This window comes from Pseudomonas sp. ICMP22404 (assembly GCF_006227205.1).
Classification (GTDB): domain Bacteria; phylum Pseudomonadota; class Gammaproteobacteria; order Pseudomonadales; family Pseudomonadaceae; genus Aquipseudomonas.
This window is the reverse complement of the sequence record NZ_VCNG01000019.1, coordinates 1-56,741: the sequence shown is the minus strand read 5'-3', so window position 1 is coordinate 56,741 and position 56,741 is coordinate 1. Positions and strand designations below refer to the sequence as shown.

Annotated in this window: 59 protein-coding genes (1 of these 59 running past the window's edge); 12 read left to right on the top strand and 47 right to left on the bottom strand. The window is 61.6% G+C overall.

Annotated features, from left to right (window positions below; genetic code table 11):
• The 5 genes from FGE05_RS25885 to FGE05_RS25865 all read right to left on the bottom strand — a co-directional run.
• Positions 1-338: the beginning of an IclR family transcriptional regulator gene (locus FGE05_RS25885; RefSeq protein ID WP_041023886.1), read on the bottom strand. The gene continues 466 nt to the left of window position 1, outside the view; only the first 338 of its 804 coding nucleotides appear in the window; its start codon is at positions 336-338; its stop codon lies off the left edge, out of view.
• Positions 339-398: 60 nt separating this feature from the next.
• Entirely contained in the window at positions 399-1,709 is a 1,311-nt protein-coding gene (locus tag FGE05_RS25880; protein WP_139649410.1) for an MFS transporter, read from the bottom strand.
• 187 nt (positions 1,710-1,896) lie between these two features.
• Entirely contained in the window at positions 1,897-3,045 is a 1,149-nt protein-coding gene (dgoD, locus tag FGE05_RS25875; RefSeq protein ID WP_024776883.1) for a galactonate dehydratase, read from the bottom strand.
• Positions 3,046-3,094: 49 nt separating this feature from the next.
• Positions 3,095-3,715: a 2-dehydro-3-deoxy-6-phosphogalactonate aldolase gene (locus tag FGE05_RS25870; RefSeq protein WP_139649408.1), complete on the bottom strand. Its 621-nt coding sequence runs from the start codon at positions 3,713-3,715 to the stop codon at positions 3,095-3,097.
• A 19-nt stretch (positions 3,716-3,734) separates the two neighbouring features.
• Positions 3,735-4,718 carry a 2-dehydro-3-deoxygalactonokinase gene (locus FGE05_RS25865; protein WP_139649406.1) on the bottom strand — a complete coding sequence of 328 codons (984 nt, stop codon included), beginning with the start codon at positions 4,716-4,718 and terminating at the stop codon, positions 3,735-3,737.
• Positions 4,719-4,906: 188 nt separating this feature from the next.
• Here FGE05_RS25865 and FGE05_RS25860 point away from each other — a divergent pair, with 188 nt between their 5' ends.
• A complete protein-coding gene (locus FGE05_RS25860; RefSeq protein ID WP_139649405.1) occupies positions 4,907-5,539 on the top strand; it encodes a glutathione S-transferase family protein in 633 nt (210 codons plus the stop codon).
• A 4-nt stretch (positions 5,540-5,543) separates the two neighbouring features.
• Here the strand turns inward: FGE05_RS25860 and FGE05_RS25855 are convergent, their stop codons facing one another.
• A complete protein-coding gene (locus FGE05_RS25855) occupies positions 5,544-6,026 on the bottom strand; it encodes a GNAT family N-acetyltransferase (RefSeq protein ID WP_003179435.1) in 483 nt (160 codons plus the stop codon).
• A 176-nt stretch (positions 6,027-6,202) separates the two neighbouring features.
• On the opposite strand from FGE05_RS25855, the gene FGE05_RS25850 reads away from it, so the two are divergent.
• Together FGE05_RS25850 and FGE05_RS25845 are read left to right on the top strand one after the other, a co-directional pair.
• Positions 6,203-6,547, top strand: coding sequence for a hypothetical protein (locus FGE05_RS25850; RefSeq protein WP_139649403.1), 345 nt, complete (start codon positions 6,203-6,205; stop codon positions 6,545-6,547).
• 32 nt (positions 6,548-6,579) lie between these two features.
• The gene (locus FGE05_RS25845) at positions 6,580-6,960 is read left to right on the top strand and encodes a Rho termination factor N-terminal domain-containing protein (protein WP_139649401.1); all 381 of its coding nucleotides are present in this window, start codon (positions 6,580-6,582) and stop codon (positions 6,958-6,960) included.
• 258 nt (positions 6,961-7,218) lie between these two features.
• Here FGE05_RS25845 and araH read toward each other — a convergent pair whose 3' ends face one another.
• The 23 genes from araH to FGE05_RS25730 form a co-directional block, all read right to left on the bottom strand.
• A complete protein-coding gene (gene araH / locus FGE05_RS25840; RefSeq protein WP_041020454.1) occupies positions 7,219-8,187 on the bottom strand; it encodes an L-arabinose ABC transporter permease AraH in 969 nt (322 codons plus the stop codon).
• 10 nt (positions 8,188-8,197) lie between these two features.
• Positions 8,198-9,742: an L-arabinose ABC transporter ATP-binding protein AraG gene (araG, locus tag FGE05_RS25835; protein ID WP_139649399.1), complete on the bottom strand. Its 1,545-nt coding sequence runs from the start codon at positions 9,740-9,742 to the stop codon at positions 8,198-8,200.
• A 68-nt stretch (positions 9,743-9,810) separates the two neighbouring features.
• Positions 9,811-10,815, bottom strand: a complete 1,005-nt coding sequence (locus FGE05_RS25830) for a substrate-binding domain-containing protein (protein WP_047699126.1) — start codon at positions 10,813-10,815, stop codon at positions 9,811-9,813.
• Between the two features lie 171 nt (positions 10,816-10,986).
• Positions 10,987-11,805 (bottom strand): SDR family oxidoreductase, encoded by an 819-nt coding sequence (locus tag FGE05_RS25825; RefSeq protein ID WP_139649397.1) that lies wholly within the window; start codon positions 11,803-11,805, stop codon positions 10,987-10,989.
• 236 nt (positions 11,806-12,041) lie between these two features.
• A complete protein-coding gene (locus FGE05_RS25820) occupies positions 12,042-12,917 on the bottom strand; it encodes an SMP-30/gluconolactonase/LRE family protein (protein ID WP_139649395.1) in 876 nt (291 codons plus the stop codon).
• Positions 12,914-13,660: a FadR/GntR family transcriptional regulator gene (locus tag FGE05_RS25815; RefSeq protein ID WP_139649393.1), complete on the bottom strand. Its 747-nt coding sequence runs from the start codon at positions 13,658-13,660 to the stop codon at positions 12,914-12,916. Before FGE05_RS25815 ends, FGE05_RS25820 begins: the two co-directional genes overlap by 4 nt.
• Before the next feature lie 186 nt (positions 13,661-13,846).
• The gene (locus FGE05_RS25810; RefSeq protein WP_139649391.1) at positions 13,847-14,407 is read right to left on the bottom strand and encodes a DUF1285 domain-containing protein; all 561 of its coding nucleotides are present in this window, start codon (positions 14,405-14,407) and stop codon (positions 13,847-13,849) included.
• Between the two features lie 15 nt (positions 14,408-14,422).
• Positions 14,423-15,028, bottom strand: coding sequence for a DUF4823 domain-containing protein (locus FGE05_RS25805; protein WP_139649389.1), 606 nt, complete (start codon positions 15,026-15,028; stop codon positions 14,423-14,425).
• Between the two features lie 172 nt (positions 15,029-15,200).
• The gene (locus FGE05_RS25800) at positions 15,201-16,169 is read right to left on the bottom strand and encodes a GTP 3',8-cyclase MoaA (RefSeq protein WP_139649387.1); all 969 of its coding nucleotides are present in this window, start codon (positions 16,167-16,169) and stop codon (positions 15,201-15,203) included.
• 138 nt (positions 16,170-16,307) lie between these two features.
• A complete protein-coding gene (locus FGE05_RS25795; protein ID WP_003204240.1) occupies positions 16,308-16,946 on the bottom strand; it encodes a TetR/AcrR family transcriptional regulator in 639 nt (212 codons plus the stop codon).
• A gap of 383 nt (positions 16,947-17,329) precedes the next feature.
• Positions 17,330-18,124 (bottom strand): TatD family hydrolase, encoded by a 795-nt coding sequence (locus FGE05_RS25790; protein WP_139649385.1) that lies wholly within the window; start codon positions 18,122-18,124, stop codon positions 17,330-17,332.
• Between the two features lie 11 nt (positions 18,125-18,135).
• A complete protein-coding gene (locus FGE05_RS25785; RefSeq protein ID WP_024776899.1) occupies positions 18,136-18,492 on the bottom strand; it encodes a PilZ domain-containing protein in 357 nt (118 codons plus the stop codon).
• A 206-nt stretch (positions 18,493-18,698) separates the two neighbouring features.
• A complete protein-coding gene (locus FGE05_RS25780; protein WP_139649383.1) occupies positions 18,699-19,685 on the bottom strand; it encodes a DNA polymerase III subunit delta' in 987 nt (328 codons plus the stop codon).
• Positions 19,678-20,310 (bottom strand): dTMP kinase, encoded by a 633-nt coding sequence (gene tmk / locus FGE05_RS25775; RefSeq protein WP_139649381.1) that lies wholly within the window; start codon positions 20,308-20,310, stop codon positions 19,678-19,680. The genes FGE05_RS25780 and tmk overlap by 8 nt, the downstream gene beginning before the upstream one ends.
• 19 nt (positions 20,311-20,329) lie before the next feature.
• Entirely contained in the window at positions 20,330-21,490 is a 1,161-nt protein-coding gene (gene mltG, locus FGE05_RS25770; RefSeq protein WP_139649379.1) for an endolytic transglycosylase MltG, read from the bottom strand.
• 3 nt (positions 21,491-21,493) lie between these two features.
• A complete protein-coding gene (gene pabC, locus FGE05_RS25765; protein WP_139649377.1) occupies positions 21,494-22,309 on the bottom strand; it encodes an aminodeoxychorismate lyase in 816 nt (271 codons plus the stop codon).
• Complete coding sequence (fabF, locus tag FGE05_RS25760) at positions 22,309-23,553, bottom strand: beta-ketoacyl-ACP synthase II (protein ID WP_139649375.1); 1,245 nt, start codon at positions 23,551-23,553, stop codon at positions 22,309-22,311. The genes pabC and fabF overlap by 1 nt, the downstream gene beginning before the upstream one ends.
• A gap of 107 nt (positions 23,554-23,660) precedes the next feature.
• Positions 23,661-23,897: an acyl carrier protein gene (acpP, locus tag FGE05_RS25755; RefSeq protein WP_139649372.1), complete on the bottom strand. Its 237-nt coding sequence runs from the start codon at positions 23,895-23,897 to the stop codon at positions 23,661-23,663.
• A gap of 190 nt (positions 23,898-24,087) precedes the next feature.
• Positions 24,088-24,831, bottom strand: coding sequence for a 3-oxoacyl-ACP reductase FabG (gene fabG, locus FGE05_RS25750; RefSeq protein ID WP_139649371.1), 744 nt, complete (start codon positions 24,829-24,831; stop codon positions 24,088-24,090).
• A gap of 15 nt (positions 24,832-24,846) precedes the next feature.
• Positions 24,847-25,785, bottom strand: coding sequence for an ACP S-malonyltransferase (fabD, locus tag FGE05_RS25745; protein ID WP_139649369.1), 939 nt, complete (start codon positions 25,783-25,785; stop codon positions 24,847-24,849).
• Positions 25,786-25,908: 123 nt separating this feature from the next.
• A complete protein-coding gene (plsX, locus tag FGE05_RS25740; RefSeq protein WP_139649367.1) occupies positions 25,909-26,919 on the bottom strand; it encodes a phosphate acyltransferase PlsX in 1,011 nt (336 codons plus the stop codon).
• 3 nt (positions 26,920-26,922) lie between these two features.
• Complete coding sequence (rpmF, locus tag FGE05_RS25735) at positions 26,923-27,105, bottom strand: 50S ribosomal protein L32 (protein WP_003179396.1); 183 nt, start codon at positions 27,103-27,105, stop codon at positions 26,923-26,925.
• Positions 27,106-27,118: 13 nt separating this feature from the next.
• A complete protein-coding gene (locus tag FGE05_RS25730) occupies positions 27,119-27,646 on the bottom strand; it encodes a YceD family protein (protein WP_003204262.1) in 528 nt (175 codons plus the stop codon).
• 267 nt (positions 27,647-27,913) lie between these two features.
• Between FGE05_RS25730 and FGE05_RS25725 the strand changes: the two genes are divergently transcribed.
• Entirely contained in the window at positions 27,914-28,492 is a 579-nt protein-coding gene (locus FGE05_RS25725; protein WP_139649365.1) for a nucleoside triphosphate pyrophosphatase, read from the top strand.
• 5 nt (positions 28,493-28,497) lie between these two features.
• Here the strand turns inward: FGE05_RS25725 and FGE05_RS25720 are convergent, their stop codons facing one another.
• Genes FGE05_RS25720 through rluC form a run of 3 tightly spaced genes read right to left on the bottom strand, consistent with a single transcriptional unit; the run spans position 28,498 to position 31,116 of the window.
• Positions 28,498-29,487: a S49 family peptidase gene (locus FGE05_RS25720; RefSeq protein ID WP_041024284.1), complete on the bottom strand. Its 990-nt coding sequence runs from the start codon at positions 29,485-29,487 to the stop codon at positions 28,498-28,500.
• Between the two features lie 20 nt (positions 29,488-29,507).
• Positions 29,508-30,170, bottom strand: a complete 663-nt coding sequence (locus FGE05_RS25715) for an HAD-IA family hydrolase (protein ID WP_139649363.1) — start codon at positions 30,168-30,170, stop codon at positions 29,508-29,510.
• On the bottom strand, positions 30,160-31,116 hold the full coding sequence (gene rluC / locus FGE05_RS25710; protein WP_041024287.1) for a 23S rRNA pseudouridine(955/2504/2580) synthase RluC: 957 nt from the start codon (positions 31,114-31,116) through the stop codon (positions 30,160-30,162). Before rluC ends, FGE05_RS25715 begins: the two co-directional genes overlap by 11 nt.
• A 697-nt stretch (positions 31,117-31,813) precedes the next feature.
• Here rluC and rne point away from each other — a divergent pair.
• On the top strand, positions 31,814-35,011 hold the full coding sequence (rne, locus tag FGE05_RS25705) for a ribonuclease E (RefSeq protein WP_139649361.1): 3,198 nt from the start codon (positions 31,814-31,816) through the stop codon (positions 35,009-35,011).
• Between the two features lie 462 nt (positions 35,012-35,473).
• Here rne and FGE05_RS25700 read toward each other — a convergent pair whose 3' ends face one another.
• From FGE05_RS25700 to FGE05_RS25645, 12 genes are all read right to left on the bottom strand, one after another.
• Entirely contained in the window at positions 35,474-36,064 is a 591-nt protein-coding gene (locus tag FGE05_RS25700; RefSeq protein WP_139649358.1) for an NTP transferase domain-containing protein, read from the bottom strand.
• Positions 36,065-36,090: 26 nt separating this feature from the next.
• Positions 36,091-37,062, bottom strand: coding sequence for an XdhC family protein (locus FGE05_RS25695; protein WP_139649356.1), 972 nt, complete (start codon positions 37,060-37,062; stop codon positions 36,091-36,093).
• The gene (locus FGE05_RS25690) at positions 37,062-39,377 is read right to left on the bottom strand and encodes a xanthine dehydrogenase family protein molybdopterin-binding subunit (protein WP_139649355.1); all 2,316 of its coding nucleotides are present in this window, start codon (positions 39,375-39,377) and stop codon (positions 37,062-37,064) included. Before FGE05_RS25690 ends, FGE05_RS25695 begins: the two co-directional genes overlap by 1 nt.
• Complete coding sequence (locus tag FGE05_RS25685; protein WP_139649352.1) at positions 39,374-39,844, bottom strand: (2Fe-2S)-binding protein; 471 nt, start codon at positions 39,842-39,844, stop codon at positions 39,374-39,376. The genes FGE05_RS25690 and FGE05_RS25685 overlap by 4 nt, the downstream gene beginning before the upstream one ends.
• A 254-nt stretch (positions 39,845-40,098) precedes the next feature.
• Entirely contained in the window at positions 40,099-41,118 is a 1,020-nt protein-coding gene (gene murB, locus FGE05_RS25680; protein ID WP_139649350.1) for a UDP-N-acetylmuramate dehydrogenase, read from the bottom strand.
• Positions 41,115-41,579, bottom strand: coding sequence for a low molecular weight protein-tyrosine-phosphatase (locus FGE05_RS25675; protein ID WP_041024627.1), 465 nt, complete (start codon positions 41,577-41,579; stop codon positions 41,115-41,117). The genes murB and FGE05_RS25675 overlap by 4 nt, the downstream gene beginning before the upstream one ends.
• Positions 41,579-42,343, bottom strand: coding sequence for a 3-deoxy-manno-octulosonate cytidylyltransferase (gene kdsB / locus FGE05_RS25670; RefSeq protein WP_139649348.1), 765 nt, complete (start codon positions 42,341-42,343; stop codon positions 41,579-41,581). The genes FGE05_RS25675 and kdsB overlap by 1 nt, the downstream gene beginning before the upstream one ends.
• Positions 42,340-42,525 carry a Trm112 family protein gene (locus FGE05_RS25665; RefSeq protein ID WP_003179363.1) on the bottom strand — a complete coding sequence of 62 codons (186 nt, stop codon included), beginning with the start codon at positions 42,523-42,525 and terminating at the stop codon, positions 42,340-42,342. Before FGE05_RS25665 ends, kdsB begins: the two co-directional genes overlap by 4 nt.
• A gap of 23 nt (positions 42,526-42,548) precedes the next feature.
• On the bottom strand, positions 42,549-43,559 hold the full coding sequence (gene lpxK / locus FGE05_RS25660; protein ID WP_139649346.1) for a tetraacyldisaccharide 4'-kinase: 1,011 nt from the start codon (positions 43,557-43,559) through the stop codon (positions 42,549-42,551).
• The gene (locus FGE05_RS25655) at positions 43,559-43,987 is read right to left on the bottom strand and encodes a biopolymer transporter ExbD (protein WP_024776922.1); all 429 of its coding nucleotides are present in this window, start codon (positions 43,985-43,987) and stop codon (positions 43,559-43,561) included. The genes lpxK and FGE05_RS25655 overlap by 1 nt, the downstream gene beginning before the upstream one ends.
• The gene (locus FGE05_RS25650; protein WP_175363457.1) at positions 43,984-44,619 is read right to left on the bottom strand and encodes a MotA/TolQ/ExbB proton channel family protein; all 636 of its coding nucleotides are present in this window, start codon (positions 44,617-44,619) and stop codon (positions 43,984-43,986) included. Before FGE05_RS25650 ends, FGE05_RS25655 begins: the two co-directional genes overlap by 4 nt.
• 107 nt (positions 44,620-44,726) lie before the next feature.
• Positions 44,727-46,961, bottom strand: coding sequence for a DNA internalization-related competence protein ComEC/Rec2 (locus tag FGE05_RS25645; protein WP_139649344.1), 2,235 nt, complete (start codon positions 46,959-46,961; stop codon positions 44,727-44,729).
• Positions 46,962-47,105: 144 nt separating this feature from the next.
• On the opposite strand from FGE05_RS25645, the gene FGE05_RS25640 reads away from it, so the two are divergent.
• Positions 47,106-47,621, top strand: a complete 516-nt coding sequence (locus FGE05_RS25640; protein WP_139649342.1) for a DUF2062 domain-containing protein — start codon at positions 47,106-47,108, stop codon at positions 47,619-47,621.
• Between the two features lie 139 nt (positions 47,622-47,760).
• On the opposite strand, the gene FGE05_RS25635 is transcribed toward FGE05_RS25640, so the two are convergent.
• The 3 genes from FGE05_RS25635 to FGE05_RS25625 all read right to left on the bottom strand — a co-directional run bounded on the left by FGE05_RS25635 (position 47,761) and on the right by FGE05_RS25625 (position 50,226).
• Entirely contained in the window at positions 47,761-48,540 is a 780-nt protein-coding gene (locus tag FGE05_RS25635) for an ABC transporter permease (RefSeq protein WP_041024632.1), read from the bottom strand.
• Positions 48,537-49,469 (bottom strand): ABC transporter ATP-binding protein, encoded by a 933-nt coding sequence (locus tag FGE05_RS25630; protein WP_139649340.1) that lies wholly within the window; start codon positions 49,467-49,469, stop codon positions 48,537-48,539. Before FGE05_RS25630 ends, FGE05_RS25635 begins: the two co-directional genes overlap by 4 nt.
• A gap of 133 nt (positions 49,470-49,602) precedes the next feature.
• Positions 49,603-50,226 carry a glutathione S-transferase gene (locus FGE05_RS25625; RefSeq protein WP_139649338.1) on the bottom strand — a complete coding sequence of 208 codons (624 nt, stop codon included), beginning with the start codon at positions 50,224-50,226 and terminating at the stop codon, positions 49,603-49,605.
• 365 nt (positions 50,227-50,591) lie between these two features.
• Here FGE05_RS25625 and FGE05_RS25620 point away from each other — a divergent pair, with 365 nt between their 5' ends.
• The 6 genes from FGE05_RS25620 to FGE05_RS25595 all read left to right on the top strand — a co-directional run bounded on the left by FGE05_RS25620 (position 50,592) and on the right by FGE05_RS25595 (position 56,210).
• The gene (locus tag FGE05_RS25620) at positions 50,592-53,039 is read left to right on the top strand and encodes an acyl-CoA dehydrogenase (RefSeq protein ID WP_139649336.1); all 2,448 of its coding nucleotides are present in this window, start codon (positions 50,592-50,594) and stop codon (positions 53,037-53,039) included.
• A 94-nt stretch (positions 53,040-53,133) separates the two neighbouring features.
• A complete protein-coding gene (locus FGE05_RS25615; protein WP_024776930.1) occupies positions 53,134-53,541 on the top strand; it encodes a PA2817 family protein in 408 nt (135 codons plus the stop codon).
• Between the two features lie 75 nt (positions 53,542-53,616).
• Positions 53,617-53,817, top strand: coding sequence for a hypothetical protein (locus FGE05_RS25610; RefSeq protein WP_139649334.1), 201 nt, complete (start codon positions 53,617-53,619; stop codon positions 53,815-53,817).
• A gap of 107 nt (positions 53,818-53,924) precedes the next feature.
• The gene (locus tag FGE05_RS25605) at positions 53,925-55,148 is read left to right on the top strand and encodes a type II and III secretion system protein family protein (RefSeq protein WP_139649332.1); all 1,224 of its coding nucleotides are present in this window, start codon (positions 53,925-53,927) and stop codon (positions 55,146-55,148) included.
• Positions 55,149-55,204: 56 nt separating this feature from the next.
• Positions 55,205-55,918, top strand: coding sequence for a lipopolysaccharide assembly protein LapB (locus FGE05_RS25600; RefSeq protein ID WP_139649330.1), 714 nt, complete (start codon positions 55,205-55,207; stop codon positions 55,916-55,918).
• Between the two features lie 22 nt (positions 55,919-55,940).
• A complete protein-coding gene (locus FGE05_RS25595; RefSeq protein WP_041024639.1) occupies positions 55,941-56,210 on the top strand; it encodes a DUF3613 domain-containing protein in 270 nt (89 codons plus the stop codon).
• Positions 56,211-56,741: the final 531 nt, after the last annotated feature.

Here is a 56,741-nt window from a genome sequence, read left to right as displayed (position 1 = left end):
GCCAGGTGAACGGTGTCGCCGGTCAATGCCGACAACTCGTCCAGATACGGTCCCGCCAGGCTCACCAGCGGTAGCTCTTCCCGGGCCTGGAAACCCAGTTCGATCAACTTCGGCCCCAGCAGATACCCCACCTGCGGCACCACGCGCAGGTAACGCTCGTCCACCAGGCAACTGGCCAGGCGATGGGTGGTGCTGCGGGTCGTGCCAATCAGCCGGGCGATTTCCTTCAGGTCACGGGCACCGCTGGCGACCGCCTGAACCACACCCAGGCCGCGCAGCAATGTCTGGGTGCCTGTAGGCGCTGCGTCCTTGGTGATTTTTGGATCGTCTTGCTGCATATCCGACCTTCAACAGTGAGCGGGGAACGGGGCGGCATTATGGTCGCCCGCCCCGTCGGACTACAACTCGATGCGCTCGACCTTCCCGACCAGCAGGATGTAGGACAACGCGCCCACCAGCGCCAGAACGGCGATATAGGTAATGGCCGGGGCAAACGAATCGCCGCTGGCAAGGAAACCAATGACAATCGGCGTGGCGATGGCCGCCAGGTTGCCGATGAAGTTGAACACCCCACCCGTCAGCCCGAGAAGCCGCGCCGGCGCCAGGGTCGACACCAGCGACCAGGTGATCGACGCCAGGCCATTGCCGAAGAAGGCCAGCGCCAGGAACGCGATCACCAGCGGTGTCGATTCAACGAAGTTGGCACCGATGATCGAGGTCGAGATCAGCAAGCCGCCAATGATCGGCAGCTTTCGGGCGAACCCGACCGTGGCGCCGCGCCGGATCAGCCAGTCGGAAAAGAACCCGGAGCACAACACGCCGACAAACGCCGCGAGAAAGGGCAACGATGCCAGCAGGCCAGACTTGATGAAGTCCATGCCACGATATTTCACCAGGTAGGTCGGGAACCACGTCAGGAAAAACCACAGCGTGGAGTTCAGGCAGAACTGGCCCAGATAGATGCCCCACAGCTTGCGCCGGGTCAGCACGACACCCAGGTCGGTCCAGCTGAATTTCGCCTTGGCCTTGGCCGCCTCGGCCTGGATGTCCACCAGCCCGCCGCCCTCGCGAATCAAATCGATTTCAGCAGCGTTGGCGCCCTTGAAATCCCGCGGCTCGCGATACACCGCGTACCAGATCACCGCCCAGAGAATGCCGACCGCGCCGGTCACCACGAAGACCATGTGCCAACCAAACGTGTGCTGCAGCCAGGCCAGCACCGGCGTCAGGAAAGCCAGGCCAACGAATTGTCCGGAAGTGTAGAAACCAATGGCCGTGGCCCGCTCGCGCTCAGGGAACCAGGTGGTCACTACACGGCTGTTGATCGGATAGGCCGGCGCCTCCAGGGCCCCGACCGCCATGCGCAGCACGAACAAAGCGATGAAGCTGGCGGCGAAACCGAGCATCACCGTGGCCACCGACCACAACAGCAACGCGACGCTGTACAAAATCCGCGGCGGCACGCGGTCCACCAGCCAGCCGCCGGGAATCTGCATGGCGGCGTAGGTCCAGCCGAACGCCGAGAAGATCAGCCCGACATGGATCGGATCGATGCCCAGTTCACTGGTCAGCGCGGGGGCGGCAATCGACAGGTTGCTGCGGTCCAGGTAGTTGATCACCACGGTGATGAACAGCAGGACCATGATGAAAAAACGCTTGCGGCTGGGCGTCACCAACGACGCCTGCGCGCTCAGGGTGTGCGCTTGCATGTGAGGTGCCTCTTCTTATGTTTATTGAGGAAACGGACGCGAGGATGGGGACCTCCTTGCCGATGGAGATCCTTTGTGGGAGCGAGCCTGCTCGCGATGGCGGTATGTCAGTAGCGCATTAATCAGCTGACCCACCGCGATCGCGAGCAGGCTCGCTCCCACAAGGTTCAGTGGTGGGCCTGGGAACTCACCACTCGGCAAAACTGCCATCGGCATGGCGCCAGATCGGATTGCGCCAGCGGTGGCCGACGGCGGCGCGTTCGATGACGTACTCCTCGTTGATCTCAATGCCCAGGCCCGGGCCGTTGGGGATCTTCACGAAGCCTTTGTCGTAGTCGAACACCCGCGCATCCTTGACGTAATCCAGCAGGTCGTTGCTCTCGTTGTAGTGGATGCCCAGGCTCTGCTCCTGGATGAACGCGTTGTAGCAAGCCGCATCCAGTTGCAGGCACGCCGCCAGGGCGATCGGGCCCAGCGGGCAGTGCAGCGCCAGCGCCACGTCGTAGGCCTCGGCCATGTTGGCGATCTTGCGGGTTTCGGTGATACCACCGGCGTGGGACGCATCCGGCTGGATGATGTCGACGTAACCTTCGCTGAGCACCCGTTTGAAATCCCAGCGGGAAAACAGACGCTCGCCGAGAGCAATCGGCGTGCTGGTCAGCGGCGCCAGTTCCTTGAGGGCTTCGTAGTTTTCGCTGAGCACCGGCTCTTCGATGAACATCAGCTTGTACGGGTCGAGTTCCTTCATCAGCACCTTGGCCATCGGCTTGTGAACCCGGCCATGGAAGTCGACGCCGATGCCGACGTTCGGCCCTACTGCGTCCCGCACCGCTGCCACGTTGGCGAGGGCCAGGTCGACTTTCTCGAAGGTGTCGAGAAACTGCAGCTCTTCAGTGCCGTTCATTTTCACCGCCGTGAAGCCCCGTCCCACGGCTTCTTTCGCTGCGCGGGCGGTGTCCGCCGGCCGGTCGCCGCCGATCCAGGAATAGACGCGGATCTTGTCGCGCACCTGGCCGCCCAGCAGGTCGCTGACCGACACCCCCAGGGCCTTGCCCTTGATGTCCCACAGCGCCTGGTCGATACCGGCCAGGGCGCTCATGTGCACGGCGCCACCGCGATAGAAGCCGCCGCGATACAGCACGGTCCAGATGTCTTCGATATTGCGCGGGTCTTTGCCGATCAGGTAGTCGGACAATTCCTCGACGGCGGCCGCCACCGTATGGGCACGGCCCTCGACCACCGGCTCGCCCCAGCCAGTCACACCCTCGTCGGTTTCGACCTTGAGGAAGCACCAGCGCGGCGGAACAATGAAGGTGGTCAGTTTGGTGATTTTCATCTTGTTGTCTCTCTTGTCAGATGCAGCGCACGCAGCGCTGGAAAAGTCTTCAGTTCAAGGCATTCCATGCGGCCACGTAAGCCTTGGCGCGCACCGCGACTTCGTCTGCCGTCATGCCCGGCTTGAACAACCCGGAGCCCAGGCCGAACCCCTTGACGCCCGCCTCGAGGAACACCGCCATGTTGTCCGGCGTGATCCCACCCACCGGCACCAGCACGGTCCCGGTCGGCAACACCGCGAGCCAGGCCTTGACCACCGCCGGGCCCATTTGCTCGGCAGGAAACAGTTTCAACACATGGGCGCCTTCGGCCAGCGCGGCAAATGCCTCGGTAGGCGTGGCGACCCCGGGCGAGAGGTAAAGCCCCGCCGCTTTCGCCGCCCGCAACACCTTCGGATCGCTGTGGGGCATGACGATCACCTGGCCGCCGGCAGCCTTCACCTGCTCCACCTGCTCTGGGGTCAGCACGGTGCCAGCGCCGATCAGGCAGTCGGCGGGCAAGGTATTGCGCAGGATGCGGATACTTTCGTACGGCTCGGGGGAATTGAGCGGTACTTCGATGACGCGAAATCCGGCGCTGTACAGGACTTCGCCGATGGCTGCCGCCTCTTCGGGACGCAGACCGCGCAAGATCGCGATCAGCCCGTTGTGCGCCAGTGCTTGTGTGAGCATGTCAGACCTCCAGTCAGGTTTAACGCGATGCGCTGGACTCGAGCAGCCCGGCCGCCACGGCCAGTTGCCACAAACCTCGTTCGGTAGCCTGTTCGGCCAGGGTCACCCGGGCAAAGCCGCAGGCGTCGAGAGCCCGCTGATAACGGGCGCAGAGTTGGGAATTGCCGATCAAGACCACCGTCGGCAAATGCACGCTGTTGCGCCGATGCCGCTGTGCGGCGGCCAGCGCCGTCAGCTCGTGGCCAATCAACAAGCCAGAGAGATAGTCGGCCTGGGCGCTCGCGCCAAGTTCACCGGTCAGCCCCAGGCTGCGAGCGCTGAACACGGTGGACAGCGGACCGACCTGTCCGTCCGTCGACAGCGCCACCTGCACACCCCGATCGAAGGCCACGCCATCGAACGCAGCACCGCGCTGTTGGGTACGGCCGAGAATGCTGTGGTCGCTGAGCACGGCGAAGATTTCACCGGTCATGAAAGTGTCGAAATGCACGATGCAACCGTCGGCCACTTCCACCCACTTCGAGTGGCTGCCAGGCAGGCCGATCAGCACCGCTTCGTTCGGCAAGCTGTGCAGGGCGCCGAGTACCTGGGTTTCTTCGCCGCGCATGACATTGGGCAACCGCGAGCGCTGGATCACCCCTGGCACGATGTGCACATCGACACCGCGAAGGCTCCGAACGGTTTGTAGGGAATGTCCGAGATTGGCGACGTTAGCCGGTGTGTCGCAGTAAGGCGCTTCGCACCAACCCTGGGCGCTGCCGACCATGCCGCAGGCAATGACGGGCAGGCCCGGCTGCGCGTCCAACCAATCACCGCAGGCCTCGTCGAACGCCAGCTCGAAACCGTCGGTGCATTCCCGACCGGCCACGGTCCGCGGCCCGGAGGGCAACTGCATGATCCCCGACGACAGCGAGCGCTGTTCGAGCACCTCGCCTCCCGCGGCGAGTTTGTAAGCCCGTAGTGAGGTCGTCCCCCAATCGAGCGCGATCAATTGCGCCTGCATCCGCTTCACCTGTTCTGTTTTTTGGCAGTGAGTGGCACGGACTATAAACCTGGGCGCAGAAAAATCTCAATATATAAATGTCACTCCCACATATTGGGATAACAACAAAACCATCCTAAACCATCGCCATCCATCCACGACCCTGCTACGTTTCCTGTCCGGATGCCTTAACTCTCAGGGACAACGACATGGCACAACTGCTGAAAATCCTCGGTCGCACTTCTTCGATCAACGTCAGAAAAGTGTTGTGGACTTGCCAGGAACTGGACATTTCCTACGAACGCGAAGACTGGGGCATCGGCTTCAACTCCACCCACGATCCTGCGTTCCTGGCGCTTAACCCCAATGCCCAGGTACCGGTGATCATCGATGAGAACGGTGTGCTCTGGGAGTCGAACACCATCTGCCGTTATCTGGTGGGCAAGCATGGACGCAGTGACCTGCTTGCCGTCGAACCTGCCGCACGGGCGCGAATCGAGCAGTGGATGGATTGGCAGGCGACGGAACTCAACCCGTCATGGGGTTATCCGTTCTATGCCCTGGTGCGCAAGGATCCCAGCTGCCAGGACCCGCAGCAGATTGCCGCTGGGGTCAAAGGCTGGAATGAGAAGATGGGATTGCTTGAACAGCAGTTGAGCCGTACGGGCGCCTATGTGGCCGGAGCGGAGTTTTCCCTAGCAGATGTGCTCATCGGCCTGTCCGTGCACCGCTGGCGCCAGACGCCCATGGAACGGCCGGACTACCCGGCCGTGGCGGCATACTGCAAGCGTCTGGAACAGCGGCCCGGATTTGCCGAATGGGCCTCCGCCAACCACGCCTGAGCCATCAGTTGCCTTGGGCGAAATCCCGTAGCACCTTGCCGTCCATCCGGTAGCGCACCCATTCTTCCTGGGGTTGCGCGCCGAGGGATTTGTAGAACTCGATCGCCGGTGTGTTCCAGTCCAGGACGCTCCATTCGAAACGACCGCAATCGTTGTCGCAGGCGACCTTGGCCAGATGGCGCAACAACGTCTTACCCGCCCCGCCGCCACGCTGTTCGGGCGTGATGTAGAGGTCTTCGAGGTACAGGCAGTTGCTGCCCAACCAGGTGGAGTAGCTGAAGAAAAACACCGCGAAACCAATCGGTACGCCATCGCGCAGGCAGATCAGCCCGTGGGCGGTCGCGCCTTCGCTGAACAGGCTGCGCTCGATGTCGGCCACACTGGCGATGACTTCGTGACGGGCCTTTTCGTAGTCGGCCAGCTCGGTGATGAAGGCAAGGATTTGAGGCGCATCGCTGGGTTGCGCGGGACGGATCTCGATCGACATGAACGGGCCTTGTAGCCAATTGAAAGCGCCATACTAAGCCGCTACGTGGCGCTCGTCACATTTCAATCCAAATGATGACTGCTCCTGCGAAAGCACCATTCGTCGCAAGCAAGGCACCAACCCCGATCCCGCACGGCCCAAGATCAGGCAAGCATCTGAAAAATGGAGGCGACACCATGATCACTTCAAGGCTGACTGCGTTCACATTTGCCGCACTGCTGTCTTCGGTGGCCTTCGCGGCGACCACCTCCGGTACCGGACCGACCGACCCGGTGGAGGCACCCAACTCGCCGGCCACCCAGGGCATGCCCAAGTTGAACACCGATGGCACCGGCGGCGGCACCTTGAACAATGGCCAGCCACCCGCCACAGGTACCGATCCGCGTGTGCAGGGCAATGACATGGGCCGCCAGGGCGGCATGAACACACCGGACTCTACAGCGCCCGATAACGCCGGAACCGGCGTGGGCTCGAAAACCACCACCGGTGGTTCGGGCTCCGAAGGTGGCGCCAGCCAGTAGCCTCTGCTCACACATTTGAGGAGGAGAATCCCATGCCTCGTGGAAGCAAAGACAAATACACCGCCGAGCAAAAGCGCAAGGCCGAGCACATCGAAAAAAGCTACCAGAAGAAAGGCCTCTCCGAGGACACGGCCGAGGCACGCGCTTGGGCGACGGTGAACAAACAGTCCGGCGGCGGCGAACGTTCCGGCGGCTCAGGGAAGCACAAACCTGCCGCGGAAAAGAAAACCGACCGCAAGGAATCGGCCCGTCGTGCAGCCAAGACCCGGGAAGGCCATCCGCGCAGCAGCAAGACTTCCCATGAAACCCAGACGGTCGACAGCCTGATGAAAGAAGCCCGGGCGAAAAACATTCCCGGGCGTTCGAAGATGCGCAAGCAGGAGTTGATCGAGGCGCTGCGCAAAGCGGCCTGATCGGCCGCCATCGCGAGCAGGCTCGCTCCCACATGCGGTCTGCGGCGTCTGCGGGCTTCGCGACAGACAAAAAACCTGTGGGAGCGAGCCTGCTCGCGATAGCACCAGATCAGCCAACATTGATATTGAATATGCCGACGCCTTCGCGAGCAAGCCCGCTCCCACATGCGGTCTGGGCGGGCGCTGGTTTTGTGGCTGACACAAGACCCGTGGGAACCGGGCTTGCCCGCGATGGGGCCCGCCCGGTCGAAGCAGGTTTCAGCGCTGTTTCATGCGGTCGATGACCACCGCGAGTAACAGGATCGAGCCACGGATGACGTATTGGTAGAAGGTGTCGATGTTCTTCAGGTTCATCGCGTTCTCGATGATCGCCAGAATCAACACCCCGGCAATCACATGACGGATCATGCCGATCCCACCGCTCAACGAGACTCCACCCAGGACGCAGGCCGAGATCACCGTCAGTTCGAAACCCTGGCCGATCATTGGTTGGCCAGAGGTCATGCGCGAGGCCAGGATCACCCCCGCCAGCGCGCCGATCACGCCATGCACGGCGAAGATGATGATCTTGGTGCGATCGACGTTCACCCCCGCCAGCAACGCGGCTTCCTGGTTACCACCGATGGCCATGGTGTTGCGCCCATAGGTGGTGTAGTTCAGCAACCAGCCGAAAAACAGAAAGCAGACGATGGTGATCAGGATCGGCACCGGCACCCCGAACAACTGGCCGTTGCCGTACACGAAGAACGATTCCTGGGACACGCCCACTGCCTTGCCATTGGCAAAGATGTAGGCCAGGCCGCGAACGATCTGCATGGTCGCCAACGTGGTAATCAAGGCATTGACCCGCAGCTTGGCAATGACGATGCCGTTGATCAGGCCAACGATCAGCCCCATCACCAGCGCCGCGCTGACACCCAGGAACACGCTGTTGGTATCGCGCATCACCACCGCCGCGACCACGCCGGCGCAGGCAATCACCGAGCCGACGGACAAGTCGAAGTGCCCGGATGCCAGGCAATACAACATGGTACAGGCGGCAATGCCGGTGGTGGAAATTGCCAGGCCCAGGCCCCGCATGTTCAGCGGCGACAGGAAGTTGTCGATCAACAGCGTGCAGAGCACGAAGATGCCGATGGCCGCCAGCAGCATGACCCAGTCGTCCAGGAACCGACGCATGTCCAGGGGTTTGCGTGCCGTTGGCAGTGCATTGTTTTGAATGGTCATGATTTACCTCTCAGTTCGCCGCGTCGGCAACGCGTTGGCGTGGCAGCGCCAGTTGCAGCAGGTTGGATTCGTTGGCCTCGGCACGCGGCAGCTCGCCGCGCATGGCCCCTTCGCACAGCACCAGGATCCGGTCGGAAATGCCCATCACTTCCATCAGGTCGCTGGAGACCACAATCACCGCGATGCCCTCGGCCGCCAGGTTGTGGATGATCTGGTAGATCTCCGCCTTCGCACCGATGTCGATGCCGCGGGTGGGCTCGTCCAGCAACAGGACTTTCATCGGCATAGACAGCCAGCGACCGAGGATCGCCTTCTGCTGGTTGCCGCCGGACAGGAACATGATTTTCTGCCCCGCCGTCGGCGTCTTCACTTTCAACGCCTTGATCTGCTTGTCGGCGTTGCCCTTTTCCCAATCGCCGCGCAACAGGCAGCCGAGGGTGGAGTGGGCACTGCGAGCGCTGATGTTGATGTTCTCGCCGACGCTGGCCAGGGGCATGATGCCTTCCTTCTTGCGGTCTTCCGGGCAGAGCAGTACGCCGGCGGCGATGGCGTCCCGGGGCGAACGCAGTTTCAGCGCCTCACCGTGCAAGACCAGGCTCCCTTCGGTCTGGCGTTCCAGGCCGCTGAGCAATCGCAGCAATTCGGTGCGTCCGGCCCCCACCAGCCCGAACAAGCCGAGGATTTCACCTTTGTGCACTTGGAAACTCACCGGCTCACGCAGCCCCGGACCGAGCAGGCGATCGACCTGCAGCGCCACTTCACCGCGCTCACGGGCACGGTAATCGTAGATGTCCTGGATATCGCGACCGACCATGCAGGTGACCAACTGATCGTGGGTCAACTCGCTCATGTTGTCGAAGGTGCGCACGTAGCGGCCATCCTTGAACACCGTCACCGCGTCACAGATGCGGAACACCTCTTCCATGCGGTGACTCACATACAGCACCACTTTGCCCTCGTCCCGCAGGCGCGCGATGATCGCCATCAAGCGGTCGATTTCCCGTGCAGAGAGGCTGCTGGTGGGTTCATCGAAGGCAATCACATGAGCGCCCCGGGACAAGGCCTTGGCGATTTCCACCAGTTGGCGCTGGCCGAGGGACAGGCGACCGACTTTTTCCTGGGGATCGATTTCGTCGGCCAGGCCCTTGAGCAGCGCCAACGCCTGCTGGCGCAACACGCCACGATTGACCAGGCCGAAACGGGCCGGCAGGTGGCCCAGGAACAGGTTCTCGGCCACCGTCATTTCCGGCACCAGATGCAGCTCCTGGTGAATCACCGCCACGCCGCTGGCGATGCTGTCGGCCGTGCACTTGAAGGCCATCGTCTGCTCGCCGATCTGCAGCTCGCCGCTGCTCGGGATGTAGGCCCCACCCAGAATCTTCAGCAACGTGGACTTGCCCGCGCCGTTTTCCCCCATCAAGGCATGAACCTGGCCTGGATGGGCGACAAAACTGATATTGGCCAACGCCTGCACGCCGGGAAAGGCTTTGCCGATTCCGTTGAATCGCAAGCTGGCGCCGATGTTGTGTTGCTGTGTCGCTGTTTGCGCTTGCATAACCACCTCGAACTCACAGAGATCAAGCGGCCCCAAGACACCAGGGCCGCTTTTGAATCAACCGGCCGTCAATTCCACAGGCCGATCTTTTCCAGCTCCTGCTTGAAGTTCTCCCGAGTGATCAGCGTCACCTCGTCCATGGCGGTGTACTTCGGTGGTTCCTTGCCGGTGGTGACCCACTCGAACATCATCTCGGCGGTCTTGTAGCCTTCGATGTGCGGGCTAGGCAGCATCGAACCGAAGAAACCGCTGTGGGGTTTTTTCAGCTCGCCGATGGCGTCGGTGCCGTTGATGCCGATCCCGATCACGTTGTCTGCCTTGAAGCCGGCGCTTTCAGTCGCGCGTACGCCACCCAGCACGGTGTTGTCGTTCATGCCGCCGATGATCAGGTTCTTCGCGCCGCTGGGCAGTTTCACCAGGGCGGAGTTGGTGGAGTCCATGCTCCCCGGTACATCGAGGGTCTTGAGCGCCGTGGTGAGGATGTGGTCGTCCGGCATACCGGCTTTCTTGAGGGCGTCCATCGAACCGTCGGTGCGTTTCTTGCCGGTGTCCAACTCGTTGAAGGTGTTGATCACCGCGTAGGTGTCTTTCCAGTCCCAGCCACGTTTTTTGGCTTCAGTAGCCATGGCGGCACCCTGCTTCTGGCCCACTTCGAACGCGGCCATGCCGAGGTACGGCACGTCTTCCATGAACTTGCCGCTGGCATCGACGAAACGGTCATCGACGGCGATGACTTTCATGTCGTTGAGTTTGGCCTTGGCCATGATGGCCGGGCCCAGGGACACGTCCGGCGGGCAGATCACGAAGCCCTTGGCGCCGTTGGCCGCGAGGCTGTCAATGGCCGAGAGGGTCTTCTCGCCATCGGGCACAGCAATCTTGATGACCTTGAAGCCCTTGTCCTTGCCCGCTTTTTCAGCGAACGCCCATTCGGTCTGGAACCAGGGCTCCTCGGCCTGCTTGACCAGAAAACCGATCTTCACTTCTTCAGCCGCCAGCAAGGTACTGCTGAGACCGACCGCGGCAACTGCCAAGGCAACGCGGCACAGGGAACGGATCCCACGACGATGATTCATAGTTGACTCCTTGTTTTTTTTATTGAAAGCCAAACGTCCAGGGTCTGCTCCACCATCGGTGGCAAAGCGCAGGCTGGGCGGTCACAGCAAGTTGCTACAGCATAGATCCAAATAGTCATATCGTATGATGATTGGATTACAGGCAAAGTTTCAGACTGCAATCCGGAATGTTCAGTCGTGGTACATGACCGAACGTCCACCATCAATGGTGATGCATGAAGCGTTGATGAAAGGTGCTTCATCACTGGCCAGGAACACGGCCGTCATTGCCACTTCGATCGGTTGCCCGATGCGGCGTGGCGGGTGCAGATCCAGCGCACGCTGGCGTTCGGCATGAGGATCGGCAAAACCGTTCCAGTAGTCGACGTTCAGTTGGGTTTCGATGTAGCCCGGTGCGATGGCGTTGACGCGTACGCCCTTGGGTGCGTATTCGATGCCCAGGGCGCGAGTCAGGCCGAGCAAGCCATGCTTGGCCACCGGATAAGGAAAACAGCCGGGGATGATGTGGGACGAATGGGTCGAAGCAATATTGATGATGCTGCCCACGCCCTGCTCGATCATCTGCGGCAACACAGCCTTGCAGCCATACCAGGCACCGTCCAGGTCGATGGCGAAGCAGCGGCGCCAATCTTCCTCGGTCATTTCCAACGGGTCGCGGAACACATTGACGCCGGCGCAATTCACCAGCACATCGATGCGGCCGTGCAATTCAACGGCACGGCGGGCCATGGCCTGCAGGTCCTGCGGGTTCGACACATCGGCTTGCAACGCTTGCACGTCCGCCCCGCGTTCACGCCAATCAGCGGCAACCTGTTCGACTTTGCCGGCCTGGATGTCGCTGATCACCAGGCGCGCCTGTTGCGAAGCGAACGCAGCGACGATGGCCTCGCCAATACCCTGGGCGGCACCGGTCAGCAACACCACCTTGTTTTTCAGCCGCTCGCCCTTGGGGGGCTCGGGCACTGGCGGCAAGGAAAGCGCTTCAGCCATGGCTCACGACTCCGCTATCCGCAGCCACGACAAAAACCGGGCATCCAGGGATGACCGGCCGAAGGCGCTGGGAGGACAGTGGGTCACGTACGCCACCGGGGCGTACGGGGATGGATCGTTGCATCGCTTCACCTGTTTTGTTTTTTTAGTGTGAATGCATGTTGCTGATGGAGCCGACTATAAACCCGGCCACCAAACAATCTCAATATATATATTTACATCCCATATTTTGGGATTTAACCCGCAAACCGCGTACAGCTCACACCCGGCACATCGACCCGCATGGACAGCACCGCGCCGTCCAGCGGATGCGCCAACGGACTGGCTGCGCTGGTGATGTACAGAGTCTTGAGATCCTCTCCCCCGAACACACAGCTGGTGGGACGACTGACCGGCAGTTCGATCACCCGGTCGACCTGTCCATCAGGGTTGATTCGCAGCAGGCAGCTGCCATCCCAGCGGGCGTTCCAGACATAACCCCGGGCATCCATCGCCGAGCCGTCCGGGCCGCCGCGCGAATGAGGGCCAAACCAGACTTCGGCGGGCGCCAGGCTGCCATCGGGATGGATGAAATGCCGGTACAACGTGCCGTCGAGGCTTTCACCGAAATACACCGTGGTGCCATCAGTGCTCCACAACAGCGTGTTGGGAATGCCCCGTCCGCGCAGCAACGGCATGACCCGGCCATCGGCGCCCACGCGAAACAAGCCGCCGGAGCGGTGTTCCAGGGGCAGATCCTCACCGTTTTCCCCAATGTTGTTCTGCATGGTCCCGAGCCACAGCTGGCCCAGGGCATCGCAACGGGCTTCGTTGGCGCGGTTACCGGGTTGGGGATCGGCCATGCACAGCAGCGTCAGGCGCGGCTCCAGGCCCGGCGAGTCCAGATCCAACCGGTAGACACCGCTGCTCAATGTCACCAGCGCATCACCACTCTGTGTGGGGATGAAGGCCGACACATGCTCGGGCATCTGCCAGATCTGTACATTGGCACCGATCAACCGCAGCGCCTGTTTGCCGGCGATGTCGACCCAATACAGCGCCTGGGTCGGCTCGTCCCAGAAAGGCCCCTCGCCCAGTTTCGCCCGGTGCTCCGTTACCGCCTTCCACATCATTGAAACCTCCTGTTTCCGGCTTGCCCGGCAATGTCTGTACGACCCGCCATCACATGAGGGTAGAAGCGCTTGATGGCCAGGTCAGCGTTGTCGATCAGGGTCATGCAGGCCCAGACGCCCCGTGTCGCGTCGCGGGACGCGATAGCTTCGGCGATGTCCTTGTGGATGGGCAAGGTGCGGCGCAGTTCATCCGGATCGGCAGCCGATACCTCGAACGACACCGCCAGCAACGCGCCCAGGGCCGGGACCATTTGTTCTATGAATTGATTGTGGCTGGCGGCGAGGATGCACTCGTGGAAAAACTGGTCGGCCCGGTTGTAGTCGACGCCGCTGTCCACGGCCCGCTCCAGCGCATGGTAGGCCAGGCGGATCGCCTGAACCTGCTCGACCGTCGCCCGCTCGCAGGCCCAGCGCACCGCCATTGGCTCGATGGTGCGGCGCAGATCCAACAGGTCATCGACAAAGTTCTCTGGCAAACCGCTGCGTGACAGCCAGCCGACCACCTGGGGATCGAACAGGTTCCAGCGCCGTACCGGCAGCACCCGCGTCCCCACTTTTGGCCCGACCTCGAGCATGCCTTTGGCCACCAGGGTCTTGATCGCCTCGCGAATCACCGTGCGACTGACCCCCAGTTGCTCGCCCAGGTCCGCCTCGACCTTGATGGTCTGCCCAGGCTTGACCTGGCCGGCGGCAATCCAACCGCCGAGCCAATCGACGGTCGATGCGTGAAAACTGCTGGACATGAAAACCCCGCGGGCCACTCTTATTGGTGGCTCACGCTAATCATCATATGATTGGCTGTCAATTGAATTCGTTCTGGGCACACATGTGGGAGCGAAGCTTGCTCGCGAAGGCGTAGTGTCAGCCAACATCCGCGCTGGCAGTTTTATCGCCAGCAAGCTTTGCTCCCACAGGCTCGCCCCACAGGGTTACGGTTCCAGGCCAATGGGGAAGAACACCCCGCCACTCCACACCCCCAACCAGCGCTGCCCGTCGATCTCACGACTCACCGCCAGCTCCACCAACTGGTAGAACACATTTCGGTGGATCAACGCTTCGAGGTTGCTGCGCACATGCACGTAGGGCGCCGGTTCCTGGGTGTGCGGATCGATCACGACCCGCATCGGATGATCAGGGCCGGCCTCGGTGGTTTCATCGACGTGGGTGGTGAAGCGCAATAACTGCCCTTCGCCATGGCCCTCGACCTCCAGGGTCACGGCCACGAACGGCACATCATCGACCTGGATGCCGACTTTTTCCACGGGGGTAATCAGGAAGTAGTCATCGCCGTCGCGGCGGATGATGGTGGAGAACAGCTTGACCATCGGCTTGCGGCCGATGGGCGTGCCCAGGTAGTACCAGGTGCCATCGCGTGCGATGCGCATGTCGATGTTGCCGCAGAAGTCGGGGTTCCATAAGTGGACCGGCGGCAGGCCTTTGGTCTTGGGGATCTGCCCCAGCAGGTCATTGGCTTTTTGCGGTCCGCTCATGGTGACTCCTTGTATTTACTCGTCGCTCATCCCCAGCAGGCTGCGGGCATATTCACGCAAAGGCGTGGCGATGAGGTCTTGTGGCTGCTTGTCGTGCAACGTCAGTAAACCGCCACGACTCTTGATACGTGCAGTATCAATCAAATACTGGGTGCTGGTCTCGATCAACATGATCTGGATCACACTGGTGTCGACTCCCAGACGATCCACGGCTTCTTCGTCCAGCCATTCGTCAGAATTGCCGATGCGGTTGTCGGCCTTGGCGAACCGGGTGTACAGCAAATAGTGAGCACCGGCAGCACGGGCTTCGCCCATGGCCTGATCAAGCCCTTCGGGAACCCGGGCGCGACGGACCATCGGGAAATATTCGATGAACCCGTTAAAGGCTTCTTCGGCCACGACATTGGGACGCGGATAGGCACCGCCTGGCGGTGCGAAAGCGCCTTGGGCGATGTAGATGAACGAATCGGGCTGAATACGCAGGTTATTCACACGGCGACTGTCGCTGTGATCCAGCAGACCGGCGTCGCTCATGTGATAACGAACGCCCTCCCCCATGTCGCTGACATTCATACAGCCAGCCAGCGCCAAAACGGCCAGCAGCAAAACCATGCTACGCATCCTACCCTCCAGAAACCGGTGTCGGAAAACCGGCGAATGGCCGTTGAATGCAGCTTTTGCGCCAGCTCAATGAAAATGGATTGACTGGAACAATGTAATCGCGGGCAAGCCTTGCTCCCACAGGGTAAACACCGTACCTGTGGGAGCAAGGCTTGCCCGCGATTGCGTGGGATCAGCCGCCGATGATCTTCATGATGGTTGCGCCGCCGGAAAACGCTACCTCTTGCTTGTCCCCCAAGGCCTTGACCAACAGCCGCTGAAGGGCCGGCAGCGCCTCGTGACGGGGTTTGTCCAGAAGGTCGCCGACGAAATGACGGTTGCTCGAGGACAGGCAACCATGCAACCAGCCTGTGGAAGACAACCGCAACCGCGAGCAAGTACGGCAGAAAGGCACGCTTTCGTTGGCGATCACACCGAAATATCCCATGCCTGGGATCTCATAGCGCACCGCCGTCGCATCCACTGGGGCGTCGGCTTGCAAGTATTCATACTGGTCGCCGATCAGGCTCAAGAGTTGTTGCAGGCTGACAAACTGCTGCAAGAACCCGTTGGAATCGCTGGCCAGGTGCCCCATGCGCATCAGCTCGATGAAGCGCAGCTCATAGCCACGCGCCAGGCAGTATTCGAGCAACGGCATCACCTGATCCAGGTTCTGCCCCCGCAACGGCACCATATTGACCTTGATCTTCATGCCCGCCGCATGGGCCTGGTCCATGCCGTCGAGTACCGTCGCCAGGTCGCCGCCGCGGGCGATGCTGCGAAATGCGGCAGGGTCCAGGGTGTCGAGGGAAACGTTGATGCGACGGATGCCCGCCCCCACCAGCAAAGGCAACTTCTTCGCCAGCAACTGGCCGTTGGTGGTCAGGCTGATGTCCTCCAGCCCCATCTGCCCCACCGCCGTCATGAAGCGTTCGAGCTTGGGACTGACCAACGGCTCGCCCCCGGTGATGCGCAGTCGCTCGATGCCGGCAGCTTCGATCAGGTAAGCCACGCCTCGCGCCATCGCCTCGGCCGACAATTCGTCCTGCGCCGCCACCAGGCGCTTGCCGTCGGGCACGCAATAGGTGCAGGCGTAGTTGCAGGCGGAAGTCAGGCTGATCCGCAAATTGCGAAAACGCCTGCCCTGACGGTCAACGATCATGGATGACTCCGGCGAAAGAAAAATCGGACCTACGAAACTTGACCTAGAATTCAGGTTTTCGCAAGACCCAAGCCTGAGTATATTACTGGGGCACTGCGCCATGTAAGCGGACATGGCGCAATCAGGTATCTGAATGCCTTAACTGCTCGGTACGTCGGTATCGCGCTTGCGCTTGTTGCCCATGCGCACACCGATGTCCATCAGGAACTGGAAGAAACCTTCCTGATCCTCCAGCACGTTGCTCCAGAACGGTGAGTGGTACAACGCCACCGCACCATGCACCAACGCCCAGGCAGCGCAGTAGTGGAAGTAAGGTGGCACATCTTCGAGCTTGCCTTCGCTGATCCGGCCCTTGATCAGCAACGTCAGGCGCTCGAAGTTCGAAGCGCGGATCTTGTGCAGCTCCTCGACCATCTCCGGCACCTGGTTGCCCTTGACCACCTTCTCTTCCAGGCGGTCGAACAAGCGGTAGCGCTGGGGATCGCGCATGCGGAATTCGAAGTAGGCCCGGGACAGCGCCTCCTTGTCCTTGTCCACGTCCGCCGAATGCAGCAATTCGTTCAAATCGCGCTCGTAATCGAGCATCAGGCGCAGGTAGATTTCCGCCTTGGATTTGAAATGTTTATAGATCGTGCCTTTGCCGATACCCACAGCATCCGCAATCATCTCGACGGTGACGCTGTCTTCGCCCTGGTCGAGAAACAACTTGAGCGCGGTGTCGAGAATTTCCTGCTCGCGGCGGCGAAACTCACGGACCTTACGAGGTTCTTTGTGCATAAGAAAAAGGTCTGAAGGTCAAAATTCGAAGCCGGGTATTATGCCTAACTTACGCAAAAATGCACGGATCATCCGTTCCCGGCCATAGTTCCTCACAAAATCGTACAACATTGGCTCGCTGCCGCTTGCGCTACCGCGTCGTCCCGACAACCGGTGGCGACAGTGAGAACTTATCCGAAGCGAGCGTATTCCAAATTTGTTTAAAAACCGCCCCGGGCAAACTGGACGCGTCGGTATCCTGATCAATACTTCAATTGTCGGCGCGACATCTCCCCCAAGTGACGCGCCGGTAAAGGTACCAAAGGACCGCGTGCCTTTGTTTTACTCCTAATGGTCTTAACCCGGATTCACCCCCCAGAACCCGGGTTTTTTTTGTTCGAAATTCAAGCCTTGACCGACCGGACGTGAGCCAGCGGAAACAACCGTTTGAAATTCTCCGTCGTCTGGTCAGCGAACCGCTCGTAGGATTCGCCACGCAGCATTGCCAGGAACTCCGCCACCTCCCGCACATATTGCGGAAGATTCGGCTTGCCGCGATACGGGATCGGGGCCAGGTACGGCGAGTCGGTTTCCACCAGCAACCGGTCGGCCGGCACCCTGCTGGCCACGTCACGCAAGGCATCGGCGTTGCGGAACGTGACAATCCCGGACAGGGAAATGTAATACCCCATGTCCAGCGCTGCCTTGGCCATGTCCCAGTCTTCGGTAAAACAGTGCAGCACGCCGGCCTGGGGCAGCGCGGCCTCGCGCAGCAAGGCCAGGGTGTCAGCCCGAGCGCCCCGGGTGTGGATGATCACCGGCTTGCCAGTCTGCTTCGCGGCGTCCAGGTGCAGGCGGAATGAAGCCTGTTGCACTTCGGCGGCTTCCGGCTCGTAGTGGTAGTCCAGGCCGGTTTCACCGATGGCGACGACCCTTGGATGGTCGAGCTCACGCAACAGCCAGTCCAGGGCCGGCGCAGCATCGGGCTGGACATCCAGCGGATGGACACCGACCGAACAGTCGACATCTTCATAACGGTCGGCCAGGACCTTGACGTCGGCGGCATTGTCGGCGCTGACACCGATGCACAGGAAGTGTCCGACGCCCCGCTGACGGGCAGCGTCCAGCGCTGCATCCAGGGAACCGCCATGGGCGGCAAGGTCGAGACGGTCGAGGTGACAATGGGAATCTACGAGCATAAAGGGTCGGGCTACATCGTATGGGTGGGACGGTCGGACTTCAGGGTTCCGGCCAGGTGGGTTTCGATCTGATTGCGGGCTGAGCTGTCGCCGTCATTGAACTGCACGCCGACGCCGGCCGCTCGGTTGCCCTGGGCACCTTTGGGGGTCATCCAGATCACCTTGCCGGCGACCGGGATTTTCTCCGGTTCATCCATCAGGCTCAACAGCATGAACACTTCATCCCCCAGTCGATAATGCTTGTTGGTGGGAATGAACAGGCCGCCATTCCTGATGAAAGGCATGTAGGCGGCGTAAAGCACCGACTTGTCCTTGATGGCCAGGGACAGGATGCCGTTGCGCGGTCCGGGACTGACAGGTTCGTTCATGCTGTTCTCCGCTGCGATTGAGCTGAGTCTAGCCTCAGTACGAAAAGCCTTGATACTTGTTCATGCTGCGTTGAAAACAGCCTCGGAATGCTCATGTATTCCAGTACAGTCGGACGCGACCCCGGGCGTTCCTCGGCTGTTTTCGCCTTGCCTGACCTTCGTCTCAAGACTTTTCGTACTGAGTCTAGGAGCCTTGGCGACGTCTGTCAGTTACGACCCGGCAAGCTCGCCCACTGCACCAACAATGCCTCGAGCAACAGCACCCGGTTGAGGTTCGCCTTGCTCAGCACCTTCTGACGTTGGGCAAGCAACCAGTCCTGAATGTTCAAGATTTTGTCCTGGCTGCTTTTTTGCGCCAGGTACTGAATCACCTTGCGCATGTCCGCCAGCCCCAGGCCCGCCTCATCGTCGGTAAGCTGGTAACGCAAGATCAGGCTCGACCAGTCGCAGAACCAGTCGAACAGCAACAGCAGCGGGATGGCGTTCCACCCCTCGGCCAATTGCGTCGGTGATTGCTGCTGCTTGAGCAGCTTCTTCACCCCGTCCACCACCAACGCCCGCTGCTCACGCACACCCTGGGCCTGGAGGCTGACGGCCGCCAGGGGCGAACCGGCGGCGAGGGTCAGCAATTCGACACGCTCGTCATCGGTGCTGTCGGGCAAGGCCTGGGCCAACCATTGCAAACTCATCGCCTCGCTCGGCAACGGGCAGGCCTGTTGCACACAACGGCTCTTGATGGTCGGCAGCAAGCGACTCGGCTGGTGACTGACCAGCAAGAGGACGGTGTCGCCAGAAGGCTCCTCGAGGCTCTTGAGCAAGGCATTGGCGGCGTTGATGTTCATCGACTCGACCGGCTCGATCAGCACCACTTTGCGCCCACCCAGCTGTGAGGTCTGGACCACGAAGCTGACCAGATCACGGACCTGGTCGACCTTGATCGCCTTGTCCGCCTCCTCCGGCTCCAGCACATAGTTATCGGGATGGCTGCCAGCCTTGAGCAGCAGGCAGGACTTGCACTCGCCGCACGCGTTCGAGGCGCCCGGGCGCTGGCACAGCAGGTGGGCCATCAGGCGTTCGGCCAGTGCCCGCTTGCCGATCCCGACCGGGCCATGCAGCAGGTACGCATGGGCATGCTGGGCACGACCGGCCAGTTGTTGCCAGAGACCGTCCTGCCAGGGATAGGCTTCAGCCACGGACACGCTCCAGCAAACCGGGCAACAGGCTGTCCAGCGATTGCTGGACCTGGGTCAGCGGCTGGGAGGCATCGATCAACAGGTAACGCGCCGGATCGGCCTTGGCACGGCTCAGGAAGGCGTTGCGCACGGCATTGAAGAATGCCTCGCCCTCAAGCTCGAAACGATCCAGCCGACCACGGGCGCTGGCACGGGCCAGGCCGATTTCCACCGGCAGGTCGAACACCAGCGTCAGGTCCGGTCGCAGGTCGCCCTGGACAAAGGTTTCCAGTGCCGCGATGCGCTCCAGGGACAAGCCCCGGCCACCACCTTGATAGGCATAGGTCGAATCGGTAAAGCGATCGCAGAGCACCACTGCGCCACGGGCCAGGGCCGGACGAATCACCTCGGACAGGTGTTGTGCCCGGGCGGCGAACACCAGCAACAGCTCGGTGTCGGGGTTCATCACTTCTTCGGCCGGCGCCAGCAGCACCTCACGGATCCGCTCCGCCAGCGGCGTACCGCCCGGCTCGCGGGTCAGCACCACCTCGATCCCCGCAGTCCGAAGGCGTTCGGCCAGGAATTCGCGGTTGGTGCTCTTGCCGGCGCCCTCCGGGCCCTCCAGCGTTATAAACAAGCCAGTCACGGGCAGTCCTTAGTCAGAGTCATTGCGGGCTCGGGAGCTCGTCAGCATTCGGTTCGGGAGCAGGCTTCTCCGGTTGCACCTGGGGCAGGGCTTCGGGAGCCGTATCGGGCGAGGCCGCCGGAATCGGCGCCGAGTCACCCTGCGTGGCCGGAGCCGGGCTGGAGCGATAGTCGGCGCGACGCTTGAGCTGGTATTCGCGCACCGCGTTGTTGTGCTCATCCAGATTGTCGGAAAACACGTGGCTGCCATCCCCGCGCGCGACAAAGTAAAGGCTGTCTCCCGACGCAGGATTCAACGCGGCATGAATCGCCTCGCGTCCCACCATGGCAATCGGCGTCGGCGGCAACCCCGGAACCAGGTAGGTGTTGTACGGATTCTCTTCTTTCAAATGGGCACGGGTGAGTTTGCCAGTGTAGCGCTCGCCCAGGCCATAGATCACCGTGGGATCGGTCTGCAGCAGCATGCCCATGCGCAGACGACGCACGAACACACCGGCAATCTGACTGCGTTCCTGGGGTACGCCGGTTTCCTTTTCCACCAGGGATGCCATGATCAGCGCCTGGTAGGGCTGGGTATAGGGCACATCGGCGGCGCGTTCGGCCCATTCCCTCGCCAGTACGTCTTCAAGCCGGTCGTAGGCCTTGTTCAGAAGATCAACGTCCGACGTTCCGCGCACGAAGCGATAGGTATCCGGGAAAAACCGCCCTTCGGGGAACACCCCGGAGTGGCCCAGCCGATCCATCACCTCGCTGTCACTCAGGCCGGTGAGGGTCTGCTGGAGTTTTTCATCCTTGGCCAGTGCCGCACGGACCTGACGGAAATTCCAGCCTTCCACCAGTGTCACGCTGTACTGCACCACCTCGCCGCGCTTCCAAACGCCGATCAGGTTTTCCATGGTCATGCCCGGCACCATCCGGTATTCGCCGGAGTGCAGGGGCTGGCCGGCGAGATTGAAGCGCCAATACACCCTCAGCCAGAACGCGTCCCTGATCAGGCCGTCAGCCTCAAGGCGATAGAGGGTCTTGGTCGGGGTGGTCCCGTTAGGAATCTCCAGCAGTTCTTCCTGAGTGATGTTCAGCGGCTGTTGCAACGCCGAATGAATCTTCCAGGCAGAAGCGCCCCACAGCAGCCCTGCCAGAACCAGACCGGTTTCCAGCAACAGCAAGAATTTACGTCTCACGAATCAAACATCCAATAACGCGCGGGCAAGGGTCTGCAGTTTACGGGTGAGCGGCCCGGCCGACCAGCGTGTCGAACCGCATGCGCGTACCGGCCACACGCCATACACGCTGTTGCAGACAAAGACCTCATCGGCCTGGTGCAGTTGCTCAAGATGGATATCGGTCACTTGAGTGGCGATGCCCTGCGACTCGGCTTGAAACAATAATTCGGCACGCATCACGCCAGCCACACCGCACCGGCTCAGGTCAGCTGTCATCAACACACCGTCACGCACGATAAACAGGTTGCTGAAGACCCCTTCGATCACCCGCCCGGACATATCCAGCATCAGGCCTTCGGCGTGCTCCGAATCGGTCCATTCGGCGCGAGCCATGACCTGTTCAAGACGGTTGAGATGTTTGAGGCCGGCCAGCAACGGCTGCTCGGACAGGCGAGTCGCACAAGGAAACAGGGCAACGCCCTGCTCGGCGTGGGCAGCAGGATAAGCGGCCGGAGGATTCCCTTGCAGGATGCGCCGAACCTGGGCCGAAGGGGCGGCGGCATAACCGCGCAGGCTGTCGCCACGGGTCACAATCAGCTTCAGCACACCTTCACCCAGGCGTTGCGCGTAGGCGCTCAGTTCCGCGCTCAATGCGCGGTTGTCGAGATTGAGCGCCAACCGCTGGCAGCCCAGCTCGAGCCGCCGCAGATGACGCGCCAGCAGCACCGGCTCGCCATTGCGCACGGCGATGGTTTCGAACAACCCATCGCCATAAGCCAGGCCGCGATCCTTCAGCGACAGAACGTCAGCCGGCTGACCGTCGACCCAGCTGTCCATCAACCGGCAAACCGGCGGAACACCAGCGAGCCGTTGGTGCCACCGAAGCCGAAGGAGTTGGACAGCACCACATCGATGTCCATGCCCCGGGCGGTGTGCGGAACGAAGTCCAGGTCGCAGCCTTCGTCCGGTTCGTCGAGGTTGATGGTCGGCGGCGCCACCTGGCTGTTGATCGCCAGCACGCTGAAGATCGCCTCTACCGCGCCTGCGGCACCCAGCAAGTGACCGGTCATCGACTTGGTCGAGCTGACGGCCAGTTTGTAGGCATGCTCGCCGAACACGGTCTTGATCGCCTGGGCTTCGGCGAGGTCGCCCGCCGGGGTCGATGTGCCATGGGCGTTGATGTATTGCACCTGCTCGCTGTTGACCTTCGCGTCACGCAAGGCATTGGCGATGCATCGGGCAGCACCGGCGCCATCGGCCGGCGGCGAGGTCATGTGATACGCGTCACCGCTGGTTCCAAAGCCAACCAGTTCGGCATAGATGGTCGCGCCACGCGCCTTGGCGTGCTCCAGCTCCTCGAGTACCAGCGCACCAGCACCGTCGGACAGCACGAAGCCATCGCGGCCCTTGTCCCAAGGTCGGCTGGCACGGGCCGGCTCGTCGTTGCGGGTCGACAGTGCACGGGAGGCGCCAAAGCCGCCCATACCGAGACCACAAGCCGCCATCTCGGCGCCGCCAGCGATCATCACGTCAGCTTCGTCGTACATGATGTTGCGCGCGGCCATGCCAATGCAGTGGGTGCCCGTGGTACATGCCGTGGCAATGGCATAGTTGGGTCCCTGTGCACCCAGGTGGATGGACAGGAAACCGGAAATCATATTGATGATCGAGCCCGGTACGAAGAACGGAGAAATCCGTCGCGGTCCCGAATCGTGCAGCGTGCGGCTGGTTTCTTCGATATTGGTCAAGCCGCCAATACCCGAACCCATGGCCACACCGATGCGTTCACGGTTGGCATCGGTGACTTCCAGGCCGGCGTTGCGCACCGCCTGAAAACCGGCAGCCAGGCCGTACTGGATGAACAGATCAAGCTTGCGGGCTTCCTTGACCGACAGGTATTCCTCGACATTGAAGCCCTTTACCGAGCCGCCAAAACGGGTGGAATAGGCAGAAAGGTCGGTGTGTTCGATCAGACCAATGCCACTACGGCCAGCCAGAATGCCCTGCCAGCTGCTCGGCACATCCGTGCCCAGTGGCGACAACATACCCATACCGGTGACTACGACGCGTCTACGCGACACAGCACTCTCCTTTTTCTAATGACGACTTTTCATCAGGCCTAAAGAAAAAACCGCACGCCGTAATGGCAGTGCGGTTTTTCCATGACAGCAAGCGACGACTAAAAAGGTTACGCCTGATGGGCGGTAACGTAGTCGATAGCAGCTTGTACAGTAGTGATTTTTTCAGCTTCTTCGTCAGGGATTTCGGTCTCGAATTCCTCTTCCAGAGCCATCACCAGCTCAACGGTGTCAAGGGAGTCGGCACCCAGGTCTTCAACGAAAGATGCTTCATTCTTGACTTCATCTTCCTTAACGCCCAGTTGCTCGGCAACGATTTTCTTGACGCGCTCTTCGATGGTGCTCATACCTTGTTTTCACTCCTAATGGACAATTCAGGCAACTGGCCGGTGGGTAAGTGTATAGAAAGGCTTTTCGATTTTTCAACCGAAAGCTTTTCCTTCGAACCCTGACGGCCCGCCGTCTATAAATAAGTTGCAGCTTTATAACGGATTTTAGACAGCTCGTATGACATTTTTTTGAAGCAATCCGTCACATTTAACTCATGTACATCCCGCCGTTCACCGGGATTGTAGCCCCGGTCACGTATGCCGCAGCGTCGGATGCAAGAAAAGCGACCACGGACGCGATCTCTTCGGCCTGCCCCAGGCGCCCCAGCGGAATTTGTGTCAACAAGGCTTCACGCTGTGCTTCCGGCAGTTCACGGGTCATGTCGGTGTCGATAAAACCCGGTGCGACCGAGTTTACCGTAATCGACCGCGAACCCACTTCACGCGCCAGCGCACGGCTGAAACCTTCCAGACCGGCCTTGGCCGCAGCATAGTTTACTTGGCCGGCGTTGCCCATGGCACCCACAACCGAACCGATACTGATGATCCGCCCCCAACGGGCCTTGGTCATGCCGCGCAGAACGCCCTTGGACAGCCGATACAGACTGTTCAGGTTGGTGTCGATCACGTCGAACCATTCGTCATCTTTCATCCGCATCATGAGGTTATCACGAGTGATACCGGCATTATTGACCAGGATAGCCGGGACACCGAACTGTTCCTGGATGCTGGCCAGCACCGCCGTGACGGATTCGTCACTGGTAACGTTCAGCTCAAGGCCCGTGCCTTGAATACCGTTTTCCTTCAGGGTCGCGGCGATACGCTCGGCGCCCGAAGCGGAAGTCGCGGTGCCGACAACGATGGCGCCTTGGCGACCCAGTTCCAGGGCAATGGCCTGGCCGATGCCGCGGCTTGCACCGGTCACCAGTGCAACTTTACCTTGCAGACTCATGCAAGCTTCTCCTGTTCAGGCCTGCGCTGCACGGGCGGCAGCGAAAGCGTCTGGGGTGTTGAGATTGGAAGTCGACACGCCTTCGGCGCAGCGTTTGTTCAGACCGGCCAGCACCTTGCCTGGGCCGCACTCGACCAGTTCGGTCGCGCCCTTGGCCGCCAGGGTCTGCACCGATTCGACCCAGCGAACCGGCTTGTAGAGCTGTTCCAGCAGGTCGCGCTTGAGGGTCTCGAGGTCTGGCGCAACATCAGCGCTGACATTCTGCACCACGGGAATCTGCGGTGCCTGCCAATCAATGGCGGCAATGGATTCGGCGAAGCGCTCGGCAGCAGGACGCATCAATTCACAGTGCGACGGCACACTGACCGGCAACGGCATGGCGCGCTTGGCACCACGAGCCTTGCAGCCTTCAATGGCGCGCTCGACCGCAGCCTTGGCACCGGCGATCACGACCTGGCCCGGGGAGTTGAAGTTCACCGCACTGACCACATCGCCCTGCGCCGCCTCGGCGCAGGCTGCCAGCACATCGGCATCTTCCAGGCCGAGAATCGCGGCCATGCCGCCCTGCCCGGCCGGAACGGCCTCCTGCATCAACTGGCCACGGCGCTCCACCAGCTTCACCGCGTCGCCCAGGCCAAGGCTGCCAGCGGCGACAAGGGCGCTGTATTCCCCCAGGCTATGACCGGCAACGAAAGCCGGACGCGCACCACCTTCAGCCAGCCACAGGCGCCACAGAGCGACCGAGGCGGTCAGGATAGCCGGTTGGGTTTTATCGGTTTGATTGAGCTGCTCTTCGGGCCCTTGCTGGGTCAAAGCCCACAAGTCATAGCCGAGTGCATCGGACGCTTCTTTGAATGTTTCGAGGATCAACGGGTATTGCGCGCCCAGCTCGGCCAGCATGCCGAGGGACTGCGAGCCCTGTCCTGGAAAGACGAATGCGAGGGAAGCAGACATGAAAACAAAGCCCCTAATGATCTTGTCGTCAAAAATTGACGCCCCGTGGGGCGCTAGGAAACTGACTGTTGGATGGCGGGTTGAACCGACCGGTCACATTTAAGCATTGTCGAGCGAAAACGCCTAAGTTAACAAATCTTCGAGGCGACCATGCAGGCGCTCGGGCAGGTTCTCCTGGATTTCGATCACCGCCCGGTTGATAGCGCTTTGAAAACCCTGCACGCCTGCCGACCCATGACTTTTGATCACAATCCCCTGCAACCCGAGAAAACTGGCCCCGTTATGCCGCGCTGGCGCCAGGTCCGCCTGCAGGCGACGCATCAAGGGCAACGCCAGGGCTCCCACCACCCGCGAGGCCAGGCTCTGCCGGAACAGGCTCTCGATCCGCTCGCCGATCATGGTTGCCAGGCCCTCGCTGGACTTGAGCAGGATGTTGCCGACGAAGCCGTCACACACCACCACGTCCGCCTCGCCCCGGTACAAACCATCGCCCTCGACGAAACCGATGTAGTTGATTCCCCGAGCGCGCTGCAACAACGTGGCGGCCAGCTTGACCTGCTGGTTGCCCTTGATGTCTTCGGTTCCGATGTTCAGCAGCGCCACGCGAGGGCGCGCGATACCTAGGGTTTCGGCCGCCACCGAACCCATCACCGCAAATTGCAGCAGGTGCTCGGCGCTGCAATCGACATTGGCCCCCAGGTCGAGTAACTGGCAGAAGCCTCTGCGGGTCGGGATCGCCGCGACCATGGCCGGCCGGTCGATGCCCGGCAGGGTCTTGAGCACATAGCGCGACAGCGCCATCAACGCCCCCGTATTTCCGGCACTGACACAGGCCTGGACCTTGTCGTCGCGCAGCAGCTCAAGAGCCACCCGCATCGACGCGTCAGGCTTGCCGCGCAAGGCCTGGGCCGGCTTTTCGTCCATGGTGATGACTTCGGACGCAGGGGTAATCGTCAGGCGCGCACGATCCGCAGCCGCTTGGCCACTGAGCATTTCTTCAAGAAGGGAGGGTTGACCAACGAGGGTCAGGTGCAGCGAGGGTGTTGCATTCAGACAAGCAAGGCTGGCCTGAACAATGCTGCGGGGACCGAAGTCCCCGCCCATTGCGTCAATTGCGATGACTTGAGCGGACAAGGATTACTCGTCAGCGCCCTTGTCGATCACTTTACGACCACGGTATACGCCTTCTGGCGATACGTGGTGACGCAGGTGAACTTCACCAGTGGTTTTTTCTACGGACAGGGTGCTAGCCTCGAGAGCGTCGTGCGAACGGCGCATGTCACGGGCAGAGCGGGATTTTTTGTTCTGCTGAACAGCCATAATTGATTAACTCCTAAACGTTTGGGTCACGCTTTAACTGCGCCAATACACTGAACGGGTTGGACCGCGTTACCTCGTCCTCGCTCGGTTCGGGTTCATCTGCTCCCGCCGGCTGCTGGCATTCTTCCGGATGATGAGCAGGCACAATGGGCAAGGCGAGCAGAAGCTCCTCCTCGATCAGTGACTGCAGATCCAATGGATCTTCGCCCAGTTCCAGCACGTCATAACCTTTCGGCAACGACTGGGTATTCGCACCCTCCTTCACCACGGCGTAACTGCATTCGCTGTGGATCGGCAGGGTGACCAGCTCAAGACAACGCTGGCAAACCATTTTGACTTCAGTGTCGATAAAGCTGTGGATTACCACAGATTTACGTTCATCTCGTTCAAAAACGAATTTGGCCTGGACCGTACCGACATCGTCGGAAAGCGGGTCGCAGAGTCTCTTCAAATCGGCCAGCAGCAGTTCACCTTGAAGGGTGGTGCCACGATCAGCCAATTTGCGCGGGTCAACGTGAGGTGGAATCGGGTCATTCAACATAGGCGCAGCATTATAGGGATGCCCCCGCCCATGTCAAAGGAAATTCAGCCCTGTCCGTCACTTGCCCGCCTCGCTAGCGTCCTGTCTCGGAAATACGTTCTCTTTTGGCGAGTGGCTTGGGTGTTCGGCCAAGGCGCCGCGACGAGTCATAGCAGGGCTATGGCGAGGAGTGGCGATGCCGGCCGGGCACCCAAGACGCCGCCAAAAATGAACAGCTTATTTCGGAGACAGGACGCTAGAATTCGCCCCTGACTTTTGGAGATGCCCATGCTGCCTTTATTACTTGCCTCCAGCTCGGTCTACCGCCGGGAATTGCTCGCCCGCCTGGGGCTACCATTCGTCTGCAGCTCGCCGGATATCGACGAAAGCCACCGCCCCGGCGAGCCCGCCCGGGAACTGGTAAAGCGCCTGGCCCGGGAAAAAGCCCTGGCCCTGGCCGACAGCCACCCGGCACACCTGATCATCGGCTCGGACCAGGTCGCCGTGCTCGGCGAGCGCATCCTGGGCAAACCCCACACCTTCGACAATGCCCGCGAACAACTGCTGGCCGCCAGCGGGACCCAAGTCACGTTCCTCACTGGCCTGGCACTGCTCAACAGCCAGACTGGCGCCTGCCAGGTCGATTGCGTGCCCTTTACCGTCAACATGCGCACGCTCGACCCGGAACGGGTCGAGCGCTACCTGCGGATCGAACAGCCTTATGATTGCGCCGGCAGCTTCAAGGCCGAGGGCTTGGGCGTAAGCCTGTTCCAGAGCACCGAAGGCTCCGACGCCACCAGCCTGATCGGCCTGCCCCTGATCCGCCTTGTGGATATGTTGCTGGCAGAGGGCGTGCAGATACCCTGAGCCGATTAGCGCAATGCCGGGCCCTGGAACCCCATCCACATCGCCAGGCGCTCGGCAATGCTCGCCCCCAGCTTCTTCGAGAAACGATCGAGCGGCGACTCTTCGACAGTGAAGTCCACCAGCTCCTTCTCACCGATCACATCCCGCGCCACCGAACTGGCACTGCCCAACCCATCGATCAAGCCCAGGGACAATGCCTGCTCTCCAGACCAGACCAGACCGGAGAACAGTTCCGGGTGCTCCTTGTCCTTGAGCCGATCACCCCGGCCTTTCTTGACGCTGGCGATGAACTGTTTGTGGGTCGTATCGAGCACCCCCTGCCAGAAAGCGGTTTCTTCCGGCTTCTGCGGCTGGAAAGGATCGAGGAACGACTTATGCTCACCGGCGGTGTAGACCCGACGCTCGATACCGAGCTTGTCCAGGGTCTCGACGAAGCCGTAACCAGCGGCGGTCACACCAATAGACCCCACCAGACTGGCCTTGTCGGCATAGACCTGATCCGCCGCGCTGGCGATGTAATAGGCTCCGGAGGCGCCGAGATCGGCAATCACCGCATAGACCTTGATGTCCGGATGCGCCGCACGCAGGCGAACGATCTCGTCATAGACGTAGCCCGCCTGCACCGGGCTGCCGCCCGGACTGTTGATGCGCAGCACCACCCCTTTGACTTTCGAATCCTCGAACGCGGCCCGCAGGCTGCCGATAATGTTGTCCGCGCTCGCCGCCTCCTTGTCCGCGATCATGCCTTCGATATCGATCACCGCTGTGTAGGCCGAACCGCTGCCGGGATTCTTCTTCATATCGATCGCCTGGATGATGACCCCCAGCCCGACGAAAAGATAAATAAAGACCAGGCACTTGAAGAAGATGCCCCAGCGGCGCGCACGACGCTGCTCCTCCACCCCAGCCAGGAGGGTCTTTTCCAGCAACTTCCAGCTCTTGTCGTCACCGTTGTCAGCGCTTGCCTTGGCCGGTGCCTTCCATTCATCGGTCATACTTGCATCCTTCAACAAATTTAATCGGTGTGCCGGCTCAGCCAGGCGTGCAACTCAGGAAAACGGTCAATGGCCAGTCGCGGCTCGAACGCCCGCAGCGCCTCGATCGTCTGCGCGCCGTAGCTGACGGCCACCGAGCCCATGCCGGCATTGCGCGCCATCTGCAGATCAAACGACGAGTCCCCGATCATCAGCGCTCGCTCAGGACGCACCTCGCAATGCGCCAGGATCTGCTCGAGCATCAGCGGGTGCGGCTTGCTGGCGGTCTCATCGGCGGCACGGGTGATATCGAAATAATCCTCCCAGCCATGAGCCTTCAGCACCCGATCCAGCCCGCGACGAGCCTTCCCGGTGGCGACGGCCAAGTGATAGCCCTCTGCCCGCAACGCCTCAAGGGTATCCGCCACGCCCTCGAACAACGGCGACGGCTCGGCTTCCAGAGCAATGTAGTGTTCAGCGTAGTGCTGGCGAAACACCACCAGCGCCTCATCATCGATGTCCGGATACAGGCTGCGAATGGCTTCCGGCAATCCGAGACCGATGATGCCTTTTACCGCAAAGTCATCGCGCCTGGCAAAACCCGTACGGTCGGATGCGACATGCATCGACTCCACGATCCGACCGATGGAATTGGCCAGGGTGCCGTCCCAATCGAAGATCAGGAGCTTGTAGTCAGGATGCACTCAATCGCTCCACAGTCTTGGCCCACATGGCGTCCACGGGTGCCTGCAACTTCAGCTCGCCCCCATCAGGCAGCGGCACCGTCAACATATAGGCATGCAGAAACAGGCGTTTTCCGCCGAGTTCGCGGATCTCACGGGTGAAATCGTCGTCCCCGTATTTGGGGTCACCGGCGATGCAATGGCCAGCATGCAATGTGTGGACACGAATCTGGTGGGTACGACCGGTCACCGGCTTGGCCTCCACCATGGTGGCGAAGTCACCGAAACGCCGCAGCACCTTGAACACAGTGAGCGCGTCCTTGCCTTCGTCGTTGACCTCGACCATGCGCTCGCCGGAACGCAGGTTGCTCTTGAGCAACGGAGCCCGGACCTGCTTGATGGACGTCGCCCAATGACCGCGCACCAGCGCCATGTAGCGCTTGTCGATGCCGTCACCGCGCAATTGTTCATGCAGATGGCGCAACATGCTGCGCTTCTTGGCGATCATCAGCAGCCCGGAGGTGTCGCGGTCCAGGCGGTGGACCAACTCCAGCTCCTTGGCGTCCGGACGCAACTGACGAAAGGCTTCGATCACACCGAAATCCAGGCCGCTGCCGCCGTGAACCGCGATGCCTGCGGGCTTGTTGATCACAATCAGCGCTTTGTCTTCGTAGATAATCGAGTCTTCCAGGCGCTGCAGCAGCCCTTGGGCAACAGGCACCGGCTCATCGCGCTCGGGCACGCGAACCGGCGGCACGCGCACGATATCGCCTGCCTGGAGCTTGTACTCCGGCTTGATCCGGCCTTTGTTCACCCGCACCTCGCCCTTGCGCAAAATGCGATAAATCAAGGTCTTGGGCACGCCCTTGAGCCGGGCGAGAAGGAAGTTATCGATTCGTTGGCCGGCATATTCCGGCGAGACCTCGAGCAGTTGAACGCTCGGGGTCGAAGGGGCAGTAGTCGTCATGGCGGCGATCATAACAATTTTTTATGGAATTGAAGCACTTAATCATTGCTGCTATAGTCGCGAACGCCGCCAAAAGTGGCTGGACAGCGGACTAACGGTCAAAAACCGGCCCTGACCAACGCAATTCACGAGGACGAGAGGCCGTCCTACGGGGCTTTTGCCACGATTCGGTAGAGTTTGCAGGTGTAACGAGCGCAGGTGACATGAGGCCTGAAATACGCCGCAAAGCAGAGTATTCACTCGCCTTGCGCGCCACATTCACGGCCAGTTCACAAAGTGCAGTCAGTTGCGAACGACCCCGGGCGAAAGCTGCGGAAACAACGCCTAATTAGCCATGATGCGTGACCTCCCCTTTCCGGAGCTCACGGTAAATGCCAACCCGCTGCGGATTCTGCGCGCGGCAGCACCCGAATTATCAGGGATACGTGTAGGGTGGAGATGTACAACCGTCGGACTGTGTAGCACTAGGCTTGTTTCAGACGCTTCATCTCGTCCACAGACGCCGGTTGATTCCTCCTCCTGACTGAGTGCTTGAGTACCAGCAAGCAGGACGCGTCCGTCGCGACTTCGCCATCATTGGGCCGAACTCGCTGGACACTGGAGTGGTCAGCCACTTCCATGACGCACCTGACACCGACCGTGAGAAGTCGTGTGTGCCGAACGCCGTTTCCGGCAGCCCGGAAACCGACGGTACTACATGAAAAGAATGCTGATTAACGCAACTCAACCCGAAGAGTTGCGTGTTGCACTGGTAGACGGCCAGCGCCTCTACGACCTGGATATCGAATCCGGTGCACGCGAGCAGAAGAAGGCCAACATCTATAAAGGCCGGATTACTCGCATCGAACCAAGCCTTGAGGCTGCCTTTGTCGATTTCGGCTCCGAGCGCCACGGCTTCCTGCCCCTCAAAGAAATCTCCCGCGAATACTTCAAGAAAGCCCCTGAAGGCCGCGTCAACATCAAGGACGTCCTGAGCGAAGGCCAGGAAGTCATCGTCCAGGTCGAAAAAGAAGAACGTGGCAACAAGGGCGCCGCCCTGACCACCTTCATCAGCCTGGCCGGCCGTTACCTGGTCCTGATGCCGAACAACCCGCGTGCCGGCGGCATCTCCCGCCGCATCGAAGGCGAAGAGCGCAACGAACTGCGTGAAGCCCTCAACGGCCTGGTTGCCCCAGCCGACATGGGCCTGATCGTGCGCACTGCCGGCCTTGGCCGCAGCAGCGAAGAGATGCAGTGGGACCTCGACTACCTGCTGCAACTGTGGACTGCCATCAAGGAAGCTTCGCTGGATCGCTCCGCGCCGTTCCTGATCTACCAGGAAAGCAACGTCATCATCCGCGCCATCCGCGATTACCTGCGCCAGGACATTGGTGAGGTGCTGATCGACAGCGTCGAAGCCCAGGACGAAGCCCTGACCTTCATTCGCCAGGTGATGCCGCAGTACGCCAGCAAGATCAAGCTCTACGAAGACAGCGTTCCGCTGTTCAACCGTTTCCAGATCGAAAGCCAGATCGAGACCGCCTTCCAGCGCGTCGTCGAACTGCCGTCCGGCGGCTCCATCGTCATCGATCCGACCGAAGCCCTGGTGTCCATCGACATCAACTCGGCGCGCGCCACCAAAGGCAGCGACATCGAAGAAACCGCTCTGCAGACCAACCTTGAAGCGGCCGAGGAAATCGCCCGTCAGTTGCGCCTGCGCGACATCGGCGGCCTGATCGTCATCGACTTCATCGACATGACCCCGGCCAAGAACCAGCGCGCCGTGGAAGAAAAAGTCCGTGAGTGCCTGGAAGCCGACCGCGCCCGCGTACAAGTCGGGCGCATCTCGCGCTTCGGCCTGCTGGAAATGTCCCGTCAGCGCCTGCGTCCGTCCCTGGGCGAAAGCAGCGGCATCGTCTGCCCACGCTGCAACGGCACCGGCATCATCCGTGACGTCGAGTCGCTGTCCCTGGCGATCCTGCGCCTGATCGAAGAAGAAGCCCTGAAAGACCGCACCGCCGAAGTCCGCGCCCAGGTGCCGATCCCGGTGGCGGCGTTCCTGCTCAACGAAAAACGCAACTCGATCACCAAGATCGAGCTGCGCACCCGCGCTCGCATCGTGATCCTGCCGAACGATCACCTCGAGACGCCGCATTTCGAAGTCCAGCGCCTGCGCGACGACAGCCCGGAAGCCCACAACAACCAGTCCAGCTACGAAATCGCCGCTGCCGCTGCCGAAGTGGAAGAAGTCCAGCCGGCTGCTGCCACTCGCACCCTGGTTCGCCAGGAAGCCGCCGTGAAGACGGCTCCTGCCCGCGCCAATGCTCCGGTTCCGACCGAAGTCGTCGCACCGGCACCGGCTCCGGTTGCTGCACCTGAGCCAAGCCTGTTCAAGGGCCTGGTGAAGTCGCTGGTCAGCCTGTTCGCGACCAAGGAAGAGCCTGCCGCACCAGCCGTGGTTGCCAAGCCTGCCGCCACCGAGCGTCCTGCCCGCAACGAAGAACGCCGTAACGGTCGCCAGCAGACCCGCAACCGTAACGGTCGTCGTGACGAAGAGCGCAAGCCACGCGAAGAACGTGCACCGCGTGAAGAGCGCGCACCACGTGAGCCTCGTGAAGAGCGCCAGCCTCGCGAAGCCCGTGAGGAAGTGTCGACCGTAGCCCGTGAAGAGCGTGCACCACGTCCACCACGTGAAGAGCGTCAACCGCGCGCCCCGCGTGAAGATCGCAAGCCTCGTGGCGAGCGTGAAGAGCGTGTACGTGAACTGCGCGAGCCTCTGGATGCCGCCCCGGCCGCTGCCGCCACCGCTGAAGAGCGTCCAGCGCGCCAGCCTCGCGAAGAGCGCGCACCACGCCCTCCGCGTGAAGAGCGTCAACCACGCGCCGAGCAGGCTGCCGCCGCTGCCAGCGAAGAAGAAGTGCTGAACGCCGAAGAGCAACTGCAGGAAGACGGCCAGGACAACGCCGAAGGCGATCGTCCACGCCGCCGCTCCCGTGGCCAGCGTCGTCGCAGCAACCGTCGTGAGCGTCAACGTGATGCCAACGGTAATGTGATCGAAGGCTCGGAAGAGTCCGAATCCACCGAGGCGCCAAGCACTGCAGACCTGGCCGCCGGCCTGGCCGTGACTGCGGCAGTTGCCAGCAGCACCATCAGCGCTCCAGCCGAGGCCCAGGCCAATGAACAGGCCGAACGCGCTACCGCTGCGGTGGAAAATGCGCCGGTTGAAACACCAGTGGTCGAAGCCACTACCCCGGTAGAAGTGACTGCTTCGCCAGAAGTGGAAGTTGCGCCAGCGCGTGAAGCCCAGCCTGAAGCCGAAGCCGCCGTCGAGCCTGCACCGGTCGTCGAACAGCCGGTAGAGGCCGCAGAACCTGCCGTTGAAACGCCTGTTGAAGCGGGCACCGAGGAAAAAGCAGCGGCACCTGTGCGTGAAGAGCAGACCGCGTTCAACTGGAACCCGGAACCTGCCGCACCGGCACCGGCGGTCGAGCCAGAGCCGATGCCAGAGCCTGTCAAGGCAGCCGAGCCAGCAGTGGTCGAGCCAGCGCCAGTGGTTGAAGCCCCGGTAGTTGCCGAAGCACCGGCCCCCGTCGAGGAGCCTGCTCCCGCCAGCGCCTTGACCGCGAACGGTCGCGCTCCAAACGATCCGCGTGAAGTGCGTCGTCGCAAGCGTGAAGCCGAGCGTCTGCAGAAGGAAGCCGAAGAGGCTGCCGCCCAGGCCCGTGCTGCTGAGCCGGCCCCAGCAGTGGAAGTTGTCGAGGCATCCCCTGCCCCGGTGACTGAAGCCGCAGCCGAACCAGCCCCGGTTGAATCGGCGCCGGTGACCGACGAAGCTCAGCCTTCCGCTGAAGCTGAAGAAGTCACGCCTCATCGCGCCCCAATGGAAAAAGAGCACGAGCCCAAACCTCACGCCTGATTCCATCGCCCAATAAAAAGCCCCGCCTGGTGATGCCAGGCGGGGCTTTTTATTTCGTGTCGACTATCAGATCGTCATCGCGAGCAGGCTCGCTCCCGCAGGGAATTTGCGACAATCACAAATTCTCAACCCACCACAGAACCTGTGGGAGCGAGCCTGCTCGCGAAAGCGGTGATTCAGCTTGCATTGATATTGAAAGTACCTCCGTCTTCGCGAGCAGGCTCGCTCCCACAGGGGATTTGCGGCAATCATAAATTCTCAACCCACCACAGAAAAATGTGGGAGCGGGCTTGCTCGCGAAAGCGGTGATTCAGCTTGCATTGATATTGAAAGTATCTCCGTCATCGCGAGCAGGCTCGCTCCCACAGGGGATTTGCGGCAATCACAAATTCTCAACCCACCACAGAACCTGTGGGAGCGAGCCTGCTCGCGATGGCGGTGGCTCAGTCGACATCAGTGTGGTTACTGAAAACTCAGCGCCTCAGGCACATCCACATCCCAAACCACACCAGGATCATCCACAGCAACCTCAACCACTTGGGCTCCGGCAAACAGTACCTTGGCGCCGTGATCGCCTGTCAGCGCCATCAATTTCGGGCCGAACTCGCGACCAAACCCTACGGGATGCCCATATTCTCCCGCGAGTACCGGTACGCAGACGCCATCCTCGCGAATGCCAGCCGCCACCCGCTCAATGCTGGATGGCAGGATAAATGGCATGTCTGCCAGCACTATCAACCAACCATCGAGGTCCGGGCATGCCTGGATGCCGGCTGCGATGCTGTCGCCCAGGCCGGGGGAGTCCAGTTCGACGACATCGCATCCATAGGCCTGGGCCATGCGAATGGCCTGTGGACGCCCCTCACGGGTCACCAGCACGCGTTTTTCCAGGGAAGCTGGCAAATTGACCAGCACCTGCTCGATCACCGAACGGACGGCGCCGTCGCGCCCCGTGCAGTCAGCCAATAACTTGTCCTTGTCGGGGCCGGCCACCTGGCGAAAACGGTTGCCCAGTCCGGCCGCGACAATGATCACGCCAATCGATCCGCTCATGCGCCCTCCTTGCCTCTAGCGACGCCTTACAACGGCTTTTTCTGCCGCAGCTCGACGCCATTCTTGATGGCCACGATTTCGGCGAGCAGCGACAAGGCGATTTCCGCCGGAGTGTGGCTGCCGATGTGCAGGCCAATAGGACCATGCAGCCGCTCGATGGCCTGTGCTGACAAGCCTAGCTGAAGCAGATTGTCCCGGCGCTTCTGGCTGTTGACGCGTGACCCAAGGGCCCCCACATAAAAAGCCGGGGAATCCAGGGCGGTCAGCAAGGCCATGTCGTCCAGGCGCGGATCATGGGTCAGGGCAACGATCGCCGTGCGCTCGTCAGTCTGGATGTTCAACACCGCCTCGTCAGGCATTCCTGAGACGAAGCGACCGTGTTGTTCTTCCCACCCGTAGACGAACTCCTTGCGCGGATCGCAGATCAGCACTTCGAAGTCCAACAGCCGGGCCATTTCCGCGACATAGCGCGACAATTGCCCAGCACCGATCAGCAGCAGCCGCCAACGCGGCCCATAGATGGCACGCAGAGTCTGCCCATCGAACACCAGCACGTCGCTCTTGCTGGCGGGCGTCAACGCCACATGACCAGTGGCGATGCTCAACTCACGGGCGACAATCTGATGGGCTTCGCAGCGCTCCAGCAGTTCGGCCACCCATTGTGGGTCACCGACCCGCTCTTCCGTCAGGCGCAGGGTACCGCCGCACGGCAAACCGAAGCGCGCCGCCTCCTCGCGGGTAACGCCGTAGGTGATCATCTGCACGGGCGGTCCATCCGCTGGAATGCGACCATCGTGCAACCGGGCGATCAAGTCATCCTCGACACAACCGCCCGACACCGAGCCGATCACCACGCCGTCTTCGCGCAAGGCGAGCATCGCCCCCGGAGGCCTCGGCGCGGTGCCCCACGTCTGGACCACTGTGAACAGCACCACGCGCTGCCCGGCGCGGCGCCATTGCAGCACGCTACGCAGGACATTCAGGTCAACGCTGTCCATCAGGCCTTGGCCTGCTGCCAGCCTTGCAACTGATAGCGTACCGGCAGATTGCGGATGCGCTGGCCGGTGGCCGCGAAAATCGCATTGCACAGCGCCGGCGCAATCGGCGGCACTCCCGGCTCACCGACACCGCCCAACGGCACCTCGCCCGGTGGCGTGACCAGGTGCACCGCCACCTCCTTGGGTGCCAGGGACATGCGTGCCACTTCGTACATGTGGAAGTTGTCCTGCTGGACCTTGCCATCCTTGAAGCTGATCTCCCCCACCATCGCATTGCCCAGGCCCATGACGCAGGCGCCTTCGAACTGGGAACGAATACGTTCGGGGTTGATCTGCGGACCGCAGTCAACGGCAATGTTCGCCTTGTGCACGATCACCGTGCCGTCCTCCTTGACCTCCACTTCGATGGCCGCCGCCACGTAGGTGACGAAGCTGTAATGCACCGCTAGCCCTAGGCCACGGCCCCTCGGCAGCTTCTGTCCCCAACCGGCCGCCTTGGCAGCGGTTTCCAGCACGGTGCGGATCCGCGCCGTATCGATGGGATAGCGCTCGGGGGATTCGCCGTAGTTCCACTCTTCACTCAAGGTACGCGGGTCGATCTTGCGATCCGGGCCAAGCAACTTGAGGTGGTACTTCAGCGGATCCTGACCGGCCTTGTGGGCCAATTCGTCGATAAAACTCTGGATAGCAAAACCGTGGGGAATGTTCGACACCGAGCGGTACCAGCCCACTCGCGTGTGGGCCACCGCTTCGGGGTTCTCCAGGCGCAGGTTGGGAATGGCGTAGGCCATGTTGGTCACGCCCATGCCCACTTCGAACGGCGCTTCATGAACCATATTCGGCGCGAACAGCGCGGTGATGCTCGGGGCCACGGTGCGATGCAGCCAGCCGGACGGCATCCCGTCCCGGTTCAAGCCGGCCTTGAGGTACTCGGCCGATACGGTGTGGAAATACGAGTGATGGATGTCATCCTCGCGGGTCCATTGCACCCGGATCGCCTGGCCCGCGAACTCCTTGGCCAGCACCGCCGCCTCGACAACGAAGTCGGGTTTGGATTTGCGGCCAAAACCGCCCCCCAGCAGCGTGATATTGATCGTGACCTTGTCGAAAGGAATGCCCAATCGTTCAGCGACGCGCTCGCGGGTCACCTGTGGCGCCTGGCTCGGTGCCCAGGCTTCGCACTGGCCGTCCTTGAAGCGGGCAATGGCCACCATCGGCTCCATTGGCGACTGGGACAGGTGTGGCAGATAATAGGAGGCTTCCAGGGTCGAATCGGCCTTCGCCAGCGCATCATCGAGGTCGCCGGTGCTGCGCAGGACTTTCCCGGGCTTGAGGGCCGCAGCTTCGAGTTCCTTGCGATAGGCGACCGAGTCATAACCGGCATTCGGGCCGTCGTCCCACTCGATTTTCAGCGCATCGCGCCCCTTGATCGCGGCCCAGGTGTTCTTCGCCACCACCGCCACGCCACCCAGGGGCTGGAATTCCGAAGGCAGTGGACGCCCTTCGATCTGCACCACCTTGACCACGCCCGGCACTTTCAGCGCCGCGCTATCATCCACGCTCCTGACCTTGCCGCCATAGACCGGCGGACGCGCCACGACGGCATAGAGCATGCCGTCGAAATGCACATCGGCACCGAACACGGCACGACCGTTGACGATGTCGGCACCGTCGATGGCCCGGCTCGCCTCCTTGCCGATGTAGCGAAACTCGGCCGGTTGCTTGAGGCGCAAGCTGTCACGGGCCGGCACCGGCAAGGCGCTGGCGGCGGTGGCCAAGGCGCCGTAGCCCAGTTTCCGACCGGAAGGCTGGTGCACCACGTTGTGCAACTGGGCACGACATTCACCCAGCGGAACGTTCCATTGGGCCGCGGCGGCCTGCTCCAGCATGGTCCGGGCGGCAGCACCGCAACGGCGCATCGGCTCATACCAGTGGCGCATGCTGCGTGAGCCGTCGGTGTCCTGGTTGCCGAAACGTGCCTCATCGGCCGGCGCCTGTTGCACCTTCACCAATGCCCAGTCGGCGTCCAATTCATCGGCCACCACCATGCTGAGGCTGGTGCGTACACCCTGGCCCATTTCCGAACGATTGCAGATCACCGTCACGCTGCCGTCGGCGGCGATGCTCACGTACACCTTCGGATCGTCGACCGCACCATGGGGCATGCCCTCGGCACCGAACTTCTTGTCCTCGGCAAAGGCCTCCGGCAGACCCCAACTGGCAGCCAACACCAGTACACCGGTGGCGCTCGCGCCCTTGAGGAAGCCGCGCCGGCTGAGGTTGCTCAGCACGAAATCATTGGGCAGACGGCTCATGCCTTGGCCTCCTTCAGGTGAGTGGACGCCTGGCGAATCGCGGTCTTGATCCGGTTATACGTGCCACAGCGGCAGATATTGCCGACCATGGCTTCCTCGATCTGCTCGTCGCTCGGGTTGGGATTGCTCTTGAGCAAGGCGGTGGCGGACATGATCTGCCCGCCCTGGCAGTAACCGCACTGAGCCACGGAGGTATCGAGCCAGGCCTTTTGCACGACCTGACCAACCGGGTCGGCATGCAGCGCGTCGATGGTACTGACGTTCTGCCCCTGCACCGAGCCGATTGGCGTGATGCAACTGCGCGCCGGAGCGCCGTCGATGTGGATGGTGCACGCGCCACACAGGCCCATGCCGCAGCCGAATTTGGTGCCGTTGTACCCGGCGACATCCCGGATAGCCCACAGCAGCGGCATGTCCTCGGTCACATCCAGTTGATGGTCTTGTCCATTGAGTTTCAGGGTAATCATGGGCACGCCCGCATAGTTATCGAGTTATGGGGTCGAGCAATCTGCCGCTTGGGTGACGGTTTGGTGTCGCAGACTGGCTCAGGCTAATCGGGCTCTCTTATACAGACACGCAAGGGTCTGCACCGGGCCTCTAGGGTCACATTGTCAGCGGATTAAATTAACCCAGGTTCAAGCAAAACGCCCTGCACAATCCTGCACAAATGATGCTTGTGCGAGGTTGTGCAGGGCGTCCATGGTTCATGACGAACCTTGACTCAGTAGCGGTTGGGCTCCATTTCCAGGTCAACCTGGAAACGTTCGGCAACATCTTTTTGGATGCGCTGGGCCAGGTCCAGCAGTTGGAGGCCAGTGGCCGCGCCATAGTTGACCAGCACCAGCGCCTGCAACTTATGCACCCCGGCGTCGCCCTCACGGAACCCTTTCCAGCCGGCACGCTCGATCAGCCAACCCGCGGCGATTTTCATCTGGCCCTCGGGCTGTGGATAAGCCACCAGGTCGGGGTACTGCAGCTTGAGGTGCGTAACGTGCGCGGCCGGCACCAGCGGATTCTTGAAGAAACTGCCGGCATTGCCCAGCACGGCCGGGTCCGGCAGTTTTTCGCTGCGTATGCTGCAAATGGCCCGGCTGACATCAAGAGGCGTCGCCTGGTCGATGCCTTGTTCGCTCAACCGTTGACGAACCGGGCCATATTCCAGGTGCAGATGGGCGGCACGACTGAGGGTGAAGCGCACCCGCAGAATCAACCAACGACCCGGTTGTTGCTTGAACAGGCTGTCGCGGTAGGCAAAACAGCATTCTTCGAGGGTGAAATCCCGCAACTCGCCGGTGTGGCGATCCAGGGCGGTGAGCCCGGCAAAGACGTCCTTTATCTCCACGCCATAGGCGCCGATATTCTGCATCGGCGCGGCACCCACCGTACCAGGGATCAGGCTGAGGTTCTCCAGCCCCGCCCAGCCTTGCGCCAACGTGTGCTGGACGAAAGGATGCCAGGGTTCTCCGGCCTCGGCCTCGATCACCACCCGCTCCCCCTCATCGCTCAGCAGGCGGATGCCGCGGCTGGCCATACGCAGCACCAGCGCATCGATGTCGCCGGTCAGTAGCAAGTTGCTGCCACCACCGATCACCAGCAGCGGTACCTCATGCCCGGCGGCATAGGCCAACGCCTCGCGCACCTGCGCATCGCCGTGGGCCTCGGCGAACAGCCGGGCCTTGACGTCCACTCCAAAACTGTTGAAAGGCTTGAGGCTGACGCCGGCCTGTACCTGCAAGCTCATAGCCGCCCCTTCAATTCGATCACCAGGCGATCCGTGGCGCATTCGATCAGGTCCAGGACCTGCTCGAAACCCTGCTCGCCGTCATAGTACGGATCCGGTACGTCATCGACGCCGGCCTCGTAGCGCCGCAGGAACAGATCCAGTTCCGCCCGGCCGTTGGCCGGCTGCAGGGCCTTGAGATTGCGCAGGTTGCTGCTGTCCATCGCCAGGATCAGGTCATAGGCGGCGAAATCGGCGCGGCTGACTTGCCGGGCACGCTGGGCCGACAAATCATAACCGCGCCGCAGGGCCGCGGCCTGGCTGCGCTTGTCCGGCGGCTTGCCCACGTGCCAGTCACCGGTACCGGCGGAAGCGACCTCCACCTGCCCGGTCAGCCCGGCCTCGCGCAGCTTATGTCGCAGGATGCCTTCGGCGGTGGGCGAGCGGCAGATGTTGCCGAGGCAGACGAACAGAACCCGCATCAGGCCTCCAGCAGGCGACGGACGCGCTCAAGGTCTTCGACCGTGTCGACGCCGGTTGGCGGGGCGATCAGCGCATCGGCAACATGGATCCGCACACCGTGCCAGAGCGCGCGCAGCTGCTCCAGGGCTTCGGTGTTTTCCAGCCAGCATGGGCCCCAGGCCACGAAGTCCTGGAGAAAACCGGCACGATAGGCATAGATGCCGATGTGGCGACGGTACGGCACGCCTTCAGGCATGACGTCACGGGTTTGAGCGAATGCATCCCGGGCCCAGGGCAACGTAGCGCGACTGAAGGTCAGCGCCAGGCCGTTCAGATCACTGATCACCTTGACCACGTTCGGGTTGAACAAGGTCTGTACGTCCTTGATCGGCTCGGCCAGCGTGGCCATACGCGCTTCGGGATGAGCCGCCAGGTTGGCCGCGACCTGATCGATCACGCTGGGTGGGATCAGCGGTTCGTCGCCCTGCACGTTGACCACGATGGCGTCAGGCTCCAGGCCCAGTTTCGCAGCGACTTCCGCCAGGCGATCAGTGCCGGAATTGTGATCTTCGCGAGTCATGACCACCTCGGCACCAAAGCCCTCGCAGGCTTCGACGATGCGCAGGTCGTCCGTCGCCACCACCACACGCTGGGCGCTGCTCTTGCAGGCCTGTTCCCACACGTGCTGGATCATCGGCTTGCCGGCGATCGACAACAACGGTTTGCCGGGCAAGCGCGTCGAAGCGAAGCGCGACGGGATCACAACGGTGAAGACGATGCTCATTTATCCAGGCGCTCATCGGTGGTCAGGGTCCGGGCTTCGCTTTCGAGCATCACCGGGATGCCGTCACGAATCGGGTACGCCAGGCCGGCGCCCTTGCTGATCAGCTCGGTCTTGTCGGCGCTGAGCTTGAGCGGGCCTTTGCAAACCGGGCAGGCCAGGATGTCGAGCAGTTTGGTGTCCATGGATTTTCCCCTGGATAAGGTTCTTAAGGTAATAGCCGATCGGGCAACAGGCGCATCAACTGCGTATCGAACCAGGCCTCGAAGGCCGGTGAAGGCGCGGCGTCCACCGCCAGGTACCACCAGTCGGGCGCGGCGAAGGCACGGCATTTGACCGCGTCCTTTTCCGTCATGACCACTGGCAATGGCGGCGTGAAATTCAAGGCCTCGACGCTGTATTCGGCATGGTCGGCAAACCCGTGCGGTATAGGCCGCCAGTGTAGCGTTTCGAGGGTTCTGAAGAAACGTTGCGGATTGCCGATACCGGCCACGGCGTGCACGGCCTGACCGGACGGAAAATGGTCGAGCGGGTATCGTTCATCACTGGCCAGATTCACCAGGGCAGTGGGCCGCAGCTCGAAGGCGAAGCCGTCTTCACGATCGGCAGCGGCGCCGTTGTACAGCACCGCATCCACCGACTGCAGGCGCTCGACCGGTTCGCGCAACGGGCCGGCAGGCAGGCAACGCCGGTTGCCCAGGCCGCGGGCATTGTCGATCAACACCAGCTCCAGGTCGCGAGCCAGCCGGTAATGTTGCATGCCATCATCGGACAGGATCAGGTCCAGCGGTTCCGCTGCCAGCAGCGCCTGGACCGCGCGGCTGCGATCCGGGTCGATCATCAGCGGCACACCGGTGCGCTGGACGATCAGCAAAGGTTCGTCGCCGGCGATCTCGGCGCCCTGGTCGGCCTCGACTCGCCACGGCAATTGCGGAGGCTTGGCGCCATACCCCCGGCTGACCACGCCAACCCGCAGGCCACAGCGCTGGCAGTGCTGGATCATCCACAGGATCATCGGCGTCTTGCCGGTCCCGCCCACGGTGATGTTGCCCACCACCACCAGCGGCACCGGCGGCTGATAGATATCGCCCTCACCCGCCAGGAAACGCTCGCGCTTGCCGACCACCACGCGCCGGTACAGCCACTCCAGTGGCCGTAACAGCGCCAGAGCCGGGTGACCGTCATACCACGCGGCGAGCAATCGATCGGACATGGCCATCAGGGTGCGGGTGCCGCCTCGACCGTGGTCATGCGCAGGTGGCTGAAGCCGAGCTTGCCGGCCGCGTCCATGGCGGTGATGACCGATTGATGGGGAGTCTTGCCATCAGCGCTGATGGACAGCGGCAGGTTGGTGTCGCCGCCGGACTCTTTCTGCAGCACCTCGATCAGGGTCGCCAGGTCGCTCTTGGGCAACAACTGGTTGTTTACCGAAATCGACCCTTCTGCGCTGATGGTGATTTCCAGATTCTTCAACTGCTGGTCTTCGGCTGGCGAACCGCTGACCGCCTGTGGCAACTCGACTTTGAGCTGGGTTTCCCGGGTGAAGGTGGTGGTCACGACGAAAAACAGCAGCAGGATGAACACCACGTCGATCAGCGACGCGAGGTTGATCTCGATGTTTTCCCGTGGTTTGCGGCGGAACTTCACTTCTTGCTCCCGGCCAGGTCAACATCACGATCGCCCTGCACCACCTCGACCAGCTTGATGGCTTCCTGCTCCATGCCCACCACCAGCTCGTCAACGCGGCGCTGCAGGAACCGATGGAAGAACACCGACGGGATACCGACCATCAGGCCCGCGGCGGTGGTGATCAAGGCTTTGGAGATACCACCGGCCAACGCCGAGGCATTGGTACTTACGCCGGATCCGGTAAATGCGCTGAAAATGTCGATCATGCCCAACACTGTGCCCAGCAGGCCCAGCAACGGGGCCATGGCGGCGATGGTACCCAGGGCATTGATGTAGCGCTCCAGCTCATGGATGACCCGGGCCGCGGCTTCTTCGATGCACTCCTTCATGATCTCGCGACCATGCTTGGAGTTCGCCAGGCCGGCCGCCAGTATCTCGCCCAACGGCGAACTGGCCCGCAGCTCCTTGAGCTTGTCCTTGTTCAGTTGCTTGTCCTTGATCCAGACCCAGACCTGCCCGAGCAAATGCTCCGGCGTCACGCGGCTGGCCCGCAGGGTCCACAGGCGTTCGGCAACGATACCCAGTGCCGCGATGGAACTCAGAATGATCGGCAACATCATCCAGCCGCCGGATTTGACCAATTCCCACACAGTGACTGCCCCCTCGAAAAAGTGCGCCACTTTATCATAGAGACTCGCCATGGAGGCCCCGCCCCGCCGATAACTGCGCCAGGAAGCGACCTGGGTCAAGGTTCGGCTCACGGCCCCGCAGACGGCGGGTCGCGCCAATAGCGCCAGTGGTCGGCCTGGGTGTCCGGCCGCTCGAAGGCCCCCAGTTGCAGACGAATGGCGCCCTGTTCGGCGCTGTCGTAGATCGCCATGTCCAAGCGTCGATACCGGGCCATCACCTGGGGGTGGGGATGGCCGAACGCGTTGCCTTGGCCTCGGGAGATCAATACCGAATGTGGCTTGAGGCGCGCCAGCAACGCCATCGACGATGAGCTGCGACTGCCATGATGGGGCGCGGCCAGCCACTGGGTCGGCACTGCCAGAGGGCTAGCGAGCAGTCCGCGCTCGGCATGGGTATCGATGTCGCCGGTCAACAACAGCCGTTCGCCGTTGGCCTCGACCAGCAGGACGCAGGATTTCTGATTGCTTTCAAGGGCCGATGACCATCGCCACACGTCGAAGCGGACGCCGTCCCATTCCCACTGTTCACCGCTGTCGCAGGCCCCTGCTTCAAGGGCGACGGGCAACGCAGCCGGATCGCCGCTGATCACCCGGGTGGTTGCCAGCCCGTTGCGCACGGCCTGAGCCCCCCCGGCGTGATCGGCATCTGCATGGCTGAGCACCATCAGGTCCAGCCCCCGCACACCCAGCTTGCGCAAGGTCGGCAGCACGACACGCTCGCCCACATCGGCATCACCGAAGCGTGGTCCTGCGTCATAGAGCAGGCTGTGGTGACGGGTGCGCACCAGCACCGCCAGCCCCTGGCCAACGTCGAGTTGCCAGATCTGCGCTTGCCCTGGCGGCACCTCTTCCCGTGGCGCAAACACCATCAGCAGCAACATCGGCCAACCCAGCACACGCAACGGTACCCCCTTGGGCAATAACAGCAAGAAAGCGCCGAACGCAGCGATGCACCACGCCCACAGGGGGACCGGAACAGGGACCCAAGCCGGCATCCGCCCCGCCACCAGCCCGAGCCCCTTGAACAGCAGATCGAGCAAGCCCCCGGCGATCCAGAGCAGCGCTTCACCGATGACCGACACCGGTAGCAACACCGTGCCGAGCAAGGCCGACGGCAGCACCAACAGGCTGATCCAGGGCACCGCCAACAGGTTCACCAGCGGCCCGCTGAGACTCACCGGCAGGCCCAATATCAGCAACAACGGGCACAACCCGACCGCCACCAGCCACTGGGCGCGGGTCCAGGTTTGCCACCAGCGCCAGGGCCCCAGGCGACCGCCGAAGGTGAACATCAGTATCGCCACCGCGGCAAATGACAGCCAGAACCCCGGGCGCAGGCTGGCCAAAGGATCGAACAGCAGCACCCCATCGAAGGCCAGCAGCCACGCCCACCAGGGATCGGGGTGCTTGAAGCGCACGCGCCACAGCAGCACCAGGCCGATCATCGTGCAGGCCCGCCGCACCGGCACCTCGAACCCGGCAAGCATGCCGTAACCCAAGGCCGCGATGAAGGCCAGGGCGCAGGCCCAGGGTAACCACGGCAGACGTCCCGGCCACAGGCCATAACGCGCCGCGCCGGCCACCAACAGGTACACCAGACCGGCGAGCAGCCCGATGTGCTGCCCGGAAATCACCAGCAGATGGACAGTGCCGGTGTCTTGCAACAGCTGCCAGTCCTCACGGCTCAATCCCCCACCGTCGCCCAGCACCAACGCCATCAGCGCACCGGAGCGGCCTTGGGCGTCGACCTGTGCAATTGCCTGGCGCACCCCGTCGCGCCAAGCGCCCCGGGCCGGTTGCAAGCGATGGCCAGCCTTGATCGTACCGGTCGCGCCAATGCCTCGGCTCAACAACCAGGCTTGATGGTCGAAACCGTGTGGGTTGCGCAACCCGGCGGGCCGCTTGAGCTTCACCGCTAGCCGCCAACGCTCGCCACTGCTCACCGGAGGCCCCCCGAACCAGGCCAGGCGCATTGAGGTCGGCAGCCGAGTGCGACGCGCTTGGGCCTCGACCAGATCGAAGCGCACCACGCCTTCACTGTATTGCGGCAAACCGATGACACGCCCTTCGACCCAGCGGGTTTCTCCATCCAGCGCGGCCGGCAGGCGTTCGTCCAACGCGAATTGCGCCGACAGGCAGGCCCAGGCCAACCCCAACAGGAAAAAACCCAGCGGATACGCACGAAACGGCAGCACCATCAGCGCCAGCATCGGCATCGCTGCGATCAGCCACAGCGGCGGCAACGCCGGAAAGAAAACCGGGGCCACCAGCCCCAGTGCAAGCGCGACCCACCCTGTGCGCATAACCCATCCTTGAGAGTTCTCTCTCCAGGCTTAGCCGGTCTGCGGCACCGTGGGCGTTATCAATTGTCACAAAGTCTGAATCTGCCGGACTTAGAATCCGGACATACTTGCCGCTTCATTGCTTTGAACCGACCGAGAAGCCTTATGCCCCGGCGCCTATTCAAACGTTACATGCCAGACCCAGCGAGCATTCGGGAACACAAATCCTTACGTTTTCTCGGCACCCTGCTGCACGATCCCAACCTCTGGCACCTCAATCGTCACTCAGTGGCCCGGGCGATGGCGGTCGGCCTGTTTGCCGCTTTTCTCCCCATTCCCTTGCAAATGCTCCTGGCCGCGGCGCTGGCCATCGCGGTGAGGGGCAACATTCCGATTGCGGTGAGCCTGGTCTGGTTGACCAACCCCATCACCATGCCGGCGGTATTCTTCTGTACCTACCAGACTGGCGCCTGGCTGATGGACGTGCCTGCCCGGACGTTGCCGGATGAATTGACCTGGGCCTGGATCACCGAACAACTGTCGACCTTGTGGCAGCCGTTTCTGCTGGGCTCGGTGGTGACCGGCCTGGTGCTCGGCGTCCTGGCGTATTTTGTCACCATGAGTTATTGGCGTTGGTGGGTGGCCCGGCAATGGAACCGGCGCAGGAAAAGCCGGATGTGAGAAACAAAGAAGGCCTCCAATTTGGAGGCCTTCTTTTTGCGGCGTATCTGCGGCTAAGACAGATCAAGTGTGGGAGCGAGCTCGCGATTGCGATGGGTCAGATCCGACGCCATCGCGAGCAGGCTCGCTCCCACAGGGATCAGGTGCGCATGCCGCGCCCACTGACCAGCAACCGGGCACAACCGATATACAGCACCACGGTCGCCACCAGCATGAAGGTGATCGCCACGCTGATGCGGATATCCGAAACCCCGAGGATGCCGAAACGGAAGGCGTTGACCATGTGCAGCACCGGGTTGGCCAGGGACACGGTCTGCCAGAACGGTGGCAACAGCGAAATGGAGTAGAACACCCCGCCCAGGTAAGTCAGCGGCGTGAGCACGAACGTCGGGATGATGGAGATATCATCGAAGTTGCGCGCAAACACGGCGTTGATGAACCCCAGCAGCGAAAAGATCGTCGCCGTAAGCACCACCACCAATACCGTCACACCCAAGTGGTGCACCTGCAGATGGGTAAAGAACAGCGACAGCAAGGTCACGATCAGGCCCACCGCCAGGCCGCGCAACACGCCACCCAGGGTATAGCCGATCAGGATCGTGTGGGGCGAGACCGGCGACACCATCAACTCTTCGATCGAGCGCTGGAACTTGCTGCCGAAGAAGCTCGACACCACGTTGCCGTAGGAGTTGGTGATCACCGACATCATGATCAGCCCCGGCACGATGTAGTCCATGTACGTGAAGCCGCCCATGTCGCCGATCTGCCGGCCGATCAGGTTGCCGAAAATCACGAAGTACAAAACCATGGTGATGGCCGGCGGCAGCAGGGTCTGCGGCCAGATCCGCATGAAGCGCCGGACTTCACGGTAGACGATGGTATTGAGGGCGATGAGGTTGGGGCGCAATTCGGAACTCATACCGCCACCTTTGCCAGGTTTTTCTCCACCAGGGACACGAACAGCTCCTCGAGGCGATTGGTTTTGTTACGCAGGCTCTGCACTTCGATGTTCTGCAGGGCCAGTTGAGTGAACAACCCGGTAATGCCGACGGTTTTATCCACCTGCACCTCCAAGGTGTGACGGTCCACCAGCCGGGCCGGATAGCCGATCAACTGGGGGGCGGCCGCCAGGTCACTCTTCAGATCCAGCAGGAACGTCTCCACGTGCAGTTGGCTGAGCAACTGCCGCATGCTGGTGTTCTCGACGATAGTGCCGTGGTCGATGATGCCGATGTTGCGGCACAGCTGTTCGGCCTCCTCCAGGTAATGGGTGGTGAGGATGATGGTGATGCCTTTCTGGTTCAACTCGGTCAGGAAGGTCCACATCGAACGACGCAGCTCGATGTCCACACCCGCAGTCGGTTCGTCGAGGATCAACAGGCGCGGCTCATGCACCAGCGCGCGGGCGATCATCAGTCGGCGCTTCATGCCCCCGGACAACGAACGGGACGGCACGTCACGCTTGTCCCACAACCCCAACTGGGTCAGGTATTGCTCGGCGCGCTCGTTGGCGATCTTCGGCGGGATGCCGTAATAACCCGCCTGGGTCACGACGATGTCGAAGGTCTTTTCGAACTGATTGAAATTGAATTCCTGGGGCACCACGCCAATGCAGCGCTTGAGCGCGGCAGGCTCGCGGTCCAGGTCATGGCCGAAGACATTCACTGTGCCGCTGGTCTTGTTCACCAGGGTGGAAAGAATGCCGATGGTGGTGGATTTGCCGGCACCGTTGGGGCCGAGCAAGGCGAAAAAATCACCTTCGGCGACGTCCAGATCGATACCACTCAGGGCCTGGAAACCGTTGCCGTAGGTTTTGGTTAGCTGCCGGATGGACAGAGCGGAACTCATATCGGATCTACGCACCAAGAAGGGAGGAAAGGAATACATGAGGGCGAGCGGCGAGCAATACAACCACGGCGCACGAAGGCCATGGTGCTTGGCGTCGCCGCACAAGTACAGTCACGCGTGTCGATAGTAAGTATTAAGTCAACGCGGTCATGACCGCCTTGCGGTAAGCCGGACGCTGCTGCAACCGCCGGTACCAGGCTTCGAGATGAGGCTGTGTCGCCCGCTCGATGGGCATTTCGAACCAGGCATAAATGAAACTGCCCAGGGGAATGTCGCCCATGCCGATCTCCTCACCCGAGAGGTAGGGCTGTTCGCTCAAGGCCTGGTCTGCCATTGCCAGCAAGCCCTCGCATTCCTTGATCGCCGCATGGATGGCCGGCCAGTCCTGCTGCTCGGCTGGCGTGCGAACGACACCCCAGAACACAGTGCGAAACGGCCCGGCAAAGGACGAGGTGGTCCAGTCCATCCATTTGTCAGCCGTGGCCCGCTTCTGGAGATCGGTCGGATACCAGGCTGAACCGGGCACATGGCGCGCCAGCAGATAACGCACGATGGTGTTGGATTCCCACAGCACGAAACCGTCGTCTTCGATCATTGGAACCCGGCCGTTGGGGTTCTTCGCCCGGTACTCCGGTGTGTCCACTACCCCGAATGCACCGCCCGCATCGATGGCCTCGAAGGCCAGCCCCAGCTCTTCGGCGCACCACAGCGCCTTGCGGACATTCGATGAATTCTTCCGACCCCAGATCTTCAGCATCACGGTTTCCCTCAGTGGATAAGTGCCGCAGCAGCATACGCCCGATCAGTCGCGACTCAAATCGTCACCACGATCCAGAGCCGAACTGATCCCTGTGGCGAGGGGATTTATCCCCTCGCCACAGGTCTTGCATTCACTTGCATGATTTAGCGTCCCGTATCTGTCCACAGTTAATGGCATTTCAGCCAAACAACGGCGCTTTCTCACTTTTGCAACGAACCATTTCCCACGGTTGTTGCCAACCAGACTGGCGCAATGCATCCGGGGTTTCCCACGAAATCAATCGCATCGCGCTGACCGCCGCTTTTACAGATGCCGTCTAAGCTCTGTGGGTCGGTTTTGCCCTGGTTCACGGAGGACTACCTATGCTGTTGTTGTGGATACTGGTTCTGGTCGTCGGGATAGCCTGGCTGGCGCATCGGCGCACCGCCCCGCTGCCCACGCTGGGGATCGTCGCGGTCTACCTGCTGGCGATGGGCATATTCAGCCACGCGCCAGGCGCACTGATGCTGATCCTCTGGGTCGTGCTCGGCGCCATCGCCGCGCCTTTGCTGCTGCCGGACCTGCGCCGCAAGTATTTCAGCGCGCCGATGTTCGACTGGTTCCAGAAGACCCTGCCGCCCATGTCGGAGACCGAGCGCGATGCCATCGACGCCGGCACGGTGTGGTGGGATGGCGAGTTGTTCAGCGGCCGTCCGGATTGGGATCTGCTACTGGCCTATCCCAAGGTACAACTGACCGAGGAAGAACAGGCGTTCCTCGACGGTCCCACCGAAGCACTCTGCGCCATGGTCAGCGACTGGCAGATCGGCCAGGCCATGGACCTGCCGCCCGAAGCCTGGGCGCACATCAAGGAACACGGGTTCTTCGCACTGATCATTCCAAAGGAATACGGAGGCAAGGGTTTCTCCGCCTACGCCCACTCCCAGGTGGCGATGAAACTGGCCACCCGCAGCGGCGACCTGGCCTCCACGGTGATGGTCCCCAACTCCCTCGGTCCGGCGGAGCTGCTGCTGCACTATGGCACCGAGGAACAGCGTGACCATTACCTGCCGCGGCTGGCCCGTGGCGACGACATTCCATGCTTCGCCCTGACCGGGCCTCTGGCCGGTTCCGATGCCGGTGCAATGCCCGACACTGGCGTCATCTGCAAAGGTGACTGGCAAGGCCAGGAAACCCTCGGCCTGCGCCTGAACTGGGAAAAGCGCTACATCACCCTGGGCCCCGTAGCCACCCTCCTCGGCCTGGCTTTCAAGGCCTATGATCCCGATCACCTGCTGGGGGACGAGGAAGACCTGGGCATCAGTCTTGCCCTGATTCCCACCGACACTCCCGGCGTCCATATAGGTCGGCGCCACCTGCCCTTGGGTGCAGCGTTCATGAACGGGCCGAACTGGGGCAAGGACGTCTTTATTCCACTGGACTTCCTCATCGGCGGCCAACCCATGCTCGGCAAGGGCTGGATGATGCTGATGAACTGCCTGTCGGTCGGCCGTTCGATTTCCCTGCCGGCTGTAGGCACCGGGGCGGCGAAGTTCACCAGCCTGGTGACCGGCCAGTACGCCCAGGTGCGGGAACAGTTCAACGTGCCGTTGTCAGCCTTCGAAGGCATCCAGGAAGCCATGGCGCGTATCGGTGGCAACGCCTGGATGATGGATGCCGCTCGCATGCTGACCGCCAACGCGGTGGACCTGGGGGAAAAGCCCTCGGTGCTGTCGGCGATCCTCAAGTACCACCTGACCGAACGCGGCCGCGAGTGCATCGGCCACGCCATGGACGTGCATGGCGGCAAAGGCATCATCATGGGCCCGAACAATTACCTGGGGCGCAGTTGGCAAGGCGCGCCGATCTTCATCACCGTGGAAGGCGCGAACATCCTCTCGCGCAACCTGATGATCTTCGGCCAGGGGGCGATCCGCTGCCATCCGTTCGTGCTCAAGGAAATGGCCTTGGCGACACGCGAAGACAAGGACCAGGCCCTGGTCGAGTTCGACGGTTTGCTGCTCAAGCACATCGGCTTCGCTATCAGTAACGCGGCCAGCACCCTGGTGCTGAACCTCGGCCTGGGACATTTCGACAGGGCTCCCGGCAACACCTTGAGCCAGGGGTATTTCCGCGCGCTCAATCGACAGGCAGCGGCCTTTGCCCTGCTGGCGGACCTGAGCATGATGCTGCTGGGCGGCGAGCTCAAGCGTAGGGAACGCCTGTCGGCGCGTCTGGGCGATGTATTGAGCAACCTTTACCTGGCCTCGGCGGCGCTCAAGCGCTACCACGACCTGGATTCGCCGGACCACATGACGCCGCTGTTCACCTGGGCCATGGAGGAAAGTCTCGGCCAGTCGGAGCGTGCGCTGGACGAACTGCTGGCCAACTTCCCGAACCGATTGCTGGGTGGCCTGCTGCGCTGTGTGGTGTTCCCCTTCGGCCGTCGTCACAAAGGGCCGAGCGACAGGCTGGATGCGGAAGTGGCAGCGGTGATCGGCCGGGCCAAGGGCGATCCGACTCTCGAAGAGTTACTGCAGGGATGCTATCGCCCCCACTCGGTCGACGATCCGGTCGGCGCCCTGCAACACGCCGCCGACCTGCTGATGGCGGCCCAGCCGTTGCAGAAAAAATTGCATGCGGCGCTCAAGCACGGTCAGCTCAAGCCGGTACCCGGCGAGCCCCTTATCGACACGGCTCTGGAAGCCGGTGTGCTGCAGGCCGGCGAAGCCCAGGCCCTGCGCGCAGCCGAAACGGCGCGGCGCAAGGTGATCGACGTGGACGATTTCGACAAAGAGGCGCTGACGCTGGCCGAGGGCAAGGTTCGTTGATCTTGGACTGGCCCCATGCTGACCCACGGCCATGTAAAAACCGGCGCAGGCGCTTTATACTCCCGCGCCCGTTTTGCTCTTGAGGACTTATCTCGTGTCCAATGTCGTTGCCGATCACCTTGTCTTGCTTGACCACTTGCGCAGCATCCTGGTCGCCGTAGGTGAGGCCGAACAGGTTCCCGAAGAAAGCCATGCGCTGTTCCTGGAGCGCTTCGATGAATTGCGCGCGCAATTGCCCGTCGATCCGATCGAAAGCCAGTACCTGGGCCAGGACCTCCTCTGCCAGGTGATCGTCCGTTATCCACAAATCGCCCACCTGGTGCCGCGTGACCTGCTGTGGTACTTCGGCGGTGACTGCCTGCACTACATGCCCGACGAGGAAATCGACCTGTACCAGGCCCTCGAGGAACGTCGTTTCGAAGCCGAACAGAATGACGAACCTTTCGACTGGAACCAGGAGAAGCAATTGCTGGCGATGTCGGACCAGGACAGCAAGCACTGATTGCGATCAGTCATGCAAAAGCCCGCACGGTTAACCCTGCGGGCTTTTTTGTGCCCCTGCCAAAGGATGTTGTCCATGGAGGCGCCAAAAAAATCCGAAAAAAGACGTTTTATTGACGCACTCATCATCACTTTTTTCACCCCCGCCACTTTTCAGACGTTTTTTTCAATTTCGGCGTGGCGCTTTGCCATGGGTGAACTACCGTCAATCAGAAGCGAGCAAGGTGACCGGCAAATCGCCTCAGGCGAACTGTTTGCGCCAGTCACCGCTCGGTAACCTGGGTTCATTTCCGGGTGGTGAGATAGGGGGGTAGCCCGGACCCCATAAATGATCCGAGGCAACTGGTTAAGTCTAGGGACGGCCTGTCTGTCGAGGAGCATTCTATGAGCTATCGTACCGCGCCCGCGTTAAAACACTTTATCCATGGCCTGTTCCTGATGGGCCTTGGACTGGATGCGGCGCAGGCCGCAGCCAGCAATTGTTCGCAACTGGACAACTTGCCGGCGACCTTCGAGGTCGGCCAGGGACTCCAGAGCGAATTGCGCATCCTGGCCCCTGTGACCAAACTCGCGGTAGGCGACCCGAAAATCGCCGACGTGCAGCCCAGTGGCAGCGACGCTTTCATTCTCACGGGCGTGGCGCCAGGCGCTACCAGCCTGATGGTCTGGACAGCGTGTTCGAAGATGCCCCGCCAGAGCATGATCTTCGTCAAAGGCAGGGCCACCGAAGCACTGACCACTGCAGCGACTGTGCCTTCCGAAGATCCGATGCTGCTCGCCCAAGTGCAGACTGACATCCGTTTCGTCGAGGTCAGCCGGACCAAACTCAAGGAAGCTTCGACCTCGATCTTTGGCAGCCGTGGCAACTTCCAGTTCGGCGCGCCGAGGACCTTGCCTACCATCGGTGGTGTGGTCCGGCCTTCATTGCCGGTCAATAACGACATGTTCAACCTGTCCTTCGCCACTGGACAAACCTTGCTGATGATCAACGCGCTGGAAGGCAGCGGCTTCGCCTACACCCTGGCGCGGCCGAGCCTGGTGGCCCTCAGTGGGCAGAGCGCAAGCTTCCTGGCCGGCGGCGAGGTGCCCATTCCAGTGCCCAGCGCCGGCAGCGATAACGTGTCCATCGAGTACAAGGAGTTCGGCATTCGCCTGACCCTGACACCGACCGTCATCGGCAAAAGCCGCATCGCGTTGAAGGTCGCGCCGGAAGTCAGCGAACTGGACTTCACCAATGCCGTGAACATCGCCGGCACGCTGGTTCCAGCGCTCACCGTGCGTCGTACCGATACCAGCATTGCCCTGGCCGACGGCGAAAGCTTCGTCATCAGCGGCCTGATCAGTACGCGCAACGCCTCGCAGGTGAACAAGTTTCCCGGCCTGGGCGACATTCCGATTCTCGGCGCCTTCTTTCGTAACCACTCCATCGACCGGGAAGAACGGGAACTGCTGATGATCGTCACCCCGCACCTGGTCCAACCGTTGGCCGTCGACGCGCAACTGCCGACATTGCCGGGCGAACAACTGCGCAACTATGACCCGAATTTCTATCGCATGTACTTCCTCGAACACGGCGAGTTCGACAACCGCAGCGGGCTTTCCCAATGAGCCGGCACCTGATGTGCAAGGGGTCGGGGGTTCAGCCTGGTGTCGGAGGACATTCCATGAAAGCAGTGATCGCGATAACGGCGACCTTGATACTCGCCGGCTGTGCCAGTAACGGAGTAGTCGCTTCCCTTCCGTCCAGTTGCGCCAGGCCCAGTTCCGATCAGGAACTGGCTCTGAACCTGGCGGATGACATGGCCAATGATGGGCGTTTGTACGCCAGCCTGGCGAACCTCGAAGGTCTGCCCGAAGACCTCGTCCAGGTCCGCCTGCGCAAGGCCCGGGTGCTGCGCCTCATGGGCCGCAACGAGGCAGAGCCGTTGTACAAGAGCCTGCTCGGGACCTGCCTGGCCGCTGATGGAGAACATGGCCTCGGCCAACTGGCCGTCGCCAAGAATGATAATGCCAGCGCCGCCGAGCACCTTGAACGCGCGGCGAAAATGGCCCCTACCGAAGGAAAGATCCGCAACGACTTGGGTGTCGTCTACCTCAACCAACGCCGGATCCCTGAAGCGCGCTTCGAGTTCATGACCGCCATGGAACTCAGGCAGGCGGATTCCCTGGCCGCCCTCAACATGGTGACGCTGCTGATTTACCAGGACAACTGGAAGCAAGCCGCCGAACTCGCGAGCATGGCCAAGTTGAGCCCCGCACAAGTAGCGGATGCCCAGGCCCGCGCTGAGAGGATCAGAGGCTCGGCCACCAAGACGGGAACGACACAGGCAGACCGTTCGAATGAGGTAGTCGATGCCTCATCCGGCGCGGCCAAGTAGAGCGTTACGAGGAGTTCAAGAGATGAAAACGAAACAGCTGTTGATCGTCTGCATCGCATGCCTGTCCACCTCCGCCTGGGCAATCGAGCCGGGGCCCTCTTCGGCCGCGCAACAAGGCACGGAAAGCTGGATGCAGTTGCAGATTCGTGGTGTGGTCGCGTCCACCAACCTGCAGACCGCCTCCGCCGCCGAGCGTGAAATGGCCATGCAGCGCTGGCTCAATAGTTTCAACTATCCGATTCCGGAGTTCTTTGAACAGAAGTCGGGGGGAGAAATCACCAGCAGCAAATGAGTCGTGCTGGAAACCAAAAGGATCGTCCGAAGGCGTTGCTGCTTTCGGACGATTTTTTACGCCACCACGCCTGTGGGAGCGAGCTTGCTCCCACAGGCGTCGGCCCATTCAACACTTGCGTGACAGACGCTCCGCTATCGCGAGCAGGCTCGCTCCCACAATGGGACTGGGGTTCGACCGGAGAGGTAGGTCGGCTGTACGACCGCCTTCGCGGGCGAGCCCGCTCCCACACTGGACTCGGGGTGTACGCAGCCTTTGCATCCACCACCAACCTCTGTGGGAGCGAGCGCTCGCGATGGCGTCGGCCCATTCAACACTTGCGTGACAGACGCTCCGCTATCGCGAGCAGGCTCGCTCCCACAATGGGATTGGGGTTCGACCGGAGAGGTAGGTCGGCTGTACGGCCGCCTTCGCGGGCGAGCTGAACTGGCCTAATGATTTTGGACACTTCAATCGGGCGCTATGATGGCGCCCAAATCTGAGGTGTTTGGCTATGCGTAAATCTTATTCCAGTGAGTTCAAGCTCAAAGC

Coding starts and splice junctions, on each gene's coding strand:
- FGE05_RS25880 (WP_139649410.1), bottom strand. CDS start 1,709: ATGCAAGCGCACACCCTGAGCGCGCAGGCGTCGTTGGTGACGCCCAGC.
- dgoD (WP_024776883.1), bottom strand. CDS start 3,045: ATGAAAATCACCAAACTGACCACCTTCATTGTTCCGCCGCGCTGGTGC.
- FGE05_RS25870 (WP_139649408.1), bottom strand. CDS start 3,715: ATGCTCACACAAGCACTGGCGCACAACGGGCTGATCGCGATCTTGCGC.
- FGE05_RS25865 (WP_139649406.1), bottom strand. CDS start 4,718: ATGCAGGCGCAATTGATCGCGCTCGATTGGGGGACGACCTCACTACGG.
- FGE05_RS25860 (WP_139649405.1), top strand. CDS start 4,907: ATGGCACAACTGCTGAAAATCCTCGGTCGCACTTCTTCGATCAACGTC.
- FGE05_RS25855 (WP_003179435.1), bottom strand. CDS start 6,026: ATGTCGATCGAGATCCGTCCCGCGCAACCCAGCGATGCGCCTCAAATC.
- FGE05_RS25850 (WP_139649403.1), top strand. CDS start 6,203: ATGATCACTTCAAGGCTGACTGCGTTCACATTTGCCGCACTGCTGTCT.
- FGE05_RS25845 (WP_139649401.1), top strand. CDS start 6,580: ATGCCTCGTGGAAGCAAAGACAAATACACCGCCGAGCAAAAGCGCAAG.
- araH (WP_041020454.1), bottom strand. CDS start 8,187: ATGACCATTCAAAACAATGCACTGCCAACGGCACGCAAACCCCTGGAC.
- araG (WP_139649399.1), bottom strand. CDS start 9,742: ATGCAAGCGCAAACAGCGACACAGCAACACAACATCGGCGCCAGCTTG.
- FGE05_RS25830 (WP_047699126.1), bottom strand. CDS start 10,815: ATGAATCATCGTCGTGGGATCCGTTCCCTGTGCCGCGTTGCCTTGGCA.
- FGE05_RS25825 (WP_139649397.1), bottom strand. CDS start 11,805: ATGGCTGAAGCGCTTTCCTTGCCGCCAGTGCCCGAGCCCCCCAAGGGC.
- FGE05_RS25820 (WP_139649395.1), bottom strand. CDS start 12,917: ATGATGTGGAAGGCGGTAACGGAGCACCGGGCGAAACTGGGCGAGGGG.
- FGE05_RS25815 (WP_139649393.1), bottom strand. CDS start 13,660: ATGTCCAGCAGTTTTCACGCATCGACCGTCGATTGGCTCGGCGGTTGG.
- FGE05_RS25810 (WP_139649391.1), bottom strand. CDS start 14,407: ATGAGCGGACCGCAAAAAGCCAATGACCTGCTGGGGCAGATCCCCAAG.
- FGE05_RS25805 (WP_139649389.1), bottom strand. CDS start 15,028: ATGCGTAGCATGGTTTTGCTGCTGGCCGTTTTGGCGCTGGCTGGCTGT.
- FGE05_RS25800 (WP_139649387.1), bottom strand. CDS start 16,169: ATGATCGTTGACCGTCAGGGCAGGCGTTTTCGCAATTTGCGGATCAGC.
- FGE05_RS25795 (WP_003204240.1), bottom strand. CDS start 16,946: ATGCACAAAGAACCTCGTAAGGTCCGTGAGTTTCGCCGCCGCGAGCAG.
- FGE05_RS25790 (WP_139649385.1), bottom strand. CDS start 18,124: ATGCTCGTAGATTCCCATTGTCACCTCGACCGTCTCGACCTTGCCGCC.
- FGE05_RS25785 (WP_024776899.1), bottom strand. CDS start 18,492: ATGAACGAACCTGTCAGTCCCGGACCGCGCAACGGCATCCTGTCCCTG.
- pabC (WP_139649377.1), bottom strand. CDS start 22,309: ATGGACAGCTGGGTCGACGGTCAGCCGGCTGACGTTCTGTCGCTGAAG.
- acpP (WP_139649372.1), bottom strand. CDS start 23,897: ATGAGCACCATCGAAGAGCGCGTCAAGAAAATCGTTGCCGAGCAACTG.
- fabG (WP_139649371.1), bottom strand. CDS start 24,831: ATGAGTCTGCAAGGTAAAGTTGCACTGGTGACCGGTGCAAGCCGCGGC.
- fabD (WP_139649369.1), bottom strand. CDS start 25,785: ATGTCTGCTTCCCTCGCATTCGTCTTTCCAGGACAGGGCTCGCAGTCC.
- rpmF (WP_003179396.1), bottom strand. CDS start 27,105: ATGGCTGTTCAGCAGAACAAAAAATCCCGCTCTGCCCGTGACATGCGC.
- FGE05_RS25730 (WP_003204262.1), bottom strand. CDS start 27,646: ATGTTGAATGACCCGATTCCACCTCACGTTGACCCGCGCAAATTGGCT.
- FGE05_RS25725 (WP_139649365.1), top strand. CDS start 27,914: ATGCTGCCTTTATTACTTGCCTCCAGCTCGGTCTACCGCCGGGAATTG.
- FGE05_RS25720 (WP_041024284.1), bottom strand. CDS start 29,487: ATGACCGATGAATGGAAGGCACCGGCCAAGGCAAGCGCTGACAACGGT.
- rluC (WP_041024287.1), bottom strand. CDS start 31,116: ATGACGACTACTGCCCCTTCGACCCCGAGCGTTCAACTGCTCGAGGTC.
- rne (WP_139649361.1), top strand. CDS start 31,814: ATGAAAAGAATGCTGATTAACGCAACTCAACCCGAAGAGTTGCGTGTT.
- FGE05_RS25700 (WP_139649358.1), bottom strand. CDS start 36,064: ATGAGCGGATCGATTGGCGTGATCATTGTCGCGGCCGGACTGGGCAAC.
- FGE05_RS25695 (WP_139649356.1), bottom strand. CDS start 37,062: ATGGACAGCGTTGACCTGAATGTCCTGCGTAGCGTGCTGCAATGGCGC.
- FGE05_RS25690 (WP_139649355.1), bottom strand. CDS start 39,377: ATGAGCCGTCTGCCCAATGATTTCGTGCTGAGCAACCTCAGCCGGCGC.
- FGE05_RS25685 (WP_139649352.1), bottom strand. CDS start 39,844: ATGATTACCCTGAAACTCAATGGACAAGACCATCAACTGGATGTGACC.
- murB (WP_139649350.1), bottom strand. CDS start 41,118: ATGAGCTTGCAGGTACAGGCCGGCGTCAGCCTCAAGCCTTTCAACAGT.
- FGE05_RS25675 (WP_041024627.1), bottom strand. CDS start 41,579: ATGCGGGTTCTGTTCGTCTGCCTCGGCAACATCTGCCGCTCGCCCACC.
- kdsB (WP_139649348.1), bottom strand. CDS start 42,343: ATGAGCATCGTCTTCACCGTTGTGATCCCGTCGCGCTTCGCTTCGACG.
- FGE05_RS25665 (WP_003179363.1), bottom strand. CDS start 42,525: ATGGACACCAAACTGCTCGACATCCTGGCCTGCCCGGTTTGCAAAGGC.
- lpxK (WP_139649346.1), bottom strand. CDS start 43,559: ATGGCCATGTCCGATCGATTGCTCGCCGCGTGGTATGACGGTCACCCG.
- FGE05_RS25645 (WP_139649344.1), bottom strand. CDS start 46,961: ATGCGCACAGGGTGGGTCGCGCTTGCACTGGGGCTGGTGGCCCCGGTT.
- FGE05_RS25640 (WP_139649342.1), top strand. CDS start 47,106: ATGCCCCGGCGCCTATTCAAACGTTACATGCCAGACCCAGCGAGCATT.
- FGE05_RS25635 (WP_041024632.1), bottom strand. CDS start 48,540: ATGAGTTCCGAATTGCGCCCCAACCTCATCGCCCTCAATACCATCGTC.
- FGE05_RS25630 (WP_139649340.1), bottom strand. CDS start 49,469: ATGAGTTCCGCTCTGTCCATCCGGCAGCTAACCAAAACCTACGGCAAC.
- FGE05_RS25625 (WP_139649338.1), bottom strand. CDS start 50,226: ATGCTGAAGATCTGGGGTCGGAAGAATTCATCGAATGTCCGCAAGGCG.
- FGE05_RS25620 (WP_139649336.1), top strand. CDS start 50,592: ATGCTGTTGTTGTGGATACTGGTTCTGGTCGTCGGGATAGCCTGGCTG.
- FGE05_RS25610 (WP_139649334.1), top strand. CDS start 53,617: ATGGAGGCGCCAAAAAAATCCGAAAAAAGACGTTTTATTGACGCACTC.
- FGE05_RS25605 (WP_139649332.1), top strand. CDS start 53,925: ATGAGCTATCGTACCGCGCCCGCGTTAAAACACTTTATCCATGGCCTG.
- FGE05_RS25600 (WP_139649330.1), top strand. CDS start 55,205: ATGAAAGCAGTGATCGCGATAACGGCGACCTTGATACTCGCCGGCTGT.
- FGE05_RS25595 (WP_041024639.1), top strand. CDS start 55,941: ATGAAAACGAAACAGCTGTTGATCGTCTGCATCGCATGCCTGTCCACC.